Consider the following 57671-nt stretch of genomic DNA (forward strand, 5'->3'; position numbering starts at 1 on the left):
CCCCGACGACCGCACGATGCCGGAAGACGGAGAAAAAAGATGATCCGGGCTGGCAGAACACCTCCCGGAAGGTCCTTAATAAAAGAAAGAAATAGAGCTAAAAACCTGTGGATCAATCCATCATCAGATTCATAAACGGATGCAGTCCGGCAAACAGGAATGCCGGCAATTGACGGATGTCATATACCCTGTCAACATTCGGGGTAACAGCCTGAATCCGGCAACAGGAACCTTCTTCTACCCTGAAATCTCCATTGTTTTCCGGGAAAGTATCGTCGCCGGTCACCCGGATATTCAGCGGCTGCGGATGCAGGCGTGACCATAAGGCAAGTAAAGACTGGACATGAATGACGCGAGCCATCCCCCGGAATTCCCCATTTCCTCCGGAAGGAAATCTCCGCAAAAGGCGGTCTGCCCCATAATGCCTCAGCAAAAAGACTTCCAGCTGATTTTCTGTCTGCGGATCCGAAGCCAGCAGTTCACGGACTTGCAAATCTTCACCCGTCCCCAGGCAGAAAGCTACTCCCACCGGAGTTTCTACCGAAAAGGCAGCCCACACCTGTCCGCCGCTCATGATCCAGTCGGCCAGAACCGCCTGCATGTCTTCACGTGTATGCAATAATGCACAGGGACGCTTCCTCTGCTGTTCATAAAAGAAGTTCCACACCTCATCAGAAAGGAACTTATCTGAATCTATTTCACTGAATCTCAAGAAAGAAGAATACTTATCAACAAACAGACATTTACCTGTTAATAACTTTTCATCCTGTTGAAAACAGAGTGCATAGCCGGAGCGGTCATAATACAGCCGCAGGCTTTCTTCCGCAGGAATCAGGGTACTGAGAACGACACCTTCACGATACATCTGCCGATGTGCCTCAGCCAGCAAACTTCGCATCACTCCCTTTCCCCGGAAATCCGGATGCGTACAGGCTCCGGAAATATAGGCTGTCGGTACAACATCACCGGCGAAGGTCATCGGATAGGGAATCCGCTGCAAAGCAGCTATCACCTTTCCGTCTTCAACAACCGCCGAATTGATCTGCTCCGTATAGCGCATACGGAAATACAAATCCACGAATTCCTCCGAGTCTGCCGAAAAACACAACCTCCACAAGTCCCTGACCTGTGCTTTCATTTCCTCCTGCCCGATCATACGTTTCGTCTCCTTCCGTTTTAACCTTCGTGAGAGGAGCAGGCGGTTCCTGCCGGTTCATCCTTCAGTCCGACAATGAACTTCTCCAGAAGCGTGTGCGGCTGATAAGAAAGTTTCGCCTTACGGAGTCCTTCAAGGCCCAGATCTTCTTCCCGGTTGATATAGACATACTGCTCCGGAATATGGTTGGCAAACTCATAATTGATCATGGCATAAGCTCCCTCGATTTCCGTATCGGCCTTTTCCACACAGGTATCAAAAGTTTCATGGTTGACAGGAGCCCCGAACGTAAAGGCTACAATCTTCCCGCCTACACGCAGAATACCACCTGTCACATCCAGTTCGTCCATAGACTTCAACGCGGCATTCATAGACCGGCGTTCATTCTGCAAGGCTTCATTCTCGGCACAGTCATTGGCCTTGCACCACTGACTCTCCAGCCGCAGACATTCCGGAATCAGTTCCGGGGTAAGCGGCTGATACTCGTAATCCGGATACAGACTGCGGAAACGGTTGATATGATTACGTTTAGCCTGGAATTTCTTGCCGCGCAAGGTAGCCAGGTCAGAGCGGAGGTAGATGTAATCGGAATAATCCCGGTCGGAAACAAACGTGAAGCGTCCCGGGAAAGCCTGTTCCAGTTCGTCGTACATATCTGCACAGACTCCGAGCAGCCGGAACGGAGCCCCCTGACGGTCGGCATCGGCCATCAGGTCTTCCACAATGGCCTTCATGTCTCCCTGACCCACCGGCATCAGGTAAGCCAGCTCGTTGTCCACATAAAAACGTACCAGCAGAAAGCCGTCTTTCTCGGCCAGTTGAGTGAGATACAAAAAGCGCCAGCTATACAAATTGACAAACGACAGGTCACAGTTTCTCCGCGCACTGTCCAAAGTATACCTTTGCACCCGCGCCTTATCTTCCAGCTCAATCGGTCTAAACGTAATCATATATATACCTTATTTAATATAATCCCAGTAAATGCAGAATGGTCGGAGTCAGCAAAGCGGTCAGAATACCGTTCAACGTCAGTCCCAGACTGGCATAAGCTCCATACTTTCCACTCACTTCCATGGCCCGTGATGTTCCCACCGCATGGCTGGCAGTTCCCATGGAAAGGCCTTGTGCAATCGGACTTCCGACGTGTCCTACCTGCAGAATCTTGAAACCGCAGATCGCTCCAAACAGTCCGACAACAACCACAACGGCAGCCGTCAGAGAAGGAATACCGCCTGCAGCTTTTGATACTTCCATCGCAATCGGAGTAGTTACCGACTTAGGAGCCAGTGACATGATTACGGCCGGAGAAGCCCCCATCAGCTTGGCAATGATGGTCACAGACACCAGACCGACAATGCATCCTACTAATTGAGAAACAAGTATCGGCATCAATTGTTTTTTAATCATTCGCAATTGCAGATACAAAGGTACTCCCAAAGCCACGACAGCCGGCTTCAGCCAGAACTCCACCAGCGAACCGGCTTCGTTATAGGTTTCATACGAAACTCCTGTAAACTTCAGGAAACAAATCAGCAAAGCTATTGCCAGAAGGATCGGATTCAAGACTACCCATCCTGTCTTTTTCTGCAACAGCTTGGAAAAGAAAAAGAAGCCAAACGTAATGGCCAGCAGAAAAAACTTATTTTCGAAAAACTCCATACTTGCGAACTAATTGATGAACCCAACCTGTAGTAACTAATACCAGAATCGTACTGATGAGTGTGGCGATGACAATCGGCCAGAACTCTGCTGCGATAATATCAAAATACAGCATCAGTGCCACACCAGGCGGTACAAAGAAAAAGCCTAAGTTAGCAACCAGGAAATTGGACAAGCCTTGTACCCATTCCAGCTTAATCCAACCCAATTTCAGAAAAAGGGTGAGCAGCAGCATCCCGATGATGCTGGACGGAAGTTTTATCTCTGTCAGAAAAACAATCAATTCACCCAATGCCAGACATCCGAAAAGGATGGAACATTGACGTATCATACCTATTATTTTATTTATTGAAAATCGGTGCAAAATTACACATTCACGAACAACACGGATGCAAAATGAGGGATTTTTGAGTTAGAGATTCTAAAACAGATACTTTTTACATAGTTTAATTAGAAAAAAAAGAAGTTTTGCAAACTACATATTACAAAATTCCCTACTTTTGCAGAAAGAAAACAACCTAACAAGAAATCAACATGGATTTAATTTCTCAAATCGTTGAGCGCGCTAAGTCAAACAAACAGCGCATTGTCCTTCCGGAAGGAACGGAGGAACGTACTTTGAAAGCTGCCAACCAGGTGTTGACAGACGGTGTGGCAGACCTTATCCTTTTGGGTAACCCTTCAGAAATCATGGATCTGGCCCGCGAATGGGGACTTGGAAACATTTCCCGCGCAACCATCATCGATCCGGAGAACCACCCCAAGCAAGAGGAATATGCTCAGTTGCTTTGCCAGCTCCGCCAGAAAAAAGGCATGACAATTGAAGAAGCACGTAAACTGGTACGCAACCCTCTTTATCTGGGTTGTTTGATCATCAAGGCTGGTGATGCTGACGGACAGTTGGCAGGTGCCCGCAATACTACCGGAGATGTGTTGCGTCCTGCACTGCAAATCATCAAGACTGAACCGGGAATCACCTGCGTTTCCGGAGCCATGCTGATGCTTACTCACGCTCCTGAATGCGGAGACAACGGTGTAATCGTCATGGGTGACGTAGCCGTAACTCCTGTACCTGATGCCGGACAATTGGCACAGATCGCTGTATGTACAGCCCGCACAGCAAAAGCTGTTGCCGGTATCGATCCCCGTGTCGCTATGCTTAGCTTCTCAACCAAGGGATCTGCCAAGCATGAAGTCGTAGACAAAGTGGTAGAAGCACTGAAACTGGCTCGTGAACTTGATCCTGAAATGAAGATCGACGGCGAAATGCAGGCTGATGCTGCACTCGTTCCGCGCGTAGGTCAAAGTAAGGCTCCCGGATCAGAAATTGCCGGACGCGCCAACGTATTGGTCGTTCCTTGTCTGGAAGTTGGTAACATCTCTTACAAACTCGTTGAACGTCTGGGACACGCAACTGCCATCGGTCCGATCCTGCAGGGTATCGCACGTCCTGTAAACGACCTGTCCAGAGGATGCAGCGTAGACGATGTTTACAAGATGATCGCCATCACAGCTAACCAGGCTATTGCAGCTAAGGAACAAGAAAACAAATAAAATTCTTATTTATCAGAATACACTTACGTATGAAAATATTAGTACTCAACTGCGGAAGCTCGTCCATCAAATATAAATTGTTTGAAATGGAATCACGTCAGGTACTCGCACAGGGAGGCCTGGAGAAAATCAACTTGCCCGGTTCATTCCTTAAGATTACTTTGCCCAACGGAGAAAAGAAAATCCTGGAGCGTGAGATTAAGGAACACACTGCCGGCGTACAGTTCATTTTCGAAACCCTTACTCATCCGGAATACGGAGCAGTAAAATCACTCGATGAAATCAATGCAGTAGGACACCGCGTACTTCACGGAGGAACTAAATTCAGCGGATCTGTACTTATCAACGATGATGTAATCCGTGCCGTTGAAGAATGTTGTGACCTCGGCCCGCTTCACAATCCTGCCAACCTGAAGGGTATCTATGCCGTACAGCAGCTTCTGCCTAATGTTCCTCAGGTAGCCGTATTTGATACAGCTTTCCACCAGACAATGCCGGAACATGCATATCTTTACCCGATTCCGTACGAATACTACGAGAAATATGGTATCCGCCGCTATGGTTTCCACGGAACTTCTCACCGCTACGTTTCCAAACGTGTCTGCGAATTCCTGGGAATTCCTGTAGAAGGTTCACGCATCATTACCTGCCACATCGGTAACGGTGGATCTATCGCAGCCGTAAAAGACGGAAAATGTATCGATACAACCATGGGATTGACTCCGCTGGAAGGTCTGATGATGGGTACCCGTTGTGGTGATATCGACGGTGGAGCGATTCTGTACCTGATGAAAAAAGAAGGTCTGACTCCCGACCAGATGTCTGACATCCTCAACAAGAAGAGTGGTGTACTCGGTATCTTCAAACGCTCCAGCGACATGCGCGAACTGGAAGATGCATCTGCACGCGGTGAAGAACTGGCTAAACGTACTGAAGCGATGTATTTCTACCGCATCACCAAATATATCGGAGCCTACGCAGCAGCTATGGGCGGAGTAGACGTAATCCTCTTCACCGGAGGTGTTGGTGAAAACCAGGCTACAGCCCGTTGGGGAGCTTGCGAAACACTGGGATTCTTAGGTGTTAAACTTGATCCGGAACGCAACAAGGTTCGTAGCAAAGAAGCTATCATTTCAACTGACGATTCTAAAGTAAAAGTCGTTGTTATTCCTACCGACGAAGAGCTGATGATTGCAACTGACACCATGGATATCCTGAACGGAAAACTCTAATCAATCCGATTCACACGAATAACCATTTATAGCGGCACGAAACCCTTAAGATCTTCCCGATTACCCGGAAGACTTGCCAATAGGGTTTCGTGCCGTTCCTTTATATCCTTACATAATCTCCACAGGATTCTCCGCTTCCCTGCTTTGAGAAATCCCGCAAGTGCTGTCCTTCATTACAGAGTTCTCACTCCAGCCAATCCATACAATACGGACTGACGGCAAAGGCTATCTGCTGTCTTCCCGTTTCTGAACAGGCAGTGTCGTTGAAAAACAATCCTCCTGCCCCGTCCAGCTTGTTTCAAGTTGGACAAAGGCAGAAGGATTATCTACTGAACATCCGACGGCAAGACCTGCTATACGCCAGAGAATTCAGTGTTATCTATATTTAGTATATGTATTCCACCGGAGATTTAATAAAACGTATAATGCGGCTGTTTTCCTTTCCAATAGACTGACGTCTCAATCCGGGAGCATGGAACCAGCCGTTATTTTCAGGTGAATAACAGGCTATCACAATCTTGTTATGGTTCACACCTCCTGATCCCCATTGTGCGCCAGGACCATAGAAAGTAACACATTCATCCTTTACTCCATTTGTTTTATTATACACCTCTGCATGGAACAGTTCCGGAAGTTGTACGTCCCCAACAAACAAATCTGTACGGCTTCCCGAAAGGGTATATACATGAGCGCGTCCTTCCCAGGGCGACTGTACCGTATAATAACCATCCGTCCGGTCAAAGCGCATTCCCCATCCTCCATTAAAGATACGGTCATAATATTCAATGGCAGGCATTTCATACCCATCAGGAGCCAGAGCTTTAGCGTCGAGCTGGCCCATATTTACCGAGGGATTCTTCCAGCCACTCAGTTTCACCGTCCCGCCTTCTGCCACAGCCTCCATACCGATACCTGTATCTCCAATGTAGGCCGACCGGTTCCATAAACGCATATATTCATCGGGAGTACATGTGTTCAGATATTCCAGAACGGTCTTTCCGGCTTTCGCTGCAGGATCTTGAGGAACCAAGATCTGATCATCAAAGCTGCGGGAGTTTCCGATTGCATTGTATTTGCACCACCACACCCCATTCATTTTTGTAACAGGCAAGCCATAGTTTCTGCGCTTAATCTGATAGGATTCCGTTTCGTTACCGTCAGAAATACGGCGTACAACCAGTGTAGCCATCTGTTCCCGGCCGTCAGCTTTCGGGTCATTGGGACGCCATCCGCCGACAACACGATAAGTATTCGAACGGGCCGATACTTGTTCAACCTTTATCCAGGCATCTTCATTCTGAAAACGTGCAAGCAATTCATAACCCTCAGGAAGTGTCATACGCCCCAGTTCGTTATCTACATACCGGGCAAAGTCACACAAATAATCATCCTTTCCAAATACAAGTTCACCTTCCAGCTGAATCGGATTGGCAAGTAACACGATTTTCAGGCTATCCTCATCGTATACACCCTGAAGTCCTTTCCGACGGAAGCGGACAAGCGCTTCTTCTTCGGGATATCCCGGAGGCAGCAAGGGCTTACGCAGACGGAAACGGTTGGCATCCTGCCAGGTAGTTTCTACAGGTTCTACGACAAAAGGCAATGAAGGGTCATTTATCCATTCCAGTTCGTTGTCACAATCAATCTGCAACTCAAAATCCAGGGCTGAAGCCGGAAGTGTCATTACATCCCGTCCACCATTTACAGATACACCCTCAGGCAAAACCAGTGATTCTACATCAAAATGAATAGCACTATTCAGATCAGGTGTCAGCGCGATATCCCTTCTTTGTTCCATTCCTCAATTTCCAGACGAAGTTCTTCTGTCAGCAGTTCCTTTCTGACAGTCAGCGTATAAACCGTGTTGCGCTTCACGTCTTCCATCAGATATTCTTCCAATGTATAGGAACGTCCCGCAATGGAAACATCTACACTTACCATCAGTTCGGGATTCTTCTGTTCATAGACATAAGCAACTCCCACGGAGTCTTTTTGAAGAGGAGCGGCAAACTCACAAACCCGGTCGTCCGAAGTAACATCTTCCGGAGAAGAAACTGCATTCTGCTCAAAAAGATATCCCTGTTGTCTGACATTCTTCAGAGTCAGGCGATGCACTGAAATTGCAGTTCCCCGAACCAATAGGTCAAAACGGGCAACGCCGCGTTTCATGTTCACCGAAAGAGTCTGTTTTCCCGATGTCAAAGAATCGAGTGAAACTTTTCCCGTCCAGAAAGGATGTGGCTGTCCGTTTTCTGAGGAAGCTGTCATCTGCAGCCACTCTTCTTCTGTTACCGACTGTGGCTGCAGATTATTCCAGTCAATTAACTGTTCTGTATCAGCCAGCATATATAGAGTCCCCGACAAACGATTTACCCCAAGAGAATATTCCAGATTGTCCGTTGTCTTCAAATCTTTGTAAACCTTCGTCAACAAACCGTTTTGAAACAAACAGGCTTTCATCTCTGAAACACCTTCTCCCGCACCGGCAGCTGATCCAGCTGAAGCAAAATCAGAAAAAACGCCACGCACCTTCAGTAAGGAAGTATCACCCTGTGACATGTCTTCTAAATGTTCAGCACAGGAAACCATCCCCAAAAGTATCAATAAAAGTCCTATTTTAACAGAAAAGTATCTATACATATTATCTGAGAATCATACAATAATTTTACCTTATTCAAGGGAGAAAAGTCATTTTACCGGTCAATTCTCCCCCAAAGTCAATCGATATATACTATTTATAGCGGAACAAGTTCCGTATCAGATCCCTGCTCCCATTCATCCAGAACAGGACGGGTTACGATATCAATGTCATCTTTACGGATAGTAACAGTATAAATCGTATTACGTTTCAAGTCTCCTTCTATCAATTTACGCAAACGACGGGGAGATTCACCATCGAAACTGACAACAACTTCTACCTGTATTCCCTGATTTTCCTGCTCACCTAAATAAAGGACACCGGAAGCATCCTGGCTCAAAGGCTCATCGAATACCAAAGTTGTATCTGCACGCAAGGCACCTTCTGGAGTCTTTACTCCCTCTGATTGCGGGAAAAGATATGCAGAACGGGCAATACCTGACAGTGTTAAACTACTTAAAGATGCTGTACCTGCCACATTAAATTTCAAGTCCAGACGAGTCATTCCTCGTTTCAGATTTAATGGAAGTGCTCCGCCATTATCTGCATAGGTCTCTAAAGCTACTGATCCGACAGCATATCCGGCAGACTTTGAATCAGGCAATGCTACGACAGTCTTCAGCCACTCTTCCTCGGTCATTCCAGAATCCTGCAAATGATCCCAGTCTACCAATGCAGACGTATTTGCCAACATATACAAGTTACCTTCAGTCCGGTCTACTTGTAACGTACACTCATCGCCTGATACAGACAAGCCCCTATAGACCTTTGTCAGAACTCCATCTTCAAACAGACATGCCTGCATGTCAAAGATCTCCGAATCACTTTCTACCGCTTGTCCCCCTCCATCAAATGCAACCCAACGAGCTGTTACAACCCGGGAAGCTATCTCTTCACCAGGCGACTGAGGTCCATTTGAATCGCTGGAGCAAGCCATAAACATTTGTGACAATAAAGCCACAGAACCAATCATTAAACCTTTCTTAAAAACAAATCCCTTCAATTCCATTTCTCTTACTTAATTTAACCTTACAACTAAATCTGCTTATTTTCTACAATATAAAAATCTTATAACCCTTTTTGTTTATCATTATTTATAAGCAATCATACTTATCTAAGTCTATCATGCTTTTTATTCATACATATACCGCACTGGAGTCTTAATGCAACGAATCGTACGAGTCTTGGACGAATTATTTGCAGCATATTTAATCCAGGACCTTCTTCCTCCTGAAGAATTAGCCGGATAACCTTCAATACCCCATGTCATGCCTTTTCGTCCACTGGTTGCAAACAAGGCTACCATACGAGATACAGATCCTTCTGAAGCATCCCACTGATGCCCCAAAGAAGCCATCACCCAATGGGAACCATCCGCTTCATGATAAAAGTCATAAACATTTACCGGTCCATATTCTTTTCCGTTTACAGTTAATATCCGTTCAGTGATCGTATACGACAAACGCTGTCCCAAGCCATTATCAAATGCATCAGAACCATATCCCAACGCACAGTCATTACCCCAGGCAAAGAAACGGAAATCATCATAATCCGGGATTTCATAGCCTGCAGGTGCCATCGCACTTGCATCCATTGCACCAAAATCCTGAGCAGAGACAGAGAATCCTTCATACCAGAATCCATTATCACCTGACTGCAATTTCAATCCCTGCAAATTTCCACCTTGATACTGATCGCCCAATAACTCCAGGAAACGTTCATTGCTACAAGTCAACAGATATTCTCCTAGCTGGTCTGCCGAAACCGGATCATCAGCAATTGTTACCTGATCCTCAAAACTCCGAACATTTCCACGCAGATTATACTTGCACCACCATGTACCATTTACACAGACGACAGGCAATCCCCAGTTACGCCGTTTCACTACATACGAATCCAGTTCTGAACCATCCGAGCCATAAATGACCAGTTCTACCTGTTGTGCACGACCGTCAGCCAATGGATCATTGGGCTTCCATCCTCCTTCCAGAACAAATTCACTATCGGTTTCACCCGGGAATAACTTTGCCCAAGGATCTTCTCCTTCAGGTAAACGTAAACGAAGTTCATAATCACCATCCAGCTCCAGATGAGCCAGTGTACCATCTGCATAAGTACCCAGGTCACATATTCCATCAGCACCGAATGATACACGCCCCTCTGTCACCTGCAAAGGATTACGATCAAAAGCCACGACAATGCGTCCTTCCTGTACCTCATCTGCCGAGAAATTCAGGTGAATAAATCCGCGTTTCTCCCCCGGCATACATTTCACCGATTCAATTTCAGCCATCGCGATGCGCTCCATTCCTTTTTGACGTTGATCTGCTTCAGTATCCAGTTCAACCCGGACTCCATCTACATAACCATCTATCGAAGCTTGCAATCCGGATGTTCCGGCAATGGCTAGACGTATGACATTATTTTGGAAGGGTACAAACACCGTATCTGCATGCAGACTAAGGCGTGCTCCTTCAGGCAAAACCGAGCCACTTGCATCAACGTATACTTTCTGGGATACTTCCGGAGTTACCGGATCCGTTTCAATCCAGTCACTGGCTACGACATCAAGAAAAGCCTGAGCTCCCATACCAAGTACCCGTAAGGTATACACCGTATTACTTTTCAGAGCCGGGACTTGTGTCCGTACCCAATGACGGTTACCATTGACCAGCAAAAGTGCTTCGATCTCTACAGGAGCCTCCAAGGGAGCTACAGGAAGATAGCGAAGTACACCACCTCCTTCAGGTAATGGCTCATCCGTCAGCTGACGTGTCCATGTCATTGTTTCACCAGGAGTTCCCACAGGTACTCCGTCTGAAGGGAAAAGCAAACCGTCTGCCGGTATTCCCCGCATCGTCACACTCATCACTTCCACACCCTCAACAGGCATCATGAGATCCACTCTCGCCACACTGCGTCGAAGTTCCATGTTCAAGGTTTCCCCATGTCCGGCATCTTTCAGATCCACCTGTCCTCCCATCACAAAAGCTTCGGAGGTCAGCCCTTTCTCTCCCAAAGGCAGACTCAGGAACTCCTCCAGTGTAGTTACATCTTCTACGGGATTCCGTCCGGCAAGTGTCTCTTCCCCATTGGCCAACAGGTAAAGCATTCCTCGCATCTGTCTTGGAGACAAAGAAGTCATACCCTCACCATCCGGCAACGAAAGATTCAGTACTTCACGCAGAGTTCCATCTTCAAACCGATAAGCTGTCAGTTCCTTCAGTTGTATGTTTTCTCCTGCATCCGAACTTCCGTCAGGAGTACGTGTAATCAGTGCCAGCCGTACTGTACCATCCGGCACAGCATTCATATCTCCTGCCTCATCTGTACAACTTACTCCAAGCAGAGTAACCATTGCTATTATTATCAGTTTTATCTCTTCAACCAGTCTTCTCATATACCTTACATTCTTATTCATATAATACACCATCCATATCAGATCCATACAGACATCACTTTAACGATAGAGGGTCGCATTTGAGCTACTTTCCAGATATCGAGGTGAGTCTATCGGAAAATCTTTCAGATGAGTCACATAAAAATTATTCATCAATTGCTGCGCCCATGGTCCGTAAGTGAACGAACTGCTATGTGAATATCCCATCACATGGCCCAGTTCATGAAACATAATTTCGCAGGAATAAGTATTCCAATAATGCTGCAGCCATGCCTGCTGGTATGCACCGAAAGTAGATCCTCCTCCCAAACCGAGCACTCCATTTCCTGAATATACCAGTCCTACACAGAGTGTACGGCTCTGACGCATCTGTGCAAGTACTTTGTCAGCCGTTACCCGGTCTGTAGGTCCTCCGTTTCCATAAAGGATATCTTCATTTTCACGCAAAATCTGTTCATGTTCCGGCGTATCAATCATATAAGTAAAATTGAGGAACAATGCAATTGACTCCCTGCAATGGACAGGTCGAATTCCCATCCAGTTTCCTACAGGTCCTCCATCCGGACGGGTAGGATCACCGCCATAAAGTCCCCAATAAATGGTCCAGCCGTGACGAATGGCTCCCAGCTTTTCCCAATAAGGATCATCACTGTGCAGGCTGATCTGAGCCTGTGCCATTTCTTCCGGATTCATACGTTCCCACTCAACCAATCTGCCACTGGCTGTACGGCACAGAGCAGAACGTTCAGCCAACGGCAATTCACGCTCCAGATCTACAAAAGGAGGAACAGTATCAAGATATGCTACATCAACAGCTTCCTCCTTTCCGGGGAAAAGAGCACGCACCGTTACCTTTCCCAAACCACGGGGTGAATAGAAACGCATATGCAGTTTTCCTTCCGAAGTAATCTGTGTCTGCAAAGGATTTGAAGTATTAAAACTTCTTTGGGAACGATCTGTATATACCTGCCAAGGCTCATCGTCTGCCAGAATCCGGGAAGTATGTACTTCACTGAAATCCGCTGAAGCAATATAAACTGCAGCCTGACGGTCATCCGGATGCACCACCTTTGTCATTACCGGCACACTTACTCCGGCTTTCAATGACTCAAGGACAAAAGGATATTCCAGACAGGTACGTACTCCTAAAAAATGACGGGTTTCCACATCCACCGTACCTTCAGCATGAACAGCCGGATTCAAAGGAGGAAGTCGAAAAGCCGCTACACTATCAAGTGACAGTTCCAGATCCGAAGCTTCTCCATATCCACTCCATTCTCCGGAAGCAGACAAAGACGATGCCAGACTTAATCCTTGCAACTGAACCTTACGGGCCACTGCCATCCGTTCCACATCAGTCGAAGCAAAAGCAAATCCGAAAGACAATCTGCTACAAATCGGATACTGAACGATTTCTTCACTTGTAGTCACTTGTTCCTGTCCTCCACTGACCGTTACTTCCAGCGGGGTTGATGAATAATAATATTCAGCTTCCAGCGGAGCTACTTTTGCAGGGAAAGAAAACCATTCTTCATCTGCCCGTGACAAAGAATTCACCCGTACACCATCACGGGAAATATCACCACGAACTCCCATTACCGACAGACGATAGCTTCCTTCATGAAGACCTTCCAGACGGAGTGATGAAGTATTGCAGTCGTAATTCCATTTTACCGAAGAAAGCACCAGACCACTTTCATCACAAACAGAAACAAAAAGAGTATCATAACCACCTCCGGCACGAGAAGCATTTTCCACATCTTCGGACAAACCTTCATAATTCATTGAACGCAACTGAAGTTTCACTCCCCCGTAGCCTGTCATGGAAGACATTGCAGTTTCTTCTTTACAGCCAGAAAGAACAAGAATCAATAAAAATACAAAAACATGGATTTTCGACATAAATATCGGTTTCTTCATTTTTAACTAAACAATACACTTACACAAACATTCTTTGGAACTAAACCCAACCTGTAAATACTCCTCCAGAGTATTTCATTCACATCTCTCTCTTATTCATATTTTCTTTTTACCTCTCTGAAAAAATCACATTCTTTAAACAAGAAGACCCACCTTTTGCTCAAAAAAGGTCGGTTCATTAATATCTATTAACTATAATAACAGTTTTTAGAAGAAGATTTTTCATTTTTATACAAAAAAGAAGAAGATAACCGTTCTTCTTTACTCTTCTCTTTTTTACAGAAAAGAAGAACACAGACGTTCCAGTTTCCATTTTATTTCATTATTTTTGGAGCAAGAACAAATCACAAAACTAATACCTAAGAAAACCATGAAACTGACTTTTCGTATTCGTTATCGTACCGTCTGGGGAGAAAATCTCCGAATTATCCTGAACGAAGAGGAAAACAACAGCATTCCTCTGACGACACGGGACGGTGTGATCTGGCAAAACAGTTATGAATATTTTACCACAGATATAGAAAAAGTAATCACCTACCGATATGGCGTTTTCCGTGGAGAAACTTGTGTCCGGAAAGAGTTCGGAGCCATTCCTCATTCATTCTATTTAGGCAATGCCCAGCAAACGCACTATATTCTGGATGATTGCTGGCGGGAACTTCCTGCAGACTTTCACCGTTACAGCTCTGCATTCAACCTTCCTCATCCTCTTTCCCGTCCCAACAAACTGCCGGACGGAGTAGGAAGCTGTGTCACTTTCCGGGCTCTTTGTCCGGGCCTGTCGCATAAGAAACAGGCCCTGGCCATCAGCGGAAGTTGCAATGCTTTGGGTAACTGGGACTGGTTCCGGCCTATCCGTATGCAGGAAGTCGCCCCGAATGTATGGCATCTGACACTGGATGCTTCAAGCCTTCCTCCATCCTTTGAATACAAATTCGTAGCTGTCAATGCCGAAACCGGAGCCGTTGAAGAATGGGAAGGCCGCCCGAACCGGACCTTCCACATCCAGCCTCTGATGAGGGGAGAAACATATCTGCCGATGGAAACGGAAGTATTCTTCAACCTTCCTCCCCGGAAGATTGCCGGATGTGCAATTCCATTGTTCTCCATCCGTTCGGAAGGAAGCTGTGGCACCGGAGACTTCGGAGACTTGAAATCATTTATCGACTGGGCTGCCGACACCGGACAACAAGCCGTGCAATTATTGCCGATCAATGATACCTCCGGTAACGGAGGATGGATGGATTCTTATCCGTACAGTGCTATTTCCATTTATGCCTTCCATCCCATGTACATTGACCTCCGGCAACTTCCCGAACCGGAAGATAAAGAGGAAGCACAGCTTTTTGAAACAGAAAGGCGCAAACTGAATGCCCAGCCTTTACTGGACTACGAAGCTGTGAACAAACTGAAACTGGCTTATCTGAGAACAGCCTTTCGGCAGGAAGGAGACGAAGTTCTGTCATCTGAAGAATTCCTGAGTTTCTTCGCGCACAATGAATCATGGCTGCAACCTTATGCTGCTTTCTGCTACCTGCGTGATCTGAACCATACACCCGACTTCCACCAATGGAGCAAGTATCAGACCTACGATGCTGCTGAGATTGCCAAACTATGCAATCCGGAAAACGAAGTCTATCCAAAGATTGCATTCCATTATTATATACAATACCAACTCCACAAGCAATTGCTGGACGCTGCCAGCCATGCCCGCCAACGGGGAGTCATTCTCAAGGGCGACATTCCCATCGGCATCAGCCGGTGCAGTGTGGAAGCATGGACGGAACCCTATTATTTCAACATGAACGGACAGGCGGGAGCACCGCCCGATGCATTCTCCACAAACGGACAAAACTGGGGATTCCCTACTTACAACTGGGAAGTTATGGAGAAAGACAACTACCTGTGGTGGCGGAAACGCTTTGCCAAGATGGCAGAATACTTCACGGCTTACCGCATTGACCACATTCTGGGATTCTTCCGTATCTGGGAAATCCCGACTCACTCCGTACATGGTCTGCTGGGACATTTCGTCCCTGCCCTGCCCATGAGCGAAGAAGAAATCCGAAGTTTCGGGCTTAATTTCCGGAAAGACTTCATGACCCGGCCCTTCATCTGTGACTACATGCTGAATACCATGTTCGGCGACCGGAGCGATGAAGTTCGCCAGACTTTTGTCCGCCATCTGCATCATGACCTTTATGCCATGCGTCCGGAATTCGATACCCAACGAAAGGTAGAAGCTTATTTTGCCGGCAAGAATGACGAAGAAAGTCTGAAAATGAAAGAAGGACTGTACAGCCTCATCAGTGATGTTCTGTTTGTATCAGACCGGGATCATCCCGAACTATATCATCCCCGTATCTGTGTGCAGAATGATTTTATCTTCAAACAACTGAGCGGAAAAGAACAAGAAGCTTTCAATCATCTGTACAATCACTATTATTATCAGCGCCACAATGAGTTCTGGTATCAGGAAGCAATGAAGAAACTGCCGGTTCTTACCCAGTCCACTCCTATGCTGGTCTGCGGAGAAGACCTCGGCATGGTTCCGGAATGTGTCGCATGGGTCATGGAACGTCTCCAGATCCTTTCACTCGAGATTCAACGCATGCCTAAGGCTTTCGGGCAGGAGTTCGGCCGTCTCTGCGATTACCCCTTCCATTCCGTATGCTCTACCGGAACACACGACATGTCCACACTCCGGGGATGGTGGGAAGAAGATCCGGCAGTTACCGAACGCTTTTACCGTCAGGAACTGGGATGCTGGGGTGAAGTTCCCCGACAGGCTTCGGGATGGATCTGCAAAGAGATTATACGCCGGCATCTGAACAGTCCTTCCCTGCTGTGCATTCTTCCATGGCAGGACTGGATGGCTATCGACGAAAAGCTGCGCAATCTGGACGCTGCCGCCGAACGGATCAATATTCCTGCCAACCCACACCATTACTGGCGCTGGAGAATGCATCTTACTTTGGAAGAACTGGCAGAGCATAAAGATCTTTCTTCAGAAATCCGAACATTGATTCAGGAAGCAGGAAGAGAATAACCGCCAGCCGACTTTTCTTCCGGCTCATTCAAAAGAAACATCCGCCGACAGACTGCAAAGCCCCTGGCTGAACAGGCTGCCGGCGGACTTTTTATCGCATGGAGAAGCACGCCACAACGAGTAGTATGATGGGGCAGAAACGTGCGGTCGATGGAGTCGCAGCGAGTAGTACGATGAGGCGGAAACGTGCGGTCGATGAAGCCGCAATGTACGGTCAATAAAACCGCAACGGATAATATGATGAAAAAGAACAGATACAGACTGAGGCGGAGGATAGTTCCCTCCTTCCTCCCTTGAATTAAAGCTTCATCACATCCTGTTCAAAATGATCTTTGTCGCCTTTAGCCCGATTCCGCATTTTACTCCGGTAACTGTAAACGGTTGCCAGGGAATATCCCAGAAAATGAGCGATCTGTGTCGTATCAGTTACTCCCAGTCTAATCAATGCAAATATACGAAGTTCGGTATTCAACAACTCATGAGGTTTTGGATAGATTCTTCCGTCTTCTACCAGCAAGAGATTGAAATCCTCCACAAAATTAGGAAACAAGTCCAAGAATGATTTATCAAATTCCCCATAGAATTTTTTCCGTTCATCGCGTAAGAACTGTTCCGAACGGATCATCTTAAACAATTCATCAATTTTGGAAGCCATTGCCAGCTTTTCCAGCAAACGACGATAGTGTTCCAGCTTCTCCAGATAGCTGACGCAACGTTCCAGATAACGCACGATATACACTTCTTTAATCTTGCCGGTCTGTTCCAACTGATCATTGACTACCTGCAGTTCCCGGTTAGCTGTATAAAGTTCCTTTCGCATGGCAGAAAGCTTTCTCATCCAGATCCATAGCCAACTCAACAGCACGATCAGCATAACGGCAAGCACACTCACCAGCAATAACATCCGGTGCATCATCAGTCGCTCACGGTTTTCCTTGGCCACATAAGCCCGGTCTATAATCGGATAAAATTCGGTAACCTCCAGGAAACGAAGGCGTGCATTACAGGCCACGGCATCTTCCATCGAACAGTTCAGATAACGATAAGCCCTTTCCAGGTCTCCCTGTTCATAAAGCAGACGAGCCAGACGTTGCAAGGCTGCATATTCACGGACTGCAGTTTTCAAATCCAGAATAGCAGTCTGAGCCAGCCAATATATCCGGTTCTCTACATCTCCCAAAGCATCATAAGCATCCGATAAGGTATAATATACATAAATCTTCTGCTGTTTAGCCGGCGATTTTTCCAGGCATCCGGTCAACAGACGGACTGCACTGTCTGCCTGATGATGAAGAATAAGCCGTTCAGCCTTCATGATAGTCTGATCAATCTCTGAATCCATCATCTTCAATACAGAGTCACGATATAAATCTGTCCGGTCCAGATACTTCTTCTTGCCTTCTGCTTCGGGGGTATAATCGGCCATCCAGCCTTCAATCCGCTTACACACACCATAATAATATGCCAGTACTGGTTCTTCCAGTTCCTGTACATTCACATTATGCAGTTCCTGTAAAGCTTCAAAATACATTCCCATCACTCCAAGAACTTCTGAACGGTTGATCAGGATTCCTGCTTTTGATCCAAGAGCCGGATCGGCAGCCAGACAAGCCGCCTTTTCATTCAAATAATGCAAGGATGAATCAGCCTGATAATGCAGATATTCTATAAACAAGGAATCACACAAAAGATATTTCCGGCCAGGATCCATCGTTTTGTGCAACCGGTTTTTCAGCATCCGGATGCGAGTTTCCCTCTCTCCCTGCCAGACAGCCTTCTGTGAAATCGTCTGATCCAGCTCTGACAGAATACGAAGATTCCGTTCCGACATAGCCGGAAGAAAAGACGGACAAAAAGACAAAACTGCCAATATCAGAATATATAAGTGTTTTCTACCTTCCATTATCTTTAAGATTTTCTTTACAAATATAAAGAATAAATCCAAAAGGCTCTTTTCAGATCTTCAAAAACTTTAGATTTCATTTATATAATCGCATGCTATAAAAAGTGGTAATCATTTATTAAACAACATGTTAACAAATTTATAAATTTATATTTTTATTCAAACGCCCAAAAACGATTCTGTAAACCTCTACATTTGCAGCAAAGATTTATCAACCCAAATCCACAGACTTATGAAACATATTTTTCTCTTCTTTATGGCTCTGTTTTTCTTTGCCGGAGCATCTGCCCGGACATGGAACGTGGAGAAAATTACTCCCCCCAGCTGGTGGGCCGGCATGAACCATCCGGAGCTGCAGATTCTTTTATATAGTGAAGATATCTCCTCTTCTGAAGTCACACTTGAAGGAAAAGGAATACACCTGAAAGAAACCTTCCGCCCGGACAATCCGAACTATCTGCTGGTTTATCTCGATATCTCGCAGGCTCAGGCCCAGACCTTCCAGATCCGTTTGAAGGGAAAAGGCCGATCTGCCTGTATTCCTTATGAACTGAAGCAGCGGATTCCCGAACGGAAACAGACACAGGGGTTCAATGCCTCTGATGTAATCTACCTGGCTATGCCCGACCGTTTTGCCAATGGAAAAACAGACAACGATATTATTCCCGGCATGAAAGAAAAACAGGTTGACCGCAACCGTCCTGACGCACGTCACGGCGGAGACCTTTGCGGAATAGACAGTCATCTGGACTATCTGGCTAATCTGGGAATAACTGCCCTGTGGCTCACCCCCGTACAGGAAAACAATATGCTCCAAGGTTCCTATCACGGATATGCCATCACCGATTATTTTCAGACTGATCCACGGTTGGGATCAACGGAAGATCTGATCCGGCTGGCCGACCATGCCCGGTCCAAAGGAATCAAACTGATTATGGACATGGTGTTCAACCATTGCGGAGACCAGTGTTTCCTTTTCGCAGACAAGCCCTCTGACGACTGGTTCAACAACCGTTCACAATATGTGCAGACATCGTTCAAGATCGCTTGTCTCACAGATCCTCACAGCACACAGGCTGACCGTACTCTCGCCACAGACGGGTGGTTTACCCGTGTCATGCCCGATTTCAATCAGCGCAATCCGCATGTAGCACGTTTCCTCATACAATCCAGCATCTGGTGGATTGAAACAGTCGGGCTTGGTGGCATCCGCCAGGATACATGGCCTTATGCCGATGCCGGCTTCATGAATACATGGTGTAAAGAAATTCTTGAGGAATATCCGAACTTCAACATAGTAGGCGAAACATGGCTCAATAACAATGTAGCCGTATCGCGCTGGCAGAAAGGCAGCCCTTTAGCCCGCTCCGGCAATCCGGAACTTCCAACTGTCATGGATTTTCCCCTGCAGTCACTGATCGGTCATGCCTTCGACGAAGAAACCGGCGAATGGGAAGGAGGTCTCTTCCGGCTATACGATTATTTGTCACAGGATGCCGTATATGCCAATCCCATGAATCTGCTGATATTTGCCGATAACCACGATACATCACGTTTCTTTCAGAATGAGGAACAAACCAAAAACCTGTCCCGATATAAACAGGCTGTCACATTCCTGCTTACGACGCGTGGGATTCCACAACTCTATTATGGAACGGAAATCCTTATGAACGGTGACAAATCCAAAGGAGACGGATACGTGAGGAAAGATTTCCCGGGAGGATGGTCTGAAGACAGCCTCAACTGTTTCTCTCCGGAGAACCTGAATGCAACCCAGGCAGAAGCCTTCCATTTTATCCGAAAACTGCTTAACTGGCGAAAAGGAAACGAGGCTATCGGAAAAGGATCACTCAAACATTTTATCATCCGTAATGGATGCTACGTCTATGAACGGCGTTATGGAGAGCGTTCTGCAGTAATTATCATGAATGGAACAGGCAGTATACAAGAACTTGCCCTTGCTCCCTACCAGGAAGTCCTCAGAGTTCCAGAAGCAACGGATATTCTCAGCGGAAAAAAGATCAGACTGGACGACAGCCTGCATCTTTCTCCCAGAGAGATACTTATTCTCGAATTTCGGGAAGACAAAACTTTACAGAACCCATAAACAGGAACAATCACTTTATTCATTAACCCAGCAACGATACAGACATCTCTTTCATTCTGTAACTCCCAGAAGAAAGAGTATCTGCCGCTGCATAAATATCTGAAAAACTTATGAAAATCAAGAATCAACTGCTGGCTGCAGCTTTATGTTGCTTTGCCATCGCCGCACAGGCTGAAAAACTGACTTCGCCAGACGGTAAACTTGTGATGGACTTCAATCTGAACTCCAAGGGAACACCTGTCTACTCACTCCTGTTCCAAGGGAAAACTGTCATCAAACCCAGTACACTGGGACTTGAACTGAAAAAAGAAGATCCGGAGCAGAAAACGGACTTTGAATGGACAGAACGTACTGATAAAGACCAGCTCGACCGCAAGACAGATCTGATGACCGGATTTGTTGTCCGCAATACTCAGACAGCTTCTTTCGACGAAACCTGGACACCCGTATGGGGAGAAGAAGACAAAATCAGGAACCATTACAACGAACTGGCCGTAACCCTTGAACAACCCGACAACCAACGTCACATCGTGATCCGCTTCCGGCTTTTCAACGACGGTCTGGGATTCCGCTATGAATTCCCTCAACAAAACAATCTGAACTACTTCATCATCAAGGAAGAGCATACTCAGTTTGCAATGACCGGAGACCATACGGCATTCTGGATTCCCGGTGATTACGATACTCAGGAATATGATTATACAACTTCCCGGCTGTCAGAAATCAGAGGACTTATGAAAAAAGCAGTCACCCCCAACTCTTCACAGACTGTATTCTCACCGACCGGTGTCCAGACTGCCCTGATGATGAAAACTGACGACGGACTCTACATCAACCTTCATGAGGCTGCACTGATCGACTACTCTTGCATGAGCCTGAACCTGGATGACAAAAACATGATTTTCGAATCATGGCTGACTCCCGATGCTCAGGGAGATAAAGGATACATGCAGACTCCCTGCCAGTCTCCCTGGAGAACCATCATGGTCAGCGATGACGCACGCGACATTCTTGCCTCACGCCTTACACTTAATCTGAACGATCCCTGCTACATTGAAGATACTTCCTGGATCAAGCCGACCAAATACATCGGTGTATGGTGGGATATGATTACCGGGAAAGGAACCTGGGCCTATACAGATGAACTTCCCAGTGTAAAATTAGGAAAGACCAATTATGCTGCCACTCAACCGAACGGCAAACATTCGGCCAACACCCAGAACGTGAAACGTTACATTGACTTTGCCGCCCAGAATGGATTCGATGCAGTCCTCGTGGAAGGATGGAACGAAGGATGGGAAGACTGGTTCGGCAAAAGCAAAGACCACGTATTCGACTTTGTAACCCCATATCCGGATTTCGATGTACAGGAAATTCACCGTTACGCAGCCGGTAAAGGAGTGAAGATCATCATGCATCATGAAACCTCTTCTTCTGTCCGTAATTATGAACGCCACATGGATCAGGCTTATCAGTTTATGGTCGACAACGGTTACAATGCCGTAAAGAGCGGATATGTAGGCAATATTATTCCCCGCGGTGAACATCACTACGGACAATGGATGGTGGATCATTATCTGCATGCTGTCAAGAAAGCTGCCGACTACAAGATTATGGTCAACGCTCACGAGGCTGTACGTCCCACCGGTCTGTGCCGTACCTGGCCGAACCTGATCGGCAACGAATCAGCCAGAGGTACCGAATATGAAGCTTTTGGTGGAAACAACCTGAACCATACTACAATCCTGCCTTTTACCAGACTGATAGGCGGTCCGATGGACTACACTCCCGGAATCTTTGAAACAGACTGCAGTAAAATGAATCCGGATAATCATTCCCGGGTACGCTCTACACTGGCACGCCAACTGGCTCTTTATGTCACGATGTACAGTCCTCTGCAAATGGCAGCCGACATTCCTGAGAACTATGAACGTTTCATGGATGCTTTCCAGTTCATTAAGGATGTACCCGTAGACTGGAGTGAAAGTGTCTATCTGGAAGCAGAACCGGGAGAATATATCACGATTGCCCGTCGTGAAAAAGGAGGTAAAGACTGGTATGTAGGCTGCACTAATGGCTACAACAATCACAAGTCTGAATTAAATCTGGACTTCCTGACCCCCGGCCAACGATATGAGGCTACGATCTACGCCGATGCTTCCGATGCCAGCTGGGACAAGAATCCGCAAGCCTATACCATCACCAAAAAGACCGTCACTTCCAAGAGTCGGCTGAAACTGAATGTGGTTCCTGGAGGAGGATATGCAATTTCTATCAAAGCTATCCAATAAAAACAGTAAAAGACAGGGTAACCTGTATCAATTTTAAAATCAACATGCCATGAATAAAAGAACAAAATACACATCCGGAAAACGAACAATGGTCTGGATGGCCGGAATGCTTCTTTCCGCTCAGGTCTTTGCACAAGACCTGACCGTGAAGGGCCATGTAAAAGATGAAACCGGAGAACCCGTCATTGGTGCCAACATCCTGATAAAAGGAACAACCGAAGGTACCATTTCCGATCTTGACGGAAACTTTATACTTCCCGGTGTAAACCCGGGCGATACCCTTGTCATCTCTTTTGTCGGTTATCAGCCTCAGGAAATACCAGCAGCCCCGACTCTTCAGATCCTGCTTAAAGAGGACTCCGAACTTTTAAATGAAGTGGTAGTCATCGGTTATGGTTCCGTAAAAAAGAACGATGCCACCGGTTCCGTTACAGCCTTGAAACCGGATGAACTCAGCAAAGGAATCACGACCAATGCCCAGGATATGCTTGCAGGAAAGATTGCGGGTGTCAGTGTAATCAGCAACGACGGAACTCCGGGCGGAGGTGCTCAGATCCGTATCCGCGGCGGATCTTCATTAAATGCCAGCAATGACCCGCTGATCGTCATCGACGGACTGGCCATCGACAATAGCGGAATCAAAGGGATGTCCAACGGACTTTCCATGGTCAACCCGGAAGACATTGAAACCTTTACGGTGCTGAAAGATGCATCGGCTACAGCCATCTACGGATCACGTGCCTCCAACGGTGTCATCATCATCACTACCAAAAAAGGAAAGAGCGGACAGGCACCGAAAGTAAGCTATAGCGGTTCTGTCTCCGTATCAACCACCCAGAAGCGTTATGACGTACTTGGAGGTGATGCTTATCGTGAGTACGCCAGTCAGTTATGGGGCAACTCCCTGCCTGCAACTTTAGGAACCGCCGACACAGACTGGCAGGACGAAATTTTCCGTACAGCAGTCAGCACCGACCATCATGTGTCCATCAACGGTGGCTTCAAGAATCTGCCCTACCGTCTGTCACTGGGATACAGCAACAATAACGGTATCATCCAGACATCCAATTTCCAGCGATTCACTACGTCTCTCAACCTGGCTCCGTCTTTCTTTGATGATCATTTGAAAGTCAACCTGACGGCCAAATATATGAACGGGAAAAACCGTTATGCCAACGGCGATGCTTTAGGCGCTACCCTTTCTATGGATCCGACCCGACCGGTATACGGAGAAGGAGATATGTATAATTCCTTCGGCGGATATTACCAGAATGCACAGGCTACTTCAGACTTTGCCGATCCGGACTGGAGATATACTTCGAACAAAAATACGGCACAGAACCCTGTAGCCGCTCTTTATCAGAAAGATGACCGTGCCAACAGCAACGACTTTACGGGTAACCTGGAAGTGGACTATAAATTCCATTTCCTGCCGGATCTCCGACTGCACGCCAGCATCGGCGGAGAATATGCAGAAGGAACCCAGACTACCCTATTCTCGCCTTATTCCTTTGCATACAATTACTATGGCAATACATCTGCAACCTCAGAATACAAGTATAACCTTTCCTATAATGTATATGGCCAGTATATCAAAACACTGGGTGACCATACGATTGATATCATGGCCGGTGGAGAAGAACAGCACTTCCACAGAAACGGTTTCACTGTAGGAAACGGAGTAGACAGCTATACCGGAGAGATCCATGATGCCGTACTAAAAGAACAGACAGCTTATGCAACACGCAATACACTTGTTTCCTATTTCGGACGTCTCAATTACTCTTTGCTTGACCGCTATCTGCTGACATTCACCATGCGTTGGGACGGATCTTCACGCTTTGCTGACGGCAACCGATGGGGTACTTTCCCTTCACTGGCTTTGGGGTGGAAACTCAAAGAAGAAAAATTCCTGAAAGACGTTCATGCCCTTTCCGATCTGAAACTGCGTCTGGGCTGGGGTATCACCGGACAACAGGACATCTCTTCCGACTTCGCTTATATGCCGCTCTACATTGTCAGCGATGACTATGCACAATATCCATTTGGCGATGAATATTACCATACCTCGCGTCCGAACGCTTTCAATACGAACCTGAAGTGGGAGGAAACAACGACTTATAATGCCGGTCTGGACTTCGGATTTCTGAACGGCCGGATCAGTGGAAGCTTCGACGGATACTACCGGAACACGGACGACTTGCTGAACAGTGTCAAAATTCCTGTAGGAACCAACTTCAATGCACAGATGCTTCAGAATATCGGTTCACTGAAGAACTACGGAGTGGAATTTTCCATCAATGCAACTCCTGTTGTTACCCGTGACTTTTCCTGGGAACTGACCTACAACTTCACATGGAATCACAATGAGATCACCAAGTTGACAGGAGGCAATGATACAGATTATTATGTAGAAACAGGAGATAAGATCTCACGAGGTAACAACACAAAAGTGCAAGTGAACAAAGTGGGATACCCTGCCAACTCATTCTATGTCTACCAACAGGTATACGATGAAAACGGCAAACCCATTGAAAACGAATTTGTAGACCGTAACGGTGACGGAATCATCAACAGTTCCGACAAATACATCTACCAGAAACCTGCCGCAGATTTTCTGATGGGACTTACCTCCAAAATGACCTGGAAAGCATGGGACTTCAGCTTCTCACTTCGCAGCAGTCTGAACAACTATGTCTACTATGACTTCCTGGCCGGAAAAGCAAACTCCAGCACTTCAGGCCTGTTCTCAAACATGGCTTATACGAACACAACTCCGGAAGCCATTGAACTGGGCTTTACCGGAAAAGGAGATTACTACATGAGTGATTACTTTGTACGCAATGCTTCATTCTTACGCTGCGACAACATTACTTTGGGATATTCTTTCAAGAATGTATTGAAGGGTCAGACCTACAACGGATTCAACGGACGTATCTACGCGACCTGCCAGAACCCGTTCATCATATCCGGCTATGAGGGACTGGATCCTGAAGTGAAAAGCGGTATTGACAGTAATCCTTACCCGCGTGCCGTAACCTTCCTGCTGGGAGTCTCCCTGCAATTCTGATTCAAACAAACCTCAAAAACAGCATTTCAATATGAAAAAGACATATCTGACACCCATCTTGTCCGCTGTTCTGCTTACGGCAACGGCAATTACAGCTCCCTCCTGTATCAATGACTTAGACATCAGCTCCATTGATCCGCAAAGCTCTTCAAGCTTTGACCAACAGGGAACTTTCGTAAAACAATATGCCCTTCTCGGCCTGACCGGACAGAAAGGACTGGCCGGGACTCCGGACCTGGACGGACAGGATGAAGGAGAATCCGGTTTCTACCGAACGGTCTTCAACTGTAACGAACTTCCTACTGACGAATGCGTATGGGTATGGCAAGACAATGTAGATATCCCTCAGTTTACCAGCATCGCATGGAACTCATCCAGCCAGCGAACTGAATGGGCTTATGTCCGCCTGGGCTACAACATAACCCAGATGAACTTCTTTCTTGATCAGATAGCCGACAAGACAGATGAAGAAAGCCTCCGCCAACGGGCCGAAGTAAGATTCCTGCGTGCTCTTCACTACTGGTATTTCCTGGATCTTTTCGGAAAAGCACCGTTTAAGGAACACTTTGACAACGAACTCCCGACGGAGAAAAACGGACAGGAACTTTACAATTATATTGCTCAAGAGCTCGAAGCTTCTGAAGATGATCTTTATGAACCGGGACAGGCTCCCTTCGGACGTGCCGACAAAGCAGCCAACTGGCTTCTTCATGCCCGTCTGTGCCTGAATGCAGAAGTCTATACAGGAACTCCTGACTGGGAGAATGCCAGAGCTTATGCCAATAAGGTCATTCAGTCAGGAGCCTACGAACTTTGTAACGACTACCGGCTGATGTTTATGGCCGACAACGACCAGAATCCGGATGCCATGAAAGAAATCATCTTCCCTATTCGCCAGGATGGTATGAAAACCCGCAATTATGGTGGAGCAACCTATCTGATATGCGGAACACGTACAGGAGGCATGCCCCACATGGGAACGACCAACGGATGGTCTTGTCTGGTGGCCCGCAAAGCTCTGATCGATAAATTTTTCCCGGAAGGAAACGTGCCCATGATTCCAGAGAATGTCCAGATTCCCGGACAGGAAGAATTTGCAGATGACGAAGCAATCGATGCATGGGATGAACAGTACGGCGTACGTACCATTGACCTTATTGCCGCAGCCGGCGATGACAGAGCCATGTTCTACTCGGGAGCCGGAGGTGGAAGAAGAACCCTGTTTCCGGAAGCCATCACAGGATTTCAAAGCGGACTTTCCATTGTGAAATGGCAAAACATTCGCTCTGACGGGGCTGCTACCAGTCATACAGAATATCCGGATACCGACATTCCACTTCTCCGTCTGGCCGAAGCCTATCTGACCAGAGCCGAAGCATCTTATCGGCTGAATGACACCGAAAGTGCCTGGCAAGACATCTGCACACTGAGAAACAGCCGCCAATGTAGCGTCATGCCAGCTCCCGGAGAGATTACGGAAGACTATCTCATTGACGAATGGGCACGTGAATTTTATCTGGAAGGCCGCCGTCGCAGTGATCTTGTACGATTCGGGCGATTCACCTCCGGCACTTATCTCTGGGACTGGAAAGGAGGTACTCGCGAAGGCAAGGCCGTCAGTGAAATCTATAACCGCTTCCCGATTCCGGATACCGACCTCAACAATAATCCCAATTTGACCCAGAACGAAGGGTATTAGAATTTTTCTCAGGTATATTTCCTATTCAGGACAAATCTCCCCGGCTTTGAAAAAACAAAGACAGCCGGGGAGATTTCTTTCTCTCTCATGGTACATTCCCCCAAGAAGCAGGTACACATTCCGGCAGCAGTGCGTTTATGTGATAAAACCTTTATCATTACAGATACACATGAAAAGACTAGCGTTACCCTGCTTATTCTCTGTCTTCCTCATCCTGTTGTCTGCTGCGTGCAGCGGCTATATGCCGGACGAAGATGAGGAAACATCTGCAACCGAAACCTCGGAATGTCACCTGCAACTGGCCGTCAGAAGTACTGACGAAGTAAAAATCAACTATCCGCTTTCCGTATTCCTGTTTGATGACACGGGCGAACTGGTGCTTCAGACCGAAGTATCTGATGCAGAAACTCCTTTCACTCACAGTCTCAATAAAGGAGAATACATCCTCTCAGCCTTTTCCGGCCTGAGCGAAGATGACTTCACGCTGCCGCTGGAACCGTTATCCACCAGCTATCTCTCCATTAAGGAACCCATGAACAGCCGGCTCCCACTGATGAGCGGACAAAGCCGGATCCAGCTGAAACAGCCTACGGAAGTCACACTCACTCTAAGTTATGTCGTGTCAGCCCTGCAATTCTCTTTCACAGGTATTCCGGCCGATGCTACGGAAGTCAGTCTTCAGGTCTCTCCCGTAAGTACAGGATATTCCTTCGATGGCAATTACAAAGAAGATACAGATGCCTGTTCCGTAAGTTGCTCATTGAAAGAAAATGTATGGACAGCAGGTCCTGTCTACGTACTTCCTTCCACCTGGTCAAAAGCCCACCTGTCCATCACCGTAACCCGTCCCGGCAAGAACGAAACCTACAGCTATACCTATGCTGAATCGCTCAGCCCCGGCCAACCTTACAACTTCAGTGGCAGTTATTCCGAAGGAGTCAGTCTGGAAGGAAACTTCGAGATAGAAGGATGGAAACCGGCTGTCGATATAGAATTTGATTTCAGTACAGGGGACGACAGTGATACGGAACAGCCGGAGGAACCGGAAGAAGGAGAAAATCCTCCTCTGTCTGGTGACGGAGTACTTTATGCTTCTTCACTGCCGGAAGCCAACTCGATCTGGGAGGACTACTATGTATGGAAAACAGAGCCGGCAGGAAACAATGCGGTCAATGCCATTCTGATAGCACCCGAGCAATGGTATGAACTGGCTATTGACGGAATGGAGCGACTCGAAACGTATGAAATCAACGGACTGACCGACTGGCGTGTGTTTACGGAGACAGAGGCTAGAGAATTAATTCAATTTCTGCAAGGAGCTACCATTGAAAGCTTAAATGAACTGTTAAGTCAGGCTAGTATGGATCAAATCCTTTATACCAAAGAAGAACGTTATCTATGTGCCGAAGGAAACAAATCATTTTGCCTTAAAACCAAGACCTGTACCAACATCGGAACTAAAACAAACTACTATCTCCGCCCAGTAAAAACCGTTTGCATCAAGCTAAAATAAAAGGCTCCTTACAGCGCATTAAATCAACAGGTTAGGGATACATTAAAAACGTTTCGGCGTTTGAAGTAAAAGAACGAATTCTTTTGTTTCAAACGCCGAAACGTTTTTTTAAAAGGCCGAAGCCTTTTTCCCGGTTTCTCAAAGCATACCTTGCTTTTTCAGCTCATCTACTGCAATCTCCAGTTCACGATACCAGTCTTCACCAAATTTACGGATCAGAGGTTCGCGAAGGAACTTATAGACAGGAACATTTTCCTTTTCGCCCAACAGGACAGCAGCCTTACAGACATCCCAGCGATGATAGTTCACAGCCTTATAGGGACCATAATCTCCCACACGAACCGGATAAAGATGACAGGAAACAGGTTTGTAGAAATCCGTCTTTCCGGCCCGGAAAGCTTTCTCTATGGCGCAATAACAGTAACCACGTTCATCGTAACAGGTAAAGACACAATCCTTACCGCCGACAATCGACGTAACCAGATCACCTTCGCTATCCGTATAAACCACTCCCTGACGGTCAATAACTTCCCGCGCTTCGGGACTCAGTTCCTCCCAGATTACGGGAAGGACTTCCTCAAGCTTTTCCACTTCTTCCAGTTCTACCGGTGCTCCGGCATCACCTTCTATGCAACATTCTCCCTTACAGGCATCCAGATCGCAGAGAAATTTCTCACGCAGGACGTCAAGACTCACCACTACATCATCTATCTGTATCATATTCTGTTCGTTATCGGTTAGATTGAAACACCTTGCAAAAGTACAAAAAATCCAAGAGACAACAAGCCCTCCGGCAGAAAGTAAATTCCGGGCCGGAGGGCTTGCGATAAATTATGTAGAACCGTCAGAGGCGGTTTACTTAATCAGATCCTTACCTGTCATTTCAGCAGGCTGAGGCATGCCGAGGATGTGCAGGATAGACGGTGCAACGTCAGCCAGTACACCATTCTCAACTTTTGCATCCTTGTTGTCTGTTACATAAACAAAAGGCACAGGATTCAGAGAGTGAGCAGTGTTCGGAGTTCCGTCTGCATTCAGTGCATGATCAGCGTTACCGTGGTCAGCGATGATGATCACTTCGTAACCGTTAGCTTTTGCTGCTTCTACTGTATCTTTCACACAGTTGTCGATTGCAACCACAGCCTTTTCGATAGCTTCATAAATACCGGTATGACCCACCATGTCACCATTTGCATAGTTCACAACGATGAAGTCATATTTCTGGGTTCCGATAGCTTCAACCAGTTTATCCTTCACTTCGTAAGCACTCATTTCAGGTTTCAGGTCATAAGTAGCTACTTTCGGAGAAGGAACCAGGATACGGTCTTCCTGATCATACGGAGTTTCACGTCCACCATTGAAGAAGAAGGTTACGTGTGCGTATTTTTCAGTTTCTGCAATATGCAGCTGAGTCTTTCCGTTATTTGCCAGATATTCTCCCAGAGTATTCTGAACGTTTTCCTTGTCGAACAAGATATGTACGCCCTTGAAAGAAGCATCATACGGAGTCATGCAATAGTACTGCAAACCCGGAATTGTATGCATGCCCTGTTCCGGCATATCCTGCTGAGTCAGAACGATAGTCAGCTCTTTCGCACGGTCGTTACGATAGTTGAAGAAGATCACTACATCGCCTTCCTTGATGGTTCCGTCGAAACCGCCGTTTACAATCGGCTTGATGAATTCGTCGGTTACACCTTCATCGTAAGATTCCTGCATGGCCTGTACCATGTCGGTAGCAACCTTACCCTGACCGTTAACCAGCAGATCGTAAGCTTCCTTCACACGTTCCCAACGTTTGTCGCGGTCCATTGCATAGAAACGTCCTACGATAGAAGCGATACGTCCGGCAGACTGTGCACAGTGAGCAGTCAGCTGTTCGATGAAGCCTTTTCCGCTCTTCGGGTCTGTATCACGTCCGTCCATGAAACAGTGGATGAAAGTAGTGTCCTGCAAACCGTATTCCTTAGCAATGTCGCAAAGTTTGAACAGATGATCAAATGAAGAGTGAACACCTCCATTAGAAGTCAATCCCATGAAGTGGATGTTCTTTCCGTTTTCTTTAGCGTATGAGAAGGCTGAAACGATTTCCTTGTTCTGCAGGATGCTGCCGTCAGCGCAGGCACGATTGATCTTTACCAGGTCCTGATAAACAATACGTCCGGCACCGATATTCAAGTGACCCACTTCTGAGTTACCCATCTGTCCGTCAGGCAAACCAACATTTTCACCGCTTGCCTGAAGCTGTGAGTGAGGATAGTTGGCCAGCAGACTGTCCCAGTAAGGAGTGGGAGTATTGAAAATCACATCGTCCTTCTGATGGTCGCCACAACCCCAACCATCCAGAATCATTAAAAGAGCTTTCTTAGCCATAATCTTATGTTTTTAAGTTGATAATGTTCCTTTGTTTACAACGTGCAAAGGTACAAAAATCCGAAGCACCTGCGAAACTTTTTACCATTATTATCATTTTCCGGCCAGCTTCCCGAACGAGAAGAACCCGAAAGTGAACACATTGAAAAATAAATCGTAATTTTGCAGCGTTTATTATCCAACTACAATGAATACAAAAGAAATACCCGTACTGCTCCTGACCGGTTATCTGGGCAGTGGAAAAACAACTCTGGTAAACCATATCCTTTCCAACCAAAAGGGAATCCGCTTTGCGGTTATTGTCAACGATATCGGTGAAGTAAACATTGATGCCGACCTGATTCAAAAAGGGGGCGTCGTAGGCAAAAAAGACGAAAGTCTAGTCTCCCTGCAGAACGGCTGTATCTGCTGTACGCTGAAGGCTGACCTGATCGAGCAAATTCTGGAACTCATGAAGCAGCAGTGTTTCGACTATATCGTCATCGAAGCCAGCGGTATCTGTGAGCCGGAACCTATTGCCAATACAATCTGTTCCATTCCCCGACTGGGAGGGGCTTATACCAAATACGGCATCTGCCGTCTCGACAGCATCGTAACTGTCGTGGATGCCTTGCGTCTGCAGGATGAATTTGCCTGCGGCGATAACCTTACCCGCCCGAACATCGGAGAGGAAGACATCGAGAATCTGATTGTCCAGCAAATAGAATTCTGTAACATCATTTTGCTGAACAAAGCTTCGGAAATCAGTCCGGAAGAATTGAAACGGATTTGTCAGATCATCCGTACGCTGCAACCTCGCGCAGAGATCATCGAATGTGATTACTCGAATGTGGAACTGGAAAAGATTCTTCATACGCATCTGTTCAATTTTGAACAGGTCGCAACTTCTGCCGGATGGATCCGGGGCATCGAACGTCCTGCAACGGAAGAAGAAGAACTGCAGGCTTATCCGGGACATCACCATCATGAAGAGGAACATCATCACCATGAGGAAGGTCATCATCACGAAGAAGGGCACCACCATGAACACCACCACGAGGGAGGAGAAGTGGAGGAATACGGTATCAGCACATTTGTGTACTACCGGCGTCCCGCCTTCGATATCCACAAGTTCGACCATTTCATTGCCACCCGCTGGCCCAAGAATGTAATCCGTACCAAAGGCGTGTGCTACTTCAAGCACAATCCTGACATGTCTTTCCTGTTTGAACAGGCCGGAAGACAGAAAAAGCTGACGGAAGCAGGCTTGTGGTATGCCACAGCGCCTGAGGAAGACCTGATTGCACTTATGCAGCAGGAACCCGGACTGATGCGTGACTGGGATGAACATTACGGAGACCGCATGGAAAAACTGGTTTTCATCGGACAAAATCTGGATAAAGAACAACTGACACGCGATCTGGACGCTTGTCTGGACGAGTAAGCATTTACAAGATATGAACAGCCCCTGTTAATAACTTTGCGGCTATTAACAGGGGCTTGTTTATTGGGTAATATAGCATTTACCGAATTCAGAAATCAAAGGAAAGCTGTCCGTCACCAGTCAGATTGAAACTCATGCGGTGATAGGGCGTTACACCCCATTTTTTGATCGCCTCCCGATGCTTGACGGTCGGATATCCTTTATTGCTCTTCCAGTCGTATGCAGGATATTCCTCAGCCAGACGGTTCATATAGTCGTCACGATAAGTCTTGGCCAGAATAGATGCCGCTGCAATTGAAAGATACTTTCCGTCTCCTTTGACAATGGTCGTATGGGGAATATCCGCATACTTGTTGAAACGGTTGCCGTCAATCAGCAGATGCTGCGGACGGATCTTCAACTGATCAATGGCCCGGTGCATGGCCAGAAACGAAGCATTCAGAATATTAATCCGGTCTATCTCCTCCGGAGTCACCACACCGACAGCCCAGGCCAAAGCCTCACGCTCAATCACTTCACGCAAGGCATAACGCTGTTTTTCGGTCAGCTTTTTGGAATCATTCAGCAGTTCGTTCCTGAAATCATGGGGAAGAATGACGGCAGCCGCATAAACAGCCCCCGCCAGACATCCTCTTCCGGCCTCATCACAGCCGGCCTCTGTCAGTTCCTGATGTAAATAAGGTAATAACATAATCCCTCTCTTTAACAGCGAATCAGGCTCAGAACATCTTCGCAACCCGCTGAATACCTTCAACCAGGTAATCAATTTCCGCTTTCGTATTATACAGGCCAAAGGAAGCACGGGCTGTTCCTTCTACTCCCAGGCGGTGCATCAGCGGCTCGGCACAATGGTGTCCTGTACGGATGGCAATGCCCAGCCGGTCGAGTAAAGTACCCAGATCCAACGGGTGAATATTACCGACCTGGAAAGAAATGACACCTTCCCGATGCGACGGATTTCCGAAGATATGCATATCCGGAATTTCGCTTAAACGCTGGAGGGCATACTGTGTCAGTTCATGCTCATAAGCAGCAATACGATCCATTCCGATGGTACTTACATAATCAAGAGCACGTGCCAAAGCGGTTGTTCCTACATAATCGGGAGTACCGGCTTCAAACTTCAGAGGAAGTTCCGCAAAGGTTGTACCGGAGAAGCTGACCGTATGGATCATTTCTCCTCCACCCTGATAGGGCGGCAGACGGTCAAGCCATTCTTCTTTCCCATAGAGTACACCGATTCCTGTCGGACCATATACCTTGTGTCCGCTGAACACATAAAAGTCAGCATCCAGTTTCTGAACGTCCACCGGCTGATGAGGGACCGCCTGGGCTCCGTCCACTAGTACCGGAACACCATGGGCATGTGCGCGGGCTACAATCCGTTCTACCGGATTAACCGTTCCCAACACATTCGAAACATGTGCTACCGAAACCAGTTTGGTACGCGGAGTAAACAGCTGTTCCAGCGCATCTTCCATCAGTTCTCCACGATCATCGATCGGAATCACCCGAATCACAATGCCGGAGCGCTCTGCCTGCAATTGCCAGGGAACAATATTGCTGTGATGTTCCATCTGCGAAACAATGACCTCGTCACCCGGTTTCATCTGGCCGGCCACAAAACTGGAAGCCACCAGATTGATACTCTCTGTCGTTCCACGGGTGAAAACAATTTCACGGGTAGAACGAGCATTGATGAAACGACGTACCGTCTCGCGTGCAGCTTCATGCAACTCTGTAGCCTGCTGAGACAAGAAATGCACTCCGCGATGTACATTGGCATTCACGGAATAATATTCATTCACAATGGCATCCACCACACAACGTGGCTTCTGGGTCGTAGCCCCGTTGTCCAAATACACCAGGGGCTTGCCGTATACATCCCGGGAAAGGATCGGAAAGTCTTCCCGGATACGGGCTACATCATATTGCATGGAAATGGATTTTTCCTGAGTCATGATCTATCTATTTCAAAATTACTTACATAATGCACATCCGCGGCACTTGCTCAGCTCACCCCGGAAACGTTTTTCCACCAGCTGGTGCAAACGGTCACGCAAAGCTTCCATCCGGATGCGGTCGGTCACTTCGTTGACAAAGGCAAACATCAGCAAGAGACGAGCTTCACGCAGGCTTACACCACGCTGCTGCATATAGAACAGTGCATTCTCATCCAGCTGTCCTACCGTAGCACCATGAGAACATTTTACATCGTCTGCATAAATTTCCAGCTGAGGCTGTGTGTACATACGTGCTTCACGGGTCACGCACAAATTCCGGTTGGTCTGAAGCGAAGAAGTACGTTCTGCGCCCGGACGAACCAATACCTTACCGGCAAATGCTCCAACGGCACGTTCATCAAGTACATACTTGAATAACTCATTGCTGGTACAAGCCGGTGCACGATGATCAATAAAGGTATGATTATCTACCTGCTCGTCACGGTCAGCAATTGCCATACCACAAAGATCAACTTCTGCTCCCGGACCATCCAGAACTACATGTACTCTGTTACGTGTCGTTCCGTTATGCAAGGTAACGCCATTCAGCAATACCCGGCTTCCAGCAGACTGATGTACATACAGGTTACTGAAACGAACGGTACTGTAATGCGTTTCCTCCAGCTCGTAAAGATCCAGTGATGCATTTTCACCGACAAAGACTTCTGCCACCTGGGTAGAAAGGAAATTCACTTCATCCATTGCGTGATCACAGATCAGCAGTTTGGCCTGAGCTCCTTCCTCCAAAATTATCAGCAAGCGGCGGTTGACCAAAGTAGCCACATCCGCACGCAAGATATTCACCAGCTGGATCGGCCGTTCTACAACCACGCCTTTGGGGACATACATCACAACACCATCCTGAGCAAATAAAGTATTGAAAGCTGCCAGTGCATCTTCCGAAGTATCTGCCAGATGTGCATAATATTTTTTTATCAGCTCCGGACGACGAGTGGCTATTTCGCACAGACTGCCGAATTCCACACCTTCCGGAAGAGAAGCTGTCGGAGAGTCATGGCGGTCGAATGCATCATTCACAACAAAATAAAGTGAAGTACTCATGTTCGGTACATCACACTTGAACACCTCATACGGATTAACCGGAATCTCCAGACGATTCAGGTTCAACCCATAATCGGGAGCAAAATACCGTCCTACATCCGTATACTTGTAATCCTCCTGCTTACGGGTCGGGAAACCCAGACGCTCAAAATCAGCAAAAGCTTTCGAACGCGGAGCATTCAGTACCTCGGCACTATGACGGCAAATCATGGCCTCATACTGAGTAAAAAGGTCTATGTATTGCTGTTCGGGTCTTTCCATAATCATTCTCCTAATTCTTTCTTGATCCAGTCATAACCTCTTTCTTCCAGTTCCAGAGCCAGTTCAGGACCGGCAGTCTTCACAATGCGTCCTTTGTAAAGCACATGAACAATATCCGGTTTGATATAATCCAGCAGGCGCTGGTAGTGAGTAATAACGATACAACTGGTTTGAGGAGTTTTCAGTTTATTGACTCCTTCGGCCACAATACGCAAAGCGTCAATATCCAGACCAGAGTCTGTTTCATCCAGAATACTCAGTTTCGGTTCCAGCATGGCCATCTGGAAAATCTCGTTACGTTTCTTCTCTCCACCTGAGAAACCTTCATTGACGGAACGGTTTGCCAGTTTGCTGTCCAGTTCCACAATTTCCCGTTTCTGGCGCATCAGTTTCAGAAACTCACTGGCTGTCAGTGCGGGAAGGCCTTTATATTTACGCTGTTCATTCACAGCAGCACGCATAAAGTTCACCATGCTTACTCCCGGAATTTCCACCGGATACTGGAAAGAAAGGAACAAACCTTCATGGCTGCGGTCTTCAGGCGACAAGGCCAACAAATCCTTTCCACCAAAAGTTACAGAACCTTTTGTTACTTCGTAAGCAGGATGTCCTACCAGCACATTGCTCAATGTACTCTTTCCGGAACCGTTGGGTCCCATGATTGCATGTACTTCACCTTCCTTGACTGTCAGGTTGATACCTTTCAATATTTCTTTGCCGTTGATGCTGGCATGCAAATCTTTTATCTCTAACATATACTAATCTATCTAATTAAGAATATCTTCTTCTTTTCCTAACCCACACTTCCTTCCAGAGAAACAGACAACAATTTCTGTGCCTCAACAGCAAACTCCATAGGCAATTTGTTGAGCACTTCCTTGGCATATCCGTTTACAATCAGCCCGATTGCATCTTCTGTGTTAATTCCACGCTGATTACAATAGAACAGCTGATCCTCTGAAATCTTGGACGTCGTAGCTTCATGTTCAACAATAGCTGTCTCGTTATGGATATCCATATACGGGAAAGTATGTGCACCACACTGGCTGCCCAACAGCAAAGAATCACACTGGCTATAGTTACGTGCATTATCTGCGCGTTCAGACACTCTTACCAGACCCCGGTAGGAATTCTGGCTTTTTCCTGCACTGATACCCTTGCTGACAATAGTCGAACGCGTATTCTTACCTAAATGAATCATCTTGGTACCTGTATCAGCCTGCTGGAAATTATTCGTAACAGCAACGGAATAGAATTCAGCCGTTGAGTTATCTCCACTCAAGATACAGCTGGGATATTTCCAGGTAATTGCAGATCCGGTCTCTACCTGTGTCCATGACAGCTTGCTGTCCACACCCTTGCAATTTCCTCGTTTCGTCACAAAGTTATAGACACCTCCCTTTCCTTCTGCATCTCCCGGATACCAGTTCTGCACAGTCGAATATTTCACTTCCGCACGATCCAGCACCACGATCTCTACAATGGCCGCATGCAACTGGTTCTCATCACGCATCGGAGCCGTACATCCTTCCAGATAAGAAACATAGCTGTCATCATCTGCAACGATCAGGGTACGTTCAAACTGACCAGTATTAGCAGCATTGATTCGGAAATACGTGGACAACTCCATCGGGCAACGTACGCCTTTAGGTATGTACACAAAAGATCCGTCACTAAACACAGCCGAGTTCAGGGCAGCAAAGAAATTGTCCCGATAGCCTACCACTGATCCCAGATATTTCCGTACCAGATCCGGGTGTTCGCGTACAGCCTCACTCATGGAACAAAAGATAATTCCTTTCTCCATCAAAGTTTCCTTGAAAGTTGTCTTGACAGAAACCGAGTCCATGACCGCATCTACAGCCATTCCGCTCAAAGCCATCTGTTCTTCCAAAGGAATACCCAACTTATTAAACGTCTTCAAAAGTTCAGGATCCACCTCATCCAGACTCTTGGGACCTTCCTTCTTCTGGGTAGGATCTGCATAATATGAGATAGCTTGATAATCAATTTCGGGGATATTCAGATGTGCCCATGTAGGCATTTCCATCGTCAGCCAGTGACGGTATGCCTTCAGACGGAACTCCAACAGCCATTCCGGTTCTCCCTTCTTGGCAGAGATCAGCCGTACCACATCTTCATTCAACCCTTTCTCGATAATATCAGTATGAACATCCGTCGTAAAGCCGTATTTATACTTCTCTTGCGTCAGTTCTTTTACATATTTATTGGGTTCTTGTTGCATATATCAGTATCTATTAATTGTTTAGTCGCATCCTTGATTACAGGAATAAAAACTCCGGAGAGACTCTCCATCGAATAATATAACACGGATTCCTTCTTTTTTGTTGACTGAATCAGGCTGTCTTCCGAATCTATGTATTCAATCAGAGCAATCACCAGACTGATCAACAGAATGTATTTCAAGGCTCCCAGTCCGGCTCCCAACCATCGGTTTACAAATCCCAGATGAATTGAATCAACAGCCTTTGTCAGCAAAGTTGCAGCCAGAGATAATCCGACAGGCACAACCAGCCAGATAAGCAGGAAAGCCAGTCCACGGGCAAAAGTCAATGAAGTTCCCGTTTCCATAGCGAGTTTCTCTCCCACTGAAGCATACAGTGCCCGTGCAACCAACAAGCCTGCCACCAGTCCAACTACCGAAGCCAGCTGACGGATAAACCCTTTGGAAAATCCGACAACGGCCCCCAGGCCTACAATGGCTATCATAATCCAATCGATGGTTTGCATATCCCTCCACATGAAAAAATGGGAACCGGAAACTGAAGACCGGACAGGCATTCCGCCAGACCCTTCCATTCAAGTTCCAGTTCCCACCTTATATATTATAGCAACCGCTTAGAGCGTCTGCTTAACTTCAACTTCTTCGTAGGTTTCGATCACGTCTCCCACTTTCAGATCGTTACATCCTGCCAGGCTGATACCGCATTCGAAGTTCGTTCCAACTTCTTTCACGTCATCCTTAAAGCGTTTCAATGCATTGATATTTCCTGTAAAGACTACAATACCATCACGAATCAGACGAGCCTTATCCGTACGTTTCACCTTACCGGTCTTAACCATCGCACCGGCAACCATTCCGACCTTGCTGATGTTAAATACTTCACGCACTTCGATAGTAGCAGTCACCTGTTCCTTCAATGTCGGAGCCAACATACCTTCCATTGCAGACTTCACTTCCTCTATCGCATCGTAAATGATAGAATATTTACGGATATCTACACCTTCCTGTTCAGCCAGTTTCGCTGCATTGGAAGAAGGACGTACCTGGAAACCGACGATAATTGCATCAGATGCAGCAGCCAGAGATACATCAGACTCTGAAATCTGTCCAACACCCTTGTGGATTACATTTACCTGAATCTGTTCTGTTGACAACTTGATCAGAGAGTCGCTCAAAGCCTCAACTGAACCATCCACGTCACCTTTCACAATTACATTCAGTTCATGGAAATCACCCAGAGCCAGACGGCGGCCCACTTCATCCAGCGTAAGCATCTTCTGCGTACGCAAGCCCTGTTCACGCTGCAACTGCTCACGCTTATTTGCAATTTCACGAGCTTCCTGATCTGTATCAAATACATGGAAAGTATCACCAGCCGCAGGAGCACCGTTCAATCCCAGGATCAGAACCGGTTCTGAAGGTCCTGCTTCTTTCAAACGCTGGTTACGTTCGTTAAACATCGCCTTAACCTTTCCGTACGAAGTTCCGGCCAGTACGATATCACCGACATGCAGTGTACCGTTGGAGATCAATACAGTTGCCACATAACCACGTCCCTTGTCCAGAGATGATTCGATAATGGAACCGGTAGCCTTACGGTTCGGGTTTGCCTTGAGGTCAAGCATTTCAGCTTCCAGCAATACCTTTTCCAGCAATTCCTTGACACCGGTACCTTTCTTGGCTGAAATATCCTGAGACTGGTATTTACCACCCCATTCTTCCACCAGGAAGTTCATGGCAGCCAGTTCTTCCTTGATCTTATCCGGATTGGCATTCGGTTTATCCACCTTATTGATTGCAAAAACAATAGGTACACCAGCAGCCATTGCATGGTTGATCGCTTCTTTGGTCTGCGGCATCACATTGTCATCGGCAGCAACAATAATAATTACCACGTCAGTTACTTTCGCACCACGTGCACGCATGGCAGTAAATGCTTCGTGTCCCGGAGTATCCAGGAAAGTAATACGGCGGCCATCCTCCAGCTTCACATTATATGCACCGATATGCTGAGTAATACCTCCGGCCTCTCCGGCAATTACGTTGGCTTTACGGATATAGTCCAGCAAAGAAGTCTTTCCGTGGTCGACATGTCCCATCACTGTTACAATCGGAGCACGCGGCTGCAGATCTTCTTCCGCATCAGCCTCTTCTTCAATAGCCTGTGCAACTTCTGCACTGACATATTCTGTCTTATAGCCAAATTCCTCAGCCACCAGATTAATAGTCTCGGCATCCAGACGCTGGTTGATTGAAACCATGATACCCACACTCATACACGTAGAGATAATCTGAGTAACAGGGACATCCATCATGTTTGCGAGCTCATTTGCTGTCACAAACTCTGTCAGCTTCAGAACTTTGCTTTCTTCCAGTTCCAGTTCTTCCTGTTCGAGCTGACGGTTCTGTATGTTTTCGCGCTTTTCTTTTCTATACTTAGAAGCCTTGCTCTTCGTCTTACCGGTAAGACGTGCCAAAGTTTCTTTTACCTGGCGAGCTACATCCTCATCACTCACTTCAGTCTTAACCACCGGTTTTCTGAAGCGATCCTTAGCATGTTTGCCACTGCCTTGTTTTGCGTCCGACTTACCTGCAGCATTTTTATCTGCACGTGAAACCGGAGACGCTCCCATATTACCAGTAGCATTTATATCTACCCGTTCCTTGTTGATCCGGTTTCTTTTTTTCTTTTTGGTTCCGTCATCAGCCATCATCTTACCCGTCTTTTCATCTGTTTTCCGGATTTCGCGAATGATGGCATCCTTCATTTGCTTACGCTGTTCCTGACGTTGTTTGTCTTTCTCCTCCCGTTCCTTTCTCTTTTCTTCTTTCGACTTTTTCTTCGGTCGGGTGGACTGGTTCAAAGCCGCCAAATCAATTTGGCCTACTACATTAATCTTTGACTTAAATTCAGTAGGACGAATTTTAAACACTTCGTCTCCATTGTCCTGCTGAGCGGTCTGCTCTGCTTTCAGGTTATCTTTCTTTTCTTCTTCCATCCGCTCTGGTTTCAATTCTTCAGCCTTATTTTCGTTTTTCTCTTTTGGTTCTTTATCTGCTGTAATCGGGGAGTCTGCAATGCTTTCAGCAGCATTTACCTTCGGCTCCTCGGTTGTTGTCGGTTCAGAAACAACTTTCTCTACTTCTTCTTTCGGAGAACTGAAAGTCTGTTTGGTTTCTTCTGCGGACAAGGTCTGTTCCGGTGCAGGAACAGCTGTTGCCTTTCCACTCTTTCGGTTCAATGCATCCAGGTCAATTTTCCCGACAGGCTTAAACTTCGGACGCACATCTTCGGGCACCAAAGTCTGGGTAGTCTGTTCCGCAGACGAGTCCTTAGCCTGCGACTCTTCTGACAAACGGGCATTTCGGTTCCGGTCCTTTCCCTGCCGTTGTTGGATTATCTTTTCCGACTTCATTTTCAAATCTTTATCCTTACTGAACTCCTTCACGAGCGCAGCATACTGTTCTTCGGTGATCTTCGCGTTCGGACTTGCTTCAATCGAATAACCCTTTTTCTGCAAAAAATCCACTACGGTTGTGATCCCTACATTTAAATCTCTTGTTACTTTATTCAGTCTAATCGTCATACGCTTTTAAAAAAATTGATAATTGAGAATTGAAAACTCGGGGCCGATCATCCATACGGCAAAGAAAGGGAGAAGCAATCTTCCCCTTTCTTGACTTTATACTTAGGCTTCGAACTCGGCTTTCAGGATTCTCAATACGTCATCTACCGTATTTTCTTCCAAGTCAGCCTTCTCTATCAGCATCTCACGCGGAGCGTTGAGTACACCCTTGGCAGTATCGATGCCGATGCCTTTGATTGCATTAATGACCCACTCGTCAATTTCATCTTTAAATTCATCGAGATAGATATCTTCGTCAGTGGCGCTTTCATCCAGTTCACGATAGACATCAATGGTATATTCTGTCAGCATACTGGCAAGCTTGATATTCATACCGCCCTTACCGATAGCCAAAGACACTTCTTCCGGTTTGAGATAAACCTCTGCTTTCTTCTCATCTTCGTGCATCACGATAGAAGAGATCTTTGCAGGGCTCAATGCACGCTGGATAAACAACTGGATATTGGATGTATAGTTGATCACATCAATATTCTCGTTGCGAAGTTCGCGTACGATACCATGAATACGAGAGCCTTTCACACCCACACATGCTCCTACCGGATCAATACGGTCATCATACGACTCTACTGCAATCTTGGCACGTTCACCGGGGATACGGGCAATGCGGCGGATGGTAATCAGTCCGTCTGCAATTTCCGGAACTTCCTGTTCAAACAAACGCTGCAGGAACATCGGAGACGTACGGCTCAGGATAATCTTCGGATTGTTACCCGGATTGTCTACACGAGCAACTACGGCACGCGCTGTTTCTCCCTTACGGTAGAAATCTCCGGGGATCTGTTCGGTCTTCGGAAGAAGAAGTTCATTACCTTCATCATCCAGCAACAGGATTTCTTTCTTCCAGATCTGATAAACCTCAGCACTGATCACTGTACCGACTTTGTCAATATACTTGTTATACAGACTGTCCTTTTCCAGCTCCAGAATCTTGGATGCCAGTGTCTGTCTCAGGTTCAGGATGGCCCGACGTCCGAACTTTTCGAAGATCACTTCATCCGTTACCTCTTCACCAATCTCATACGAAGCATCGATCTGACGTGCCTGAGAAAGCGAGATCTGACTGTTGGGATTCGTCAAATCTTCATCTGCCACTACCTCACGATTGCGCCATATTTCAAAATCGCCTTTATCGGGATTCACGATCACATCGTAATTTTCGTCAGTGCCAAACATTTTCGCAATTACACTGCGAAAAGACTCTTCCAACACGCTCACTAACGTAGTGCGGTCGATATTTTTCAATTCCTTAAACTCCGAAAATGTGTCAATCAGGCTGACTGTTTCCTCTTTTTTGGCCATAACTTATTTAAAACTTATTAAATATTTGGTGTATTTTATCTCATCATAAGTGAAATGTAACTCATGTTCAACCCAACGGGGACGTTTGGCTCCTTCCGGGCGTTCACGTACTTCCGTGAGCAATGTAAAACCTTCTTCCGAGGCAGACTGCAGTACTCCATGCAGTTTTCGTCCGTCTTTCGTGCAAACTTCGACTGAACTTCCGACATGGGCTTCATACTGACGCAGGACTTTGAATGGCTGACCAAGACCGGCAGAACCGACTTCCAATTCATAATCTCCCAAACGTTCTCCCAGAGTCTCTTCCAGATAACGACTCAAGTTTACACAGTCATCGATCCAGACACCATCGCGGTGATCGATTTCCACCACGATACGTGAATCTGCACTAATTTGAACATCAACCAGAAAATATTCTTTATCTTCCAGCCACTTATTCACAACATCCGTTATTTCCTGTTTTTCTATCATTGTTATGAGTTTACAACAAAAAAAGGAGCTTTATTGCCCCTCCACCATTCATCCATCTCGCTTGCAAAGATACAAATAATATAATGTACTACAAAATATTGTAGTTTTTTTTATGTTATTAAGAGTATGCCGAATAAATTCGGGCAAATCTTTAACCAGTCCGAAAGAGTTTGTGCCAGTTCAAAGATTATTTTTTTAACTTTGCAACGGAAAAAAGGAACAATATGAAACGGAAACTTATCGGAGCAGGAGGCGGATTACTGGTGGTGCTCGGCTTAAGCCTGTTCCTTTTATGGGGGTTCCGCAACCCTGTCATCAACAGCATGGCCGAGCGGAAAATCCTTGCCATGAAGGAACGATACGGACTGGATATTCACTACGACTATCTGGAGTTCACGAAAACCGGACGGATCCTGTTCGGAGGCCTGTCTGTGGTTCCCGAACAAAGAGATACGCTGCTTACCATCCATTCGGCGGAAATAACTCCGGGCCTGTGGCAACTGCTCAGAGGCAATCTTGAAATCCGCCGGATCAGTATGGAACAGCCGGAATTGCGTTTTGTCAAGAAAGGCACGCAGGCCAACTATGATTTTATGTTCCTGGGCGACCGCACTTCCCGGCCAGAAACTTCCCGGCCCGATAAATCTTCAGCCGAATACGACAGACGGGCAGGTCTCCTGCTGAAAACGATATTCCGCCTGTTGCCTTCTGAAGGAAAGCTGACCCGCCTGCGGATCAGTGAAAAGAAAGACAATAATTCCGTCAGCCTGTACATCCCGGAATTCCGTATCAAAGACCGGCATTTTCAAAGTCATATTCAATTCGTTGAGGACGGAAAGGAACAACACTGGCAGACAAGCGGAGAAATTGATCCGTCCGAACATCTGCTGTCCCTGCACATACAGGCACCAGATGTGGCTGTCCCCTATCTCAAACGGAGACTGGGAGCTAAAATTCATTTCGATGAACTGATGCTTTCCTTCATACAAAAAGACGGAAGCCCCATGCAATTGCAGGGGAAAGCCGAAGTCAGAGGATTGAGCCTTTTCCATCACCGGCTTTCTCCGGAAGTGATCAACCTGAATCATGGAGAAGTTGACTTCCATCTGAACATCGGTTCACAAAGCATCGAACTGGACAGTTGCAGTACGGTGCGCTTCAACCAGCTTCAGCTGAATCCTTACCTTAAACTCGAAAGTCCCGGCCATCTCATTGCGAAACTTCACAAATCATGGTTTCCTGCATCAGAACTGTTCAGCTCTCTGCCTCAGGGACTGTTCGAACATCTGGAAGGTATCCGGGTAGACGGCCAGCTGGCATACGATTTTCTGCTGGATGCAGACCTTGCCCTTCCGGACAGTCTGAAGTTTCATTCCGACCTGCTCGCCCGAAATTTCCGGATCATCCAATACGGGAATACCAATCTCAGCAAAATGTCTTCCGAATTTAAATATACGGCCTACGAAGACGGAATCCCGGTCCGGACTTTCCCGGTCGGCCCGTCGTGGGAGCATTTTCTTCCGCTCGACAGCATTCCCCTTGTCATGCAGACGGCTGTACTGCAAAGTGAAGACGGAGGATTCTTCTACCATCAGGGATTTCTGCCCGATGCCATTCAGGAGGCAATGGCCTACGATCTGAAGAAGCGGCGCTTTGCCCGCGGAGGAAGTACCATCTCCATGCAGCTGGTCAAGAATGTCTTTCTGAACCGCAACAAGAATATAGCCCGCAAACTGGAAGAAGCCCTGATTGTCTGGCTGATCGAAACCAACCGGCTGACTTCGAAAGCACGTATGTTTGAGGTTTACCTGAACATTGCCGAATGGGGACCTATGGTCTACGGAATCCGGGAAGCCGCAGACTTCTATTTCAGCAAGCGCCCTTCACAGCTTACGCTGGAAGAATGCATCTATCTGGCTTCCATCATCCCCAAGCCCAAGCATTTCATGACTTCCTTCACAAACAGCGGACAGCTCAGGGAAAGCCAGGAAAATCACTTCCGCATTGTTGCCGGAAGAATTGCAGCCAAAGGTGTCATCTCCGAAGAAGCGGCAAAAAATGTGGATATTTCCCGGGTACAGCTAAAAGGAAAGGCCGCCGGTTACTTCACCGACAGCCTTTCCGTTCCACGGGAAAACCCTCTTACTCCCCAATAATTGTCGCGACAATGCGTCTGGGACCTCCATGATTGCGGAACTCGCAAAGATAAATGCCCTGCCAGGTCCCCAGATTCAGCTGCCCGCGAGTAACCGGAACTGACAGGCTTACCCCGATCATTGTTGACTTTGCATGAGCCGGCATGTCATCCCATCCTTCCAGCGTATGGGTGTACCACGATTCGCGCTCGCGGATCAGACGGTTAAAAATCTGTTCCATGTCATCCCGTACGTCCGGATCACAATTTTCATTAATGGACAAGGCGGCACTGGTATGCTGGATAAAAAGGTTCAGCAAACCCGTCTGAGGCAAGGGAGGAAGCTGACGTACAATTTCCTCCGTTACCAGATGAAAGCCACGTGCATGTGGCCGTAAAGTGATCTCAACCTGTTGTATCATAAATTATGGTTCAAACTTAATTTTTCTCTCATCATTCTCCGGCTCATCGGATGATTTATACCGGGAGCTGCCGGCCTTCCTTACTGAATGCCGGTCAGCTCTACGACAACTTCCTTGTCAACTGCAAAGGTGCGTGTAGAAATCACCAGTCCCTGCAAAGATCCGTCAAAAGAAGCACGGACACGTTTTCCGTTCACACGCACCTCTCTCCCGGCTTTTACGCCCGGCAATTCAACAACGTAAGCGCGTTTCCGCGGCTGGCCTTCGTAAGAACCTTTTGAACCGGCCATACGGATAACCAACTTGTCTCCCTGATTCTCGTATGAAAGATCCGTCGTTGCAAACCGGCCTGCCTGATAATCCAGCGTCTGTCCGTCGTCTTCATACAACGTATAATGATTCTCAATACCTTTCTCGCCCGGATAACATCTTACGACCAGTGTATCAAGCGGAGCCGAAGCCATCCGTTCCCGATAAGGCTGCATAGGCAGAGGATATCCGCCCTTCACGAAAACCGGAGATGTTTCAAGCGTGCTGACAACTTCCAGAGTCTGGCCGCCCTCATACTTTTTCCCGTCAAACAGACTATACCAGTTCGCACCTTCCGGGAACCAGACCTTCTGTACAACCGTCTTGTCTTCGCCCTTTCCGGGTTCCGTAACCGGAGCTCCCAGAATCAGATCACCGAAATAGAATTCACCGGGATGTTTGTAAGCTTCTTCAGTTTCAGGGTGTTCAATGTAAAGTCCCCGGTTCAGAGGAAGCATGTCGTCATAGCACTGTCTGACAGAAGAATAAATGTAAGGCATCAGACGGGAACGCAAATGATAAACCTCCCGCATGGCCGCTTCTTCACGTTCTCCCCACAACCATGGCCGCCGGTCGCTCTTCTCACCTACGACGGAATGTATACGAAGCGAAGAGTTCAACAGGCCGAACTGAGTCCAGCGTGTATAAAGTTCCGGATCAAGCCCGTCATAGAACCCGCCGATATCGTGAGCCCAGAAGAAGCATCCGGCATTTCCGCTCGTCGTGGTCAGATCAACTTCAAAACGCAGCATTTCCCAGTTTCCCACGGCATCACCGGAGAACTGAATCGGATGACGGTGGTCACCCCATCCTCCCCAACGGCTGAATCCGGCTCCGCGGAGCACCCGCTTTCCTACCCCGTCGTCAGACAGAGGACGCATCGAATAATTATAATAGATTTCATTCAACCAGGGAAGATGCTTCGTGCTTGTACCACGTACCAGCGGATAAGCATAGTCCTGTTGCCAGTCCAGCCACCAGAAAGCAATTCCCATTGAGTCTGCTTCCTGATGGGCATACTTCATGAAATGCTTCATGTAGAAAGGATCTCCGGCATCAAATACAGGAACTCCCTCGCTGGTATAGGATGCACCCAGTGCACGGGCAAAGGCAGGATAAGCATCATCTTCGGGACGAAGTCCGTCATGCGGATGTTCATTCAATACCACATAGACATCCTTATCCTTAAATTCCCGGATCAGTCCGGCCGGATCCGGGATCAGTTCACGATTCCAGCTGTAGCCGCTCCATCCGCGGGTAAAGGCATGCCCCGTTCCCTGATCATACACTTTTTTATGCCAGTCCATGTCAAATACCATGATATCCAGCGGGAAATTATGTTCATGATACCCGGCTACCAGCTCCCTGTAATCATCAGCCGTGTATGGCCACCAGCGACAATACCAGGCTCCATGCACATACTTCCGGGTCATCGGAGCCGGACCGCTGACTGCTGCCAGTGATTTCAATGCCGCCTTATAGTCCGTTCCATAAACGAACAGATAAAAGTCCTGTACATGATTCCGGTCTCTGAATGACAGTTTTCCGTTCTTATAGACATCCTTTCCTGTGTCATTGATCAGGAACCATCCGTCACGGCTCAGCAGACCTTCTTCCCGTTCCACCGGGCCACCAATCCCGTCGACCGTACACAAAGCTCCTTTCAGATTGCCGCTCTGACCATCCGTCAGGCACCAGCCTTTCTCCTTTCCATGCATCGAGAACGTTACCCGAAGATTATTCTGTCCGAAAGGAAAACCGTCATGATCAAATTCCAGGCGCATCGCTTTCGTGGAGAAAACGTGCTTCCTTCCTTTCTGTTCGTGGCGGACTCCAAGCTGACGGTCTGTCCGGACAACGGCAAACAGCGTGGAATCATTCAAGAATTGCTGATGACGGGCATATTCGAGGCGAACCAGATTCTCCGTAATAAATGTAATGCGGTTATTCCCTATCACAAACGTATCGGCATAGCCAGTCTGGGCAAACAAGGCCATTACTCCCCCCAGGCAACACCCGAAGAGCCGGTTGACCAGCCGGCTGCGGGATTTACCAAAATGATGTTTCATAGTTACGTATATTTTATTCGATAATAAGTTCTATAAAATTTCTCCGGATTCTGCCCGCAATTCATCAGAAACGAGCAGCCGGTTTCCCCGGTTTTTCCAGTCGGTTTATCTGTTTTTACCGGAAGAAAAAGCAGTTCCACTTAGTGAAACTTTTTGTTCCAGCCAGTGGAATTTTTTGTTCCACCGGGTGAAAATTGTTGTTTCACCTAGTGGAACTTTTTTTACGGGCTGAAGAAACTCTTGTTTTGACAAGGCAAAACAACTGTTTCGGACTGACAAAACTGCTCCTTCAAACAGGCGGTTCCTGCTGATCAACAGGTCAGACACGGGCAGGTCTCAGCGCCCTTCCCAGTCGTATTCCTCCCGATATTCATCGAATGCCGGAGTGCCTTTCACTCCATAACGCTGCAATACTGATTTCACGTAGTCCTGTTCAGCCGGCGGGAAACTGCGTTCCTTCCGTTTCAGACGATAATAATTCGTACGTCCGTAATGATTTATCAGTTCTTCCCTCACACTCTTTACCTTTCCGAATGGCAGTTCATCAAACAGATGCGATATGCCATAGGCAAACTTCTTGGTCTTGGACGACAGGTAATACGGGCATTTTCCATCAGGAACTACCAGATGGGGATTGATCATCTTGACCGTCACCTCCGTATCCGGAACATACGACAAGGTAAGATTACGCAGACACTGGTCGGCCTTCCGGCAGTTGTTGCAAAAGCAATGTACAAATCCGAACGGCAGCATTGAATATTCAAAATTCTTGAGCATAATTGAAAAAGTATTAGATTATTGAAACAAAGCAGAATACAAGAGTCAATCGGTTTCCGGGCCTCAGCCAGTCTGAAGCCCGGAAACGGTTATTGAATGGTAATACTGTTCAGAAGTTCTGTCTTTCCTTCGTTCACCAGTTTCAGGATCAGTTCGCCGAACAGGGTATTCTGCCAGGCAAACCATGCACGGGTAAACTTCTGGGGATTGTCCTTATGAAAGGATTCATGCATGAATCCGGTACCGGCATCCGTACGCATCAGCATCTCAATGCACGACTTGATTTCCTGATCGTCCCGGCTGGTGAAAGCCTTCATCATGATACTCATCGGCCATACCATATCGTAGCCGATATGCGGTCCGCCGATTCCTTCTCCGGCTGTTCCGCGAAAGAAATAAGGATTGTCTTCGCTCCACACAAAACGGCGGGTGTTCTGATAAACCGGGTCATTGACATCTACATCTCCCAGATAAGGCATAGCCAGCAGACTGGGTACATTGGCATCATCCATCAGGATGTGGTTGCCGAATCCGTCCACCTCGAATGCATAAATCGGTCCATACTTGGGATGGGTATAGACGGCATGTTCCTTCAAAGCCTTTTCAACTTCATCAGCCAGACGGATGCACTGAGAAGACAACTCCTCATCATGGTTGACTTTTTTCAGAATCTCGGCTGCTTTCCGCAAGGAAGAAACGGCAAAGAAATTAGACGGAATCAGGAAGGAAAGAGTCGTTGCGTCATCTGACGGACGGAAACTGGAGGCTATCAGGCCCACCGGTTTCACGGGATTGCCCAGTCCGTCACACGGCAACGTATCGGTTGCACGTTCCGTCCTGCGCTGAAATTTATAGGGGCCGTTTCCGTCTTTGCGCTGCTGTTCACGGAAAGTTTTCAGAATGTTGGTAATGGCCGCCAGCCAATCGTCTCCAAATACGGACGTATCTCCCGTCACCTGCCAGTAATGATAAGCCAGGCGAAGCGGATAGCAAAGAGAATCAATCTCCCATTTACGCTCATGGAGTTCCGGCTTCATGTCTGTCAGATCCGACTTCCATTCGCTGCCTGTCGGACCGTCATTGAAGGCGTTGGCATAGGGATCAATATTAATGCACATCCACTGACGGTTGATAACACCTGCCAGCATTTCTTTCAGTGCCGGGTCTTCATTGGCCAGCTGTACATAAGGCCATACCTGTGCTCCGGAGTCACGCAGCCACATGGCATGAATATCTCCCGTATACACAAAGGTATCCGGACGTCCGTCTTCAAAATGCCGGAAGTGAACCGTTGTATCCAGCGTATTGGGAAAACAGTTCGTAAACATCCAGACCAGACGCGAATTGGTCAGCAGACTCTGTACCCGCCGGATCTGTGCTTCCACTGCCTTTGAATGGAACAGGCGGTCTTTCTCTGCCGGACGGCAGTCTTTCCGGATGGCATCAGCGGGACATACATGCGCTGTCTCCGTCAGTTCTCCGGCCTGTGCGCAAGGCGCACAAGCCAGCACTGAAAGTAAACAGACGCTTTTCAACATTCTGTTTTTCATAATTATTTCAGTTTGATTCAATCTTCAACTTTCTTGATAAATACCAGACCGGAAGTCTCATTTCCTCCTTCTCCACAAGCCTGTACTTCTACAAAGAAAGGAGTTCCGGCTTCGAAAGCATCTACCTTGAAGCGATAGGTTACAGCAGGAGCAGCTTCACTGGCTGTTCCGCTCTGTACGACTTCTGCCAGTTTTTCTTCTCGCTTCAACAGCTGCAGAGTACCCAGCTTCAGGTTATTCTGTCCTTTGGTACGGATGAAAGTCACTTCGTAGGTTCCGTTTCCGGAGATCTTTCCGGTACATTCAAAACGCCACGGAGTCATCACCGTCTGTATCTGCAAAGGTTTCCATTCAGCCGTGAAGGTTCCATATTGCTTGTAGGCAGAATAGTCAGGTGCGAAATAAATCGGAAGCGAATAATGACGGTCAGTCACCAGCGTCATGGCATGAAAATCACTCTTGTTATCCACCGTTACCGGTCCGGTATAACGTGGAGAATGAATGTTCGGATAACGTCCGTCTGTGGTGTACACAATTTCGGCTCCGGCTACGCTGGGAGCCAGTGTGAATTCCAGCTTTCCGTCTGCCTGTTCCTTCATGGAAACAATCTGAGGTTCAGGAACCCGGTAATTGCATCCTTTATAGTCCAGACGGGCATAATGATGGCTCAGACGGTTGGAGAAGTCCTTGTAGTCACGCCGGGACATCTTGCTCCATGCCACTTCAGAAACAGCCAGCAAACGAGGGAAGGTCAGATATTCGGCATAGTTTTCAGAACGGTTTTCATTCAGCAGGGGCAATTCCTGCAATACAGTTCCATGAATAAACTGGTCACTCCAGAAGCATCCCTGTACACCCAGAACCGTAGATTCCGGTGAATAGTCATTAACCTCCATGGAATAACATTTCTCCACAGAAATAGGCGGCATCCAGCCGGCAGCCTTTATTTCACCGGGAGTTCCGCTTTCAGGGAAGTCAAGATACATGTGAGTGGCCGGTGTCAGGATTGCCTTGTGACCGGTCTTGGTGGCCTGAATCGTATCTCCAACATTGTGCCACATCAGAGCCACTACCGGGTGGTTGACCTTTCCACGCTGAATAATCTCTTCCCAGCCGACTACGGTGCGGTCTTTCTTCTTCATCATATCGGCTACGACATTTGTCAGATATCCCTGCAGATCAGAAGCCTTGGTCAGTCCTTCCCGCTTCATGACTTCCTGACATTTCGGACATTCCTTCCAACGGTCATACACGGCTTCATCTCCACCGATATTGATATAATGAGAAGGGAACAGGCTGACTGTTTCGTCCAATACATCACTCAGGAACTGATAAGAACTTTCTTTTCCGACACAAAGCAAATCGCGGCTGATGAAATGCTGCACCGGCACTTCATGCTGCAGACCGGTACATGAAAGCCAGGGATAAGCAGCCACTGCTGAAAGCATGTGGGCCGGGAACTCGATTTCAGGAATAATTTCCACATTACGCAACTGGCCATAAGCAATCAGTTCCTTAATATCTTCCTGTGTATAATATCCTCCCAAACGATGAGTATCCGGTCCGGCCCAGGCACCAATCTCCGTCAGGCGGGGATATTTCTTGATCTCCAGACGCCATCCGGAGTCATCAATCAAATGAAACTGCAGTTTGTTCAGCTTATACATGGCCATCATGTCAATGTATTTCTTCACAAACTCCTTATCAAAGAAATAGCGTGCCACATCGAGCATCATTCCTCGCCAGGGACGTTCCGGCGCATCAAAGACAGACACAGCAGGAGCAGTCCAGTCTACTCCTTTCTGACGCTGGCTGCTATAAATCTCAGCAGGGAACAGCTGAAGCAGGGTCTGTATGCCATAAAAGACTCCGCCCTTGTCGGTTCCGTACAATACAATGCGACCGGGCTTTACATCCAGCTGATAGCCTTCGGCCTTGCCTTGTGCCTTGTCGGGAGACAAAGCCAGACGGATATCGCCCTGATTCTTTCCTTCCACCAGACGGAAGTCCCATCCTGTGGACTGGCTCAAAACCTGCTGTAAATACTCGGCATGTTCCTTCAGACCAGCCTGATAACCGATTACGGCAGAAGACGTCAACCGGAAACTGCCAGCCTGCTGCTCCAGACGAACAGGCTGGGGAATGATGTTTATACCTTCTGCCAGGGCTGAAGACAGGCTGCAAGCCATCAGACAGGAAAGTAATGTTTTCTTAAGTAAAGACTTTCTTTTTTTCATGGTTATTTAATCTATATAATTTGATGCTTATGAGTTAATCCACGTTAATACAAAATTCACCCCACGAATTTATGCACAAAATAAGCAAAAATTCATTTTCTTTGCAACAAATAAAACAATATACCCTTATCTATGAGCAAAAGTATCGACAGCAACAAGCAATTTATGATTGGTAACGGCCTTTTGGCATTCGGCGTATTTTTCATCGTATTTCTGTTTCTCTATTTAGGATTCCGTTCCCAGCGCAAGGAGGGACAGGCCGAAGCCTTTTCCGACAAATATATTCTGACCCTCGACAACAGCCTGGCCGGAGACAGCCTGTCTGTCTATATCAACGACAGCCTGTTGCTGAACCAGACCATGAAAGAGTCTTCAGTCCGGCTGCTGATCAACCGTTTTGCTGAAGAAAGTATGCTGATGGTTGTGGATAATCATACCGAAGAAATAACCCCGTTCAATCTTAATCCGAAAGGAAGCGAGGTTTCTGTGGAAAAGAAAAACGGGAAAATCTTTATTCTGGAAACCGAAGGAGACGGCAAGTCCAAATGATCTTCCTGCTCCGTCCGTTCATTCTTCCGGCTCAACAAGCCGGATTTTTTATTCTCCATGATCCAGCATGCGGATCAGCATTTCCCGTTGCAAAGAGTAAGTATTGCTGGACGCATGTACCCGCTTCAACAGCCGGAGGCCGTCCTGCCGCAACTTGCTTTTGAACACGATACTACCTTCTGTCTCTTCTGAAAGGCGCAACAGATACAGAGAAGCCAGTTCCATTTTCTCAATTCCTGACTCTTCGCCTGCATAGCGGTCCGCCAGTTCATCCACATCTACAGTCTGCAACTGACTAAGGGGCAAGCCCAACAGCTGGGAGGCCATCGCATCATATTCACTCCAGTCCTCCTGACGGATGCGCTTGCGACGCAACAAGGCATTCACCAGCAAGGCCACAATCTCCTGGATCATCCGTATCAAATAATCTTGCTTAATCATTGAATTCGTATTTTCTGTCTGTGCAAAGTTCGGATTTTTCCTGAGAAAAACAATCTGTCCGGAAGAGTAAATGAATGTATTTTCCGGGACCACACGTTCAGACAAAGGTGGAATCTGAAGAAATCATCAGAATGCAGGGCGATAGTTCCGCAGTTCAGCCCGAAGTGACAACGCCTTTCCTTCAGTCAGACTGTCCAGCAATTCCCAGAAACGAGGACCATGATTCATCTCTTTCGTATGTGACAATTCATGCAACAATACGTAATCCATCAAATGAGGAGGAAGCAGCATCAGATAACATGACAGGCTGATGGTTCCGGCAGCAGAACAACTTCCCCAACGTGAACGGGCTCCTGTAATCTTTACTTTCCGGTAGGAAAAACCGTAACGTTCAGCCAGAGCTTCCAGCAACGGAGGCAAATAACTTCCGGCTGATTTCTTCAATGCACGAAGAATGGCAGCACGTACCAGTTTCTGCACCTGCTCACATGAGAAATCAACATCTGCAGGACAGCAGATACAGATCCCTTCTCCGGTCTGTTTCAGTGTAAAGCATTTCAGGGGACTGGGCTCCAGCCAAAGCCGGAAACATGCTGTACGGATGGCATAAGAAAAATCAATCGGCCGGATCTCCACCTTACGGTACTGCTCCAGCAAACGTTCACGGAAGGTTTCCAGTGTTGCCATCACTTTCTCCGTTTTGCTATATGGTGGAACCGTTACATGGAGACCGTCAGGTCTGACACGCATGGTTATGTTACGCGCCGTCCTGCGGGTACCGATCACAATCTGTCCAAAATCTTTGTCCTTGATGATTCTTCGAGTTGCCATACTCCTGCTGAAATTAAAAACTTAATCCGGGAACATAAGCAAAAGGATTACTGCTCACGCAGTAATCCTCTTTTCTTATCTTTAGTTAGTCAATAAATTTGAGAGAATTGAAACTTCACAGCCTCGTTGTTCTTGTACTAATAAGCACTAACTATTATTTATATAAAAGCAAATGAAAATGTTCTTTTTACTCTTTTTCAACCTGCGGCTTTTCCTGTGACTTCAACATCACTTTCACCGTATCGGTTTCATAAGCCACTTCTGCATCATGTCTGCCCGGGGAGTACTGATCATACACATACACAACCCCTGCCTTGCCATCACCCATCGTGTGCTGTACCACACCGCCTACCGTAAACAGCAAAGTCATCATTGCGGCAGCCTTGAACAATGGCATAAATCGCGTATGCAAGGCTATATGTCTTGCTTTTACTACCGGATGTTCAACCTTTGCCAATACCCGCTCGTCAAAATCTTTGTCCAGGCTGATGTGCCGGGCAACTTCCTGATAGGCGAACAAAGGCTTATAGCGAAGCAGATGTGCAGGAACTTCTTTCTGACGGAAGAAAGTCCGAAGAATCTGCTCTTCCTCTACCGAGGTTTCACAATTCCAGTAACGCTCCAACAATTGTTCAATGTACTTATAATCCATAAGTGTCTATTTCATCATATTTTGACCGGATCTGCCTTCGGGCCCGGAAGAGGTTTACTTTTACCTGTTCCTCGGTCAGATGCATGATCTCAGCAATTTCCTTATAACTTTTACCTTCTACATCCCTCAGTTGCATAACTGTACGCTGCTTCTCCGGAAGTTCGTTCACCAAACGGTGAATCAGCTTAAGTTGTTCATCCTGCTCAATCTGTCTGTCAGGAGTCAATGCATCAGGAAGTTCAGTTGCCTCCTCCATGAGCGGAATATTCTGTGTTTCCAGTTTCTCGCTCCGGTCTATGGCCAGATTACGGGCAATTGTCGTACAATAAGCTTCAATAGAATCTAATTGTGACCACTCGTCCCGTTTATTCCAAATCTTGATCAGTGTATCCTGTACAATATCCTCTGCTTCTGTCCGGTTGAACGTTATTCGCAGCGCCAACCTGTAAAGCTTATCTTTCAAAGGCAGAATATCGTCTCGAAAACTGATCTTTCGCATTGCTTTCTATATTAATGACGGATAAGGGTTCAAAAAGTTACACGATTACTTGATTTTTTTCGAAAAAAAATTATTTTTCAATCCGAATTACAGTACCGGAAAGGCCATCAATAGCTGATGCCTGCGTGATAATTACCTGGCGTACACCTGCTTCCACTGCAGAGAAAGCATTCTCCAGCTTCGGAATCATACCGCCCTGAATCACCCCTTCGGCTACATACTGACGGAACAAATCGGGAGTAATGACCGGAATCACGCTGTTGTCATCGTTTTCATCCTTCAAGACTCCTTTTTTCTCAAAGCAATAAACCAGTGTCACATCGAATGCATCGGCCAGTGCCTTGGCTGTTTCTCCGGCAATCGTATCAGCATTGGTATTCAGGATATGTCCTTCTCCATCGTGAGTCAGAGGAGCCATCACCGGAACAGCTCCACGGCAGATCAATGACACCAGAACTTCGGCGTCCACCTGTTTCACGTCACCGACAAAACCATAGTCAACCTCTTTCACGGGGCGTTTCACAGAACGGATTACATTCATGTCTGCACCCGTGAGTCCAATGGCATTCACTCCTTTAGCCTGAAGTCCTGCTACAATATTTTTATTCACCAGACCTCCATAAACCATGGTTACGACTTTCAATGTTTCAGCATCCGTAATACGTCTTCCGTTCACCATGCGACTTTCAATGCCCAATGACTCGGCTATGCGTGTAGCAGAACGTCCGCCGCCATGTACCAACAGCTTATAACCGGGAATCTTTGAAAAATCGGCCAGCAACTGGTTCAGTGTATCCGATTCTTCCACAATCTTTCCCCCGACTTTTATGATTGTCAGTTTTTCCATCTTCGTTTATTTTTGCTTTTTAATTGTCCTATCTATTAAAACACATTGTTTCCGGAACTAAATCTTTAGCTCCGGAAACAATTTCTTATCCCCAGACCTCTTTGCTTATTCCAGGTAAGTATATCCGTACAATCCCGAACGGTAGTTGGACAGGAATTCCTTGCCCTCTTCCACTGAGATCCGTCCTTCTTTAACTGACTTGGTTACCCAGGTTTCCAATGTGCGTACCAGTTTCTTGGGATTATACTGCACATAATCCAATACCTCAGCAACCGTTTCTCCATCAATCACCTGATCGATCGTGTATCCCTTATCGTTCACACTCACATGCACGGCATTGGTATCACCGAAGAGGTTATGCATATCTCCCAGGATTTCC

At 47.0% G+C, this 57671-nt stretch carries 43 protein-coding genes (1 of these 43 cut by a window edge); 11 read left to right on the forward strand and 32 right to left on the reverse strand.

Features of this window, described 5'->3' with window-relative positions; genetic code table 11:
* Nucleotides 1-112 precede the first annotated feature (112 nt).
* From BACCOPRO_RS08305 to BACCOPRO_RS08320, 4 genes are read right to left on the reverse strand one after another with little or no spacing between them, the layout of a single operon-like run.
* Nucleotides 113-1156, reverse strand: coding sequence for a GNAT family N-acetyltransferase (locus BACCOPRO_RS08305; RefSeq protein ID WP_008142719.1), 1044 nt, complete (start codon nt 1154-1156; stop codon nt 113-115).
* A gap of 20 nt (nt 1157-1176) precedes the next feature.
* The gene (locus BACCOPRO_RS08310; protein WP_008142721.1) at nt 1177-2106 is read right to left on the reverse strand and encodes a DUF2156 domain-containing protein; all 930 of its coding nucleotides are present in this window, start codon (nt 2104-2106) and stop codon (nt 1177-1179) included.
* A gap of 13 nt (nt 2107-2119) precedes the next feature.
* Entirely contained in the window at nt 2120-2815 is a 696-nt protein-coding gene (locus BACCOPRO_RS08315; protein ID WP_008142723.1) for an LrgB family protein, read from the reverse strand.
* The gene (locus tag BACCOPRO_RS08320) at nt 2796-3146 is read right to left on the reverse strand and encodes a CidA/LrgA family protein (protein ID WP_008142725.1); all 351 of its coding nucleotides are present in this window, start codon (nt 3144-3146) and stop codon (nt 2796-2798) included. The genes BACCOPRO_RS08315 and BACCOPRO_RS08320 overlap by 20 nt, the downstream gene beginning before the upstream one ends.
* A 203-nt stretch (nt 3147-3349) precedes the next feature.
* On the opposite strand from BACCOPRO_RS08320, the gene pta reads away from it, so the two are divergent.
* Complete coding sequence (gene pta, locus BACCOPRO_RS08325; RefSeq protein ID WP_008142726.1) at nt 3350-4369, forward strand: phosphate acetyltransferase; 1020 nt, start codon at nt 3350-3352, stop codon at nt 4367-4369.
* Nucleotides 4370-4398: 29 nt separating this feature from the next.
* Nucleotides 4399-5601 carry an acetate kinase gene (locus BACCOPRO_RS08330; protein ID WP_008142728.1) on the forward strand — a complete coding sequence of 401 codons (1203 nt, stop codon included), beginning with the start codon at nt 4399-4401 and terminating at the stop codon, nt 5599-5601.
* Between the two features lie 385 nt (nt 5602-5986).
* Here BACCOPRO_RS08330 and BACCOPRO_RS08335 read toward each other — a convergent pair whose 3' ends face one another.
* The 5 genes from BACCOPRO_RS08335 to BACCOPRO_RS08355 form a co-directional block, all read right to left on the reverse strand.
* On the reverse strand, nt 5987-7399 hold the full coding sequence (locus BACCOPRO_RS08335; protein ID WP_008142731.1) for a hypothetical protein: 1413 nt from the start codon (nt 7397-7399) through the stop codon (nt 5987-5989).
* Nucleotides 7372-8160, reverse strand: a complete 789-nt coding sequence (locus BACCOPRO_RS08340) for a FimB/Mfa2 family fimbrial subunit (protein ID WP_169306514.1) — start codon at nt 8158-8160, stop codon at nt 7372-7374. The genes BACCOPRO_RS08335 and BACCOPRO_RS08340 overlap by 28 nt, the downstream gene beginning before the upstream one ends.
* Before the next feature lie 176 nt (nt 8161-8336).
* On the reverse strand, nt 8337-9248 hold the full coding sequence (locus BACCOPRO_RS08345; RefSeq protein ID WP_008142735.1) for a hypothetical protein: 912 nt from the start codon (nt 9246-9248) through the stop codon (nt 8337-8339).
* Nucleotides 9249-9371: 123 nt separating this feature from the next.
* Complete coding sequence (locus BACCOPRO_RS08350; protein ID WP_155819147.1) at nt 9372-11639, reverse strand: hypothetical protein; 2268 nt, start codon at nt 11637-11639, stop codon at nt 9372-9374.
* Between the two features lie 60 nt (nt 11640-11699).
* Nucleotides 11700-13472 (reverse strand): hypothetical protein, encoded by a 1773-nt coding sequence (locus BACCOPRO_RS08355; RefSeq protein WP_155819150.1) that lies wholly within the window; start codon nt 13470-13472, stop codon nt 11700-11702.
* 457 nt (nt 13473-13929) lie between these two features.
* Here BACCOPRO_RS08355 and BACCOPRO_RS08360 point away from each other — a divergent pair, with 457 nt between their 5' ends.
* Nucleotides 13930-16608, forward strand: a complete 2679-nt coding sequence (locus BACCOPRO_RS08360; RefSeq protein ID WP_040311340.1) for a 4-alpha-glucanotransferase — start codon at nt 13930-13932, stop codon at nt 16606-16608.
* A 298-nt stretch (nt 16609-16906) separates the two neighbouring features.
* On the opposite strand, the gene susR is transcribed toward BACCOPRO_RS08360, so the two are convergent.
* Nucleotides 16907-18511 (reverse strand): SusR family glycan utilization regulator, encoded by a 1605-nt coding sequence (gene susR / locus BACCOPRO_RS08365; protein WP_022278146.1) that lies wholly within the window; start codon nt 18509-18511, stop codon nt 16907-16909.
* 232 nt (nt 18512-18743) lie between these two features.
* On the opposite strand from susR, the gene BACCOPRO_RS08370 reads away from it, so the two are divergent.
* The 5 genes from BACCOPRO_RS08370 (at nt 18744) to BACCOPRO_RS08390 (ending at nt 29191) form a co-directional block, all read left to right on the forward strand.
* On the forward strand, nt 18744-20618 hold the full coding sequence (locus tag BACCOPRO_RS08370; protein ID WP_008142746.1) for a glycoside hydrolase family 13 protein: 1875 nt from the start codon (nt 18744-18746) through the stop codon (nt 20616-20618).
* A 110-nt stretch (nt 20619-20728) separates the two neighbouring features.
* A complete protein-coding gene (locus BACCOPRO_RS08375) occupies nt 20729-22909 on the forward strand; it encodes a glycoside hydrolase family 97 protein (protein WP_008142748.1) in 2181 nt (726 codons plus the stop codon).
* Nucleotides 22910-22997: 88 nt separating this feature from the next.
* Entirely contained in the window at nt 22998-25979 is a 2982-nt protein-coding gene (locus tag BACCOPRO_RS08380; RefSeq protein WP_008142750.1) for a SusC/RagA family TonB-linked outer membrane protein, read from the forward strand.
* Between the two features lie 31 nt (nt 25980-26010).
* Entirely contained in the window at nt 26011-27678 is a 1668-nt protein-coding gene (gene susD, locus BACCOPRO_RS08385) for a starch-binding outer membrane lipoprotein SusD (protein ID WP_008142751.1), read from the forward strand.
* A 169-nt stretch (nt 27679-27847) separates the two neighbouring features.
* Nucleotides 27848-29191 (forward strand): FimB/Mfa2 family fimbrial subunit, encoded by a 1344-nt coding sequence (locus tag BACCOPRO_RS08390; protein WP_081446924.1) that lies wholly within the window; start codon nt 27848-27850, stop codon nt 29189-29191.
* Nucleotides 29192-29329: 138 nt separating this feature from the next.
* Here BACCOPRO_RS08390 and BACCOPRO_RS08395 read toward each other — a convergent pair whose 3' ends face one another.
* Complete coding sequence (locus BACCOPRO_RS08395; protein WP_008142756.1) at nt 29330-29911, reverse strand: DUF3109 family protein; 582 nt, start codon at nt 29909-29911, stop codon at nt 29330-29332.
* 135 nt (nt 29912-30046) lie between these two features.
* Nucleotides 30047-31564, reverse strand: coding sequence for a 2,3-bisphosphoglycerate-independent phosphoglycerate mutase (gpmI, locus tag BACCOPRO_RS08400; RefSeq protein WP_008142758.1), 1518 nt, complete (start codon nt 31562-31564; stop codon nt 30047-30049).
* 187 nt (nt 31565-31751) lie between these two features.
* Here gpmI and BACCOPRO_RS08405 point away from each other — a divergent pair, with 187 nt between their 5' ends.
* Nucleotides 31752-32987 (forward strand): GTP-binding protein, encoded by a 1236-nt coding sequence (locus BACCOPRO_RS08405; protein ID WP_008142761.1) that lies wholly within the window; start codon nt 31752-31754, stop codon nt 32985-32987.
* Between the two features lie 88 nt (nt 32988-33075).
* Here BACCOPRO_RS08405 and rnhB read toward each other — a convergent pair whose 3' ends face one another.
* From rnhB to rimP, 9 genes are all read right to left on the reverse strand, one after another.
* The gene (gene rnhB, locus BACCOPRO_RS08410; RefSeq protein ID WP_008142763.1) at nt 33076-33678 is read right to left on the reverse strand and encodes a ribonuclease HII; all 603 of its coding nucleotides are present in this window, start codon (nt 33676-33678) and stop codon (nt 33076-33078) included.
* Nucleotides 33679-33706: 28 nt separating this feature from the next.
* A complete protein-coding gene (locus BACCOPRO_RS08415; RefSeq protein ID WP_008142764.1) occupies nt 33707-34948 on the reverse strand; it encodes an aminotransferase class V-fold PLP-dependent enzyme in 1242 nt (413 codons plus the stop codon).
* Between the two features lie 18 nt (nt 34949-34966).
* Nucleotides 34967-36319 (reverse strand): Fe-S cluster assembly protein SufD, encoded by a 1353-nt coding sequence (gene sufD, locus BACCOPRO_RS08420; protein ID WP_008142766.1) that lies wholly within the window; start codon nt 36317-36319, stop codon nt 34967-34969.
* Nucleotides 36316-37068, reverse strand: coding sequence for a Fe-S cluster assembly ATPase SufC (gene sufC / locus BACCOPRO_RS08425; RefSeq protein WP_008142768.1), 753 nt, complete (start codon nt 37066-37068; stop codon nt 36316-36318). Before sufC ends, sufD begins: the two co-directional genes overlap by 4 nt.
* Before the next feature lie 38 nt (nt 37069-37106).
* Complete coding sequence (gene sufB, locus BACCOPRO_RS08430) at nt 37107-38558, reverse strand: Fe-S cluster assembly protein SufB (protein ID WP_008142770.1); 1452 nt, start codon at nt 38556-38558, stop codon at nt 37107-37109.
* Nucleotides 38531-39064, reverse strand: coding sequence for a CvpA family protein (locus BACCOPRO_RS08435; protein ID WP_040311393.1), 534 nt, complete (start codon nt 39062-39064; stop codon nt 38531-38533). Before BACCOPRO_RS08435 ends, sufB begins: the two co-directional genes overlap by 28 nt.
* Before the next feature lie 108 nt (nt 39065-39172).
* The gene (gene infB / locus BACCOPRO_RS08440) at nt 39173-42145 is read right to left on the reverse strand and encodes a translation initiation factor IF-2 (protein WP_008142775.1); all 2973 of its coding nucleotides are present in this window, start codon (nt 42143-42145) and stop codon (nt 39173-39175) included.
* Nucleotides 42146-42247: 102 nt separating this feature from the next.
* On the reverse strand, nt 42248-43504 hold the full coding sequence (gene nusA / locus BACCOPRO_RS08445) for a transcription termination factor NusA (protein WP_008142777.1): 1257 nt from the start codon (nt 43502-43504) through the stop codon (nt 42248-42250).
* A 3-nt stretch (nt 43505-43507) separates the two neighbouring features.
* Nucleotides 43508-43975, reverse strand: a complete 468-nt coding sequence (gene rimP / locus BACCOPRO_RS08450) for a ribosome assembly cofactor RimP (protein WP_008142778.1) — start codon at nt 43973-43975, stop codon at nt 43508-43510.
* A 224-nt stretch (nt 43976-44199) separates the two neighbouring features.
* On the opposite strand from rimP, the gene BACCOPRO_RS08455 reads away from it, so the two are divergent.
* Nucleotides 44200-46131, forward strand: a complete 1932-nt coding sequence (locus BACCOPRO_RS08455; protein WP_008142779.1) for a biosynthetic peptidoglycan transglycosylase — start codon at nt 44200-44202, stop codon at nt 46129-46131.
* On the opposite strand, the gene BACCOPRO_RS08460 is transcribed toward BACCOPRO_RS08455, so the two are convergent.
* The 5 genes from BACCOPRO_RS08460 to BACCOPRO_RS08480 form a co-directional block, all read right to left on the reverse strand.
* Nucleotides 46118-46531: a secondary thiamine-phosphate synthase enzyme YjbQ gene (locus BACCOPRO_RS08460; RefSeq protein ID WP_008142780.1), complete on the reverse strand. Its 414-nt coding sequence runs from the start codon at nt 46529-46531 to the stop codon at nt 46118-46120. The two genes, BACCOPRO_RS08455 and BACCOPRO_RS08460, sit on opposite strands and share 14 nt — an antisense overlap.
* Nucleotides 46532-46611: 80 nt before the next feature.
* On the reverse strand, nt 46612-48837 hold the full coding sequence (locus tag BACCOPRO_RS08465; protein ID WP_050765340.1) for a glycoside hydrolase family 31 protein: 2226 nt from the start codon (nt 48835-48837) through the stop codon (nt 46612-46614).
* Between the two features lie 408 nt (nt 48838-49245).
* A complete protein-coding gene (locus tag BACCOPRO_RS08470) occupies nt 49246-49686 on the reverse strand; it encodes a DUF6078 family protein (protein ID WP_008142784.1) in 441 nt (146 codons plus the stop codon).
* An 89-nt stretch (nt 49687-49775) separates the two neighbouring features.
* Nucleotides 49776-51236, reverse strand: coding sequence for a glycoside hydrolase family 125 protein (locus BACCOPRO_RS08475; protein ID WP_040311341.1), 1461 nt, complete (start codon nt 51234-51236; stop codon nt 49776-49778).
* 17 nt (nt 51237-51253) lie between these two features.
* A complete protein-coding gene (locus tag BACCOPRO_RS08480; protein ID WP_008142786.1) occupies nt 51254-53473 on the reverse strand; it encodes a beta-N-acetylhexosaminidase in 2220 nt (739 codons plus the stop codon).
* A 132-nt stretch (nt 53474-53605) separates the two neighbouring features.
* Here BACCOPRO_RS08480 and BACCOPRO_RS08485 point away from each other — a divergent pair, with 132 nt between their 5' ends.
* The gene (locus BACCOPRO_RS08485; protein ID WP_008142788.1) at nt 53606-54022 is read left to right on the forward strand and encodes a hypothetical protein; all 417 of its coding nucleotides are present in this window, start codon (nt 53606-53608) and stop codon (nt 54020-54022) included.
* A gap of 48 nt (nt 54023-54070) precedes the next feature.
* Here BACCOPRO_RS08485 and BACCOPRO_RS08490 read toward each other — a convergent pair whose 3' ends face one another.
* The 6 genes from BACCOPRO_RS08490 to speA form a co-directional block, all read right to left on the reverse strand.
* Complete coding sequence (locus tag BACCOPRO_RS08490; protein WP_022278165.1) at nt 54071-54463, reverse strand: hypothetical protein; 393 nt, start codon at nt 54461-54463, stop codon at nt 54071-54073.
* A gap of 126 nt (nt 54464-54589) precedes the next feature.
* On the reverse strand, nt 54590-55294 hold the full coding sequence (locus tag BACCOPRO_RS08495) for a M48 family metallopeptidase (RefSeq protein WP_008142793.1): 705 nt from the start codon (nt 55292-55294) through the stop codon (nt 54590-54592).
* 187 nt (nt 55295-55481) lie between these two features.
* A complete protein-coding gene (locus BACCOPRO_RS08500) occupies nt 55482-55946 on the reverse strand; it encodes a PG0215 family putative anti-sigma factor (RefSeq protein ID WP_008142795.1) in 465 nt (154 codons plus the stop codon).
* Complete coding sequence (locus BACCOPRO_RS08505; protein WP_008142798.1) at nt 55936-56445, reverse strand: GFO_1088 family ECF-type sigma factor; 510 nt, start codon at nt 56443-56445, stop codon at nt 55936-55938. Before BACCOPRO_RS08505 ends, BACCOPRO_RS08500 begins: the two co-directional genes overlap by 11 nt.
* Nucleotides 56446-56515: 70 nt before the next feature.
* Nucleotides 56516-57292, reverse strand: a complete 777-nt coding sequence (gene argB, locus BACCOPRO_RS08510) for an acetylglutamate kinase (protein ID WP_008142799.1) — start codon at nt 57290-57292, stop codon at nt 56516-56518.
* Between the two features lie 105 nt (nt 57293-57397).
* Nucleotides 57398-57671 carry the 3' end of a biosynthetic arginine decarboxylase gene (gene speA, locus BACCOPRO_RS08515; protein ID WP_008142801.1) on the reverse strand. 1619 nt of this gene lie beyond the right edge of the window, so the window shows 274 of its 1893 coding nt (coding positions 1620-1893); the start codon falls outside the window, past its right edge; its stop codon occupies nt 57398-57400.

It is taken from the genome of Phocaeicola coprophilus DSM 18228 = JCM 13818 (assembly GCF_000157915.1).
Lineage (GTDB): Bacteria > Bacteroidota > Bacteroidia > Bacteroidales > Bacteroidaceae > Phocaeicola > Phocaeicola coprophilus.

Coding starts and splice junctions, on each gene's coding strand:
- BACCOPRO_RS08305 (WP_008142719.1), bottom strand. CDS start 1,156: ATGATCGGGCAGGAGGAAATGAAAGCACAGGTCAGGGACTTGTGGAGG.
- BACCOPRO_RS08310 (WP_008142721.1), bottom strand. CDS start 2,106: ATGATTACGTTTAGACCGATTGAGCTGGAAGATAAGGCGCGGGTGCAA.
- BACCOPRO_RS08315 (WP_008142723.1), bottom strand. CDS start 2,815: ATGGAGTTTTTCGAAAATAAGTTTTTTCTGCTGGCCATTACGTTTGGC.
- BACCOPRO_RS08320 (WP_008142725.1), bottom strand. CDS start 3,146: ATGATACGTCAATGTTCCATCCTTTTCGGATGTCTGGCATTGGGTGAA.
- pta (WP_008142726.1), top strand. CDS start 3,350: ATGGATTTAATTTCTCAAATCGTTGAGCGCGCTAAGTCAAACAAACAG.
- BACCOPRO_RS08330 (WP_008142728.1), top strand. CDS start 4,399: ATGAAAATATTAGTACTCAACTGCGGAAGCTCGTCCATCAAATATAAA.
- BACCOPRO_RS08335 (WP_008142731.1), bottom strand. CDS start 7,399: ATGGAACAAAGAAGGGATATCGCGCTGACACCTGATCTGAATAGTGCT.
- BACCOPRO_RS08340 (WP_169306514.1), bottom strand. CDS start 8,160: ATGTCACAGGGTGATACTTCCTTACTGAAGGTGCGTGGCGTTTTTTCT.
- BACCOPRO_RS08345 (WP_008142735.1), bottom strand. CDS start 9,248: ATGGAATTGAAGGGATTTGTTTTTAAGAAAGGTTTAATGATTGGTTCT.
- BACCOPRO_RS08350 (WP_155819147.1), bottom strand. CDS start 11,639: ATGAGAAGACTGGTTGAAGAGATAAAACTGATAATAATAGCAATGGTT.
- BACCOPRO_RS08355 (WP_155819150.1), bottom strand. CDS start 13,472: ATGTCTTCCATGACAGGCTACGGGGGAGTGAAACTTCAGTTGCGTTCA.
- BACCOPRO_RS08360 (WP_040311340.1), top strand. CDS start 13,930: ATGAAACTGACTTTTCGTATTCGTTATCGTACCGTCTGGGGAGAAAAT.
- susR (WP_022278146.1), bottom strand. CDS start 18,511: ATGGAAGGTAGAAAACACTTATATATTCTGATATTGGCAGTTTTGTCT.
- BACCOPRO_RS08370 (WP_008142746.1), top strand. CDS start 18,744: ATGAAACATATTTTTCTCTTCTTTATGGCTCTGTTTTTCTTTGCCGGA.
- BACCOPRO_RS08375 (WP_008142748.1), top strand. CDS start 20,729: ATGAAAATCAAGAATCAACTGCTGGCTGCAGCTTTATGTTGCTTTGCC.
- BACCOPRO_RS08380 (WP_008142750.1), top strand. CDS start 22,998: ATGGTCTGGATGGCCGGAATGCTTCTTTCCGCTCAGGTCTTTGCACAA.
- susD (WP_008142751.1), top strand. CDS start 26,011: ATGAAAAAGACATATCTGACACCCATCTTGTCCGCTGTTCTGCTTACG.
- BACCOPRO_RS08390 (WP_081446924.1), top strand. CDS start 27,848: ATGAAAAGACTAGCGTTACCCTGCTTATTCTCTGTCTTCCTCATCCTG.
- BACCOPRO_RS08395 (WP_008142756.1), bottom strand. CDS start 29,911: ATGATACAGATAGATGATGTAGTGGTGAGTCTTGACGTCCTGCGTGAG.
- gpmI (WP_008142758.1), bottom strand. CDS start 31,564: ATGGCTAAGAAAGCTCTTTTAATGATTCTGGATGGTTGGGGTTGTGGC.
- BACCOPRO_RS08405 (WP_008142761.1), top strand. CDS start 31,752: ATGAATACAAAAGAAATACCCGTACTGCTCCTGACCGGTTATCTGGGC.
- rnhB (WP_008142763.1), bottom strand. CDS start 33,678: ATGTTATTACCTTATTTACATCAGGAACTGACAGAGGCCGGCTGTGAT.
- BACCOPRO_RS08415 (WP_008142764.1), bottom strand. CDS start 34,948: ATGACTCAGGAAAAATCCATTTCCATGCAATATGATGTAGCCCGTATC.
- sufD (WP_008142766.1), bottom strand. CDS start 36,319: ATGATTATGGAAAGACCCGAACAGCAATACATAGACCTTTTTACTCAG.
- sufC (WP_008142768.1), bottom strand. CDS start 37,068: ATGTTAGAGATAAAAGATTTGCATGCCAGCATCAACGGCAAAGAAATA.
- sufB (WP_008142770.1), bottom strand. CDS start 38,558: ATGCAACAAGAACCCAATAAATATGTAAAAGAACTGACGCAAGAGAAG.
- BACCOPRO_RS08435 (WP_040311393.1), bottom strand. CDS start 39,064: ATGCAAACCATCGATTGGATTATGATAGCCATTGTAGGCCTGGGGGCC.
- infB (WP_008142775.1), bottom strand. CDS start 42,145: ATGACGATTAGACTGAATAAAGTAACAAGAGATTTAAATGTAGGGATC.
- nusA (WP_008142777.1), bottom strand. CDS start 43,504: ATGGCCAAAAAAGAGGAAACAGTCAGCCTGATTGACACATTTTCGGAG.
- rimP (WP_008142778.1), bottom strand. CDS start 43,975: ATGATAGAAAAACAGGAAATAACGGATGTTGTGAATAAGTGGCTGGAA.
- BACCOPRO_RS08455 (WP_008142779.1), top strand. CDS start 44,200: ATGAAACGGAAACTTATCGGAGCAGGAGGCGGATTACTGGTGGTGCTC.
- BACCOPRO_RS08460 (WP_008142780.1), bottom strand. CDS start 46,531: ATGATACAACAGGTTGAGATCACTTTACGGCCACATGCACGTGGCTTT.
- BACCOPRO_RS08465 (WP_050765340.1), bottom strand. CDS start 48,837: ATGGCCTTGTTTGCCCAGACTGGCTATGCCGATACGTTTGTGATAGGG.
- BACCOPRO_RS08470 (WP_008142784.1), bottom strand. CDS start 49,686: ATGCTCAAGAATTTTGAATATTCAATGCTGCCGTTCGGATTTGTACAT.
- BACCOPRO_RS08475 (WP_040311341.1), bottom strand. CDS start 51,236: ATGAAAAACAGAATGTTGAAAAGCGTCTGTTTACTTTCAGTGCTGGCT.
- BACCOPRO_RS08480 (WP_008142786.1), bottom strand. CDS start 53,473: ATGAAAAAAAGAAAGTCTTTACTTAAGAAAACATTACTTTCCTGTCTG.
- BACCOPRO_RS08485 (WP_008142788.1), top strand. CDS start 53,606: ATGAGCAAAAGTATCGACAGCAACAAGCAATTTATGATTGGTAACGGC.
- BACCOPRO_RS08490 (WP_022278165.1), bottom strand. CDS start 54,463: ATGATTAAGCAAGATTATTTGATACGGATGATCCAGGAGATTGTGGCC.
- BACCOPRO_RS08495 (WP_008142793.1), bottom strand. CDS start 55,294: ATGGCAACTCGAAGAATCATCAAGGACAAAGATTTTGGACAGATTGTG.
- BACCOPRO_RS08500 (WP_008142795.1), bottom strand. CDS start 55,946: ATGGATTATAAGTACATTGAACAATTGTTGGAGCGTTACTGGAATTGT.
- BACCOPRO_RS08505 (WP_008142798.1), bottom strand. CDS start 56,445: ATGCGAAAGATCAGTTTTCGAGACGATATTCTGCCTTTGAAAGATAAG.
- argB (WP_008142799.1), bottom strand. CDS start 57,292: ATGGAAAAACTGACAATCATAAAAGTCGGGGGAAAGATTGTGGAAGAA.